This is a genomic window from Arthrobacter sp., from assembly GCF_030540645.1.
Classification (GTDB): Bacteria; Actinomycetota; Actinomycetes; order Actinomycetales; family Micrococcaceae; genus Specibacter.
On record NZ_JAUNVV010000003.1, the window covers coordinates 25,099 to 76,430 of the forward strand.

General features: G+C 61.4%; 46 protein-coding genes. 37 read left to right on the forward strand and 9 right to left on the reverse strand.

What is annotated here, in order from left to right; genetic code table 11:
* On the reverse strand, positions 1 to 601 hold a 601-nt coding region (locus Q4P21_RS01225; RefSeq protein WP_303387047.1), incomplete at its 3' end, for a LysM peptidoglycan-binding domain-containing protein.
* A gap of 174 nt (positions 602 to 775) precedes the next feature.
* Between Q4P21_RS01225 and Q4P21_RS01230 the strand changes: the two genes are divergently transcribed.
* Positions 776 to 1,129 carry an Rv2175c family DNA-binding protein gene (locus Q4P21_RS01230; RefSeq protein ID WP_207344249.1) on the forward strand — a complete coding sequence of 118 codons (354 nt, stop codon included), beginning with the start codon at positions 776 to 778 and terminating at the stop codon, positions 1,127 to 1,129.
* Between the two features lie 95 nt (positions 1,130 to 1,224).
* Here the strand turns inward: Q4P21_RS01230 and Q4P21_RS01235 are convergent, their stop codons facing one another.
* Positions 1,225 to 2,319, reverse strand: a complete 1,095-nt coding sequence (locus Q4P21_RS01235; RefSeq protein WP_303387087.1) for a polyprenyl synthetase family protein — start codon at positions 2,317 to 2,319, stop codon at positions 1,225 to 1,227.
* 97 nt (positions 2,320 to 2,416) lie between these two features.
* Positions 2,417 to 3,001, reverse strand: coding sequence for a hypothetical protein (locus Q4P21_RS01240; RefSeq protein WP_303387048.1), 585 nt, complete (start codon positions 2,999 to 3,001; stop codon positions 2,417 to 2,419).
* Between the two features lie 220 nt (positions 3,002 to 3,221).
* Between Q4P21_RS01240 and dinB the strand changes: the two genes are divergently transcribed.
* The 26 genes from dinB (at position 3,222) to nrdR (ending at position 33,811) form a co-directional block, all read left to right on the forward strand.
* Entirely contained in the window at positions 3,222 to 4,379 is a 1,158-nt protein-coding gene (gene dinB, locus Q4P21_RS01245) for a DNA polymerase IV (RefSeq protein ID WP_303387088.1), read from the forward strand.
* Between the two features lie 243 nt (positions 4,380 to 4,622).
* Complete coding sequence (locus tag Q4P21_RS01250; protein ID WP_303387089.1) at positions 4,623 to 5,000, forward strand: DUF3040 domain-containing protein; 378 nt, start codon at positions 4,623 to 4,625, stop codon at positions 4,998 to 5,000.
* 402 nt (positions 5,001 to 5,402) lie between these two features.
* Positions 5,403 to 5,834, forward strand: a complete 432-nt coding sequence (gene mraZ, locus Q4P21_RS01255; protein WP_303387049.1) for a division/cell wall cluster transcriptional repressor MraZ — start codon at positions 5,403 to 5,405, stop codon at positions 5,832 to 5,834.
* Between the two features lie 380 nt (positions 5,835 to 6,214).
* The gene (rsmH, locus tag Q4P21_RS01260) at positions 6,215 to 7,213 is read left to right on the forward strand and encodes a 16S rRNA (cytosine(1402)-N(4))-methyltransferase RsmH (protein WP_303387050.1); all 999 of its coding nucleotides are present in this window, start codon (positions 6,215 to 6,217) and stop codon (positions 7,211 to 7,213) included.
* Positions 7,210 to 7,941: a hypothetical protein gene (locus Q4P21_RS01265; RefSeq protein WP_303387051.1), complete on the forward strand. Its 732-nt coding sequence runs from the start codon at positions 7,210 to 7,212 to the stop codon at positions 7,939 to 7,941. The genes rsmH and Q4P21_RS01265 overlap by 4 nt, the downstream gene beginning before the upstream one ends.
* Positions 7,942 to 8,002: 61 nt before the next feature.
* The gene (locus Q4P21_RS01270; protein ID WP_369598835.1) at positions 8,003 to 9,823 is read left to right on the forward strand and encodes a peptidoglycan D,D-transpeptidase FtsI family protein; all 1,821 of its coding nucleotides are present in this window, start codon (positions 8,003 to 8,005) and stop codon (positions 9,821 to 9,823) included.
* A gap of 121 nt (positions 9,824 to 9,944) precedes the next feature.
* Positions 9,945 to 11,555: a Mur ligase family protein gene (locus tag Q4P21_RS01275; protein WP_303387091.1), complete on the forward strand. Its 1,611-nt coding sequence runs from the start codon at positions 9,945 to 9,947 to the stop codon at positions 11,553 to 11,555.
* Complete coding sequence (gene murF / locus Q4P21_RS01280) at positions 11,548 to 13,077, forward strand: UDP-N-acetylmuramoyl-tripeptide--D-alanyl-D-alanine ligase (RefSeq protein WP_303387052.1); 1,530 nt, start codon at positions 11,548 to 11,550, stop codon at positions 13,075 to 13,077. Before Q4P21_RS01275 ends, murF begins: the two co-directional genes overlap by 8 nt.
* Positions 13,074 to 14,186, forward strand: a complete 1,113-nt coding sequence (gene mraY, locus Q4P21_RS01285) for a phospho-N-acetylmuramoyl-pentapeptide-transferase (RefSeq protein WP_303387053.1) — start codon at positions 13,074 to 13,076, stop codon at positions 14,184 to 14,186. The genes murF and mraY overlap by 4 nt, the downstream gene beginning before the upstream one ends.
* Complete coding sequence (gene murD, locus Q4P21_RS01290) at positions 14,168 to 15,697, forward strand: UDP-N-acetylmuramoyl-L-alanine--D-glutamate ligase (RefSeq protein WP_303387054.1); 1,530 nt, start codon at positions 14,168 to 14,170, stop codon at positions 15,695 to 15,697. The genes mraY and murD overlap by 19 nt, the downstream gene beginning before the upstream one ends.
* On the forward strand, positions 15,697 to 16,983 hold the full coding sequence (ftsW, locus tag Q4P21_RS01295; protein ID WP_303387055.1) for a putative lipid II flippase FtsW: 1,287 nt from the start codon (positions 15,697 to 15,699) through the stop codon (positions 16,981 to 16,983). Before murD ends, ftsW begins: the two co-directional genes overlap by 1 nt.
* The gene (gene murG, locus Q4P21_RS01300) at positions 16,980 to 18,128 is read left to right on the forward strand and encodes an undecaprenyldiphospho-muramoylpentapeptide beta-N-acetylglucosaminyltransferase (RefSeq protein ID WP_303387056.1); all 1,149 of its coding nucleotides are present in this window, start codon (positions 16,980 to 16,982) and stop codon (positions 18,126 to 18,128) included. Before ftsW ends, murG begins: the two co-directional genes overlap by 4 nt.
* Entirely contained in the window at positions 18,125 to 19,567 is a 1,443-nt protein-coding gene (gene murC, locus Q4P21_RS01305) for a UDP-N-acetylmuramate--L-alanine ligase (RefSeq protein WP_303387057.1), read from the forward strand. The genes murG and murC overlap by 4 nt, the downstream gene beginning before the upstream one ends.
* Before the next feature lie 100 nt (positions 19,568 to 19,667).
* Positions 19,668 to 20,633: a cell division protein FtsQ/DivIB gene (locus Q4P21_RS01310; RefSeq protein WP_303387058.1), complete on the forward strand. Its 966-nt coding sequence runs from the start codon at positions 19,668 to 19,670 to the stop codon at positions 20,631 to 20,633.
* Positions 20,634 to 20,966: 333 nt separating this feature from the next.
* Positions 20,967 to 22,139, forward strand: coding sequence for a cell division protein FtsZ (gene ftsZ, locus Q4P21_RS01315; protein WP_303387059.1), 1,173 nt, complete (start codon positions 20,967 to 20,969; stop codon positions 22,137 to 22,139).
* 73 nt (positions 22,140 to 22,212) lie between these two features.
* Complete coding sequence (locus Q4P21_RS01320) at positions 22,213 to 22,962, forward strand: laccase domain-containing protein (RefSeq protein ID WP_303387060.1); 750 nt, start codon at positions 22,213 to 22,215, stop codon at positions 22,960 to 22,962.
* Between the two features lie 63 nt (positions 22,963 to 23,025).
* Positions 23,026 to 23,808, forward strand: a complete 783-nt coding sequence (locus Q4P21_RS01325; protein ID WP_303387061.1) for a YggS family pyridoxal phosphate enzyme — start codon at positions 23,026 to 23,028, stop codon at positions 23,806 to 23,808.
* A gap of 96 nt (positions 23,809 to 23,904) precedes the next feature.
* On the forward strand, positions 23,905 to 24,426 hold the full coding sequence (locus Q4P21_RS01330; RefSeq protein WP_303387062.1) for a cell division protein SepF: 522 nt from the start codon (positions 23,905 to 23,907) through the stop codon (positions 24,424 to 24,426).
* A 190-nt stretch (positions 24,427 to 24,616) separates the two neighbouring features.
* Positions 24,617 to 24,907 (forward strand): YggT family protein, encoded by a 291-nt coding sequence (locus tag Q4P21_RS01335; protein WP_303387063.1) that lies wholly within the window; start codon positions 24,617 to 24,619, stop codon positions 24,905 to 24,907.
* A gap of 142 nt (positions 24,908 to 25,049) precedes the next feature.
* Entirely contained in the window at positions 25,050 to 25,832 is a 783-nt protein-coding gene (locus Q4P21_RS01340) for a DivIVA domain-containing protein (RefSeq protein WP_303387064.1), read from the forward strand.
* A 166-nt stretch (positions 25,833 to 25,998) separates the two neighbouring features.
* Entirely contained in the window at positions 25,999 to 26,553 is a 555-nt protein-coding gene (lspA, locus tag Q4P21_RS01345) for a signal peptidase II (protein ID WP_303387065.1), read from the forward strand.
* On the forward strand, positions 26,546 to 27,469 hold the full coding sequence (locus Q4P21_RS01350) for an RluA family pseudouridine synthase (RefSeq protein ID WP_303387066.1): 924 nt from the start codon (positions 26,546 to 26,548) through the stop codon (positions 27,467 to 27,469). The genes lspA and Q4P21_RS01350 overlap by 8 nt, the downstream gene beginning before the upstream one ends.
* A 237-nt stretch (positions 27,470 to 27,706) precedes the next feature.
* Positions 27,707 to 31,270, forward strand: a complete 3,564-nt coding sequence (dnaE, locus tag Q4P21_RS01355) for a DNA polymerase III subunit alpha (RefSeq protein WP_303387067.1) — start codon at positions 27,707 to 27,709, stop codon at positions 31,268 to 31,270.
* Positions 31,270 to 31,806 carry a hypothetical protein gene (locus Q4P21_RS01360; RefSeq protein WP_303387068.1) on the forward strand — a complete coding sequence of 179 codons (537 nt, stop codon included), beginning with the start codon at positions 31,270 to 31,272 and terminating at the stop codon, positions 31,804 to 31,806. The genes dnaE and Q4P21_RS01360 overlap by 1 nt, the downstream gene beginning before the upstream one ends.
* A 106-nt stretch (positions 31,807 to 31,912) precedes the next feature.
* Complete coding sequence (gene hisD / locus Q4P21_RS01365) at positions 31,913 to 33,241, forward strand: histidinol dehydrogenase (protein ID WP_303387092.1); 1,329 nt, start codon at positions 31,913 to 31,915, stop codon at positions 33,239 to 33,241.
* A gap of 93 nt (positions 33,242 to 33,334) precedes the next feature.
* On the forward strand, positions 33,335 to 33,811 hold the full coding sequence (nrdR, locus tag Q4P21_RS01370; RefSeq protein ID WP_303387069.1) for a transcriptional regulator NrdR: 477 nt from the start codon (positions 33,335 to 33,337) through the stop codon (positions 33,809 to 33,811).
* Here nrdR and ppgK read toward each other — a convergent pair.
* Positions 33,801 to 34,595, reverse strand: a complete 795-nt coding sequence (gene ppgK / locus Q4P21_RS01375; RefSeq protein ID WP_303387070.1) for a polyphosphate--glucose phosphotransferase — start codon at positions 34,593 to 34,595, stop codon at positions 33,801 to 33,803. The two genes, nrdR and ppgK, sit on opposite strands and share 11 nt — an antisense overlap.
* Before the next feature lie 57 nt (positions 34,596 to 34,652).
* Positions 34,653 to 35,531, reverse strand: coding sequence for a type I methionyl aminopeptidase (gene map, locus Q4P21_RS01380; protein ID WP_303387071.1), 879 nt, complete (start codon positions 35,529 to 35,531; stop codon positions 34,653 to 34,655).
* Between the two features lie 114 nt (positions 35,532 to 35,645).
* On the opposite strand from map, the gene Q4P21_RS01385 reads away from it, so the two are divergent.
* Positions 35,646 to 35,819 carry an SPOR domain-containing protein gene (locus Q4P21_RS01385; protein ID WP_303387072.1) on the forward strand — a complete coding sequence of 58 codons (174 nt, stop codon included), beginning with the start codon at positions 35,646 to 35,648 and terminating at the stop codon, positions 35,817 to 35,819.
* A gap of 27 nt (positions 35,820 to 35,846) precedes the next feature.
* Here the strand turns inward: Q4P21_RS01385 and panB are convergent, their stop codons facing one another.
* Positions 35,847 to 36,779, reverse strand: a complete 933-nt coding sequence (gene panB / locus Q4P21_RS01390; RefSeq protein ID WP_303387073.1) for a 3-methyl-2-oxobutanoate hydroxymethyltransferase — start codon at positions 36,777 to 36,779, stop codon at positions 35,847 to 35,849.
* 164 nt (positions 36,780 to 36,943) lie between these two features.
* Between panB and Q4P21_RS01395 the strand changes: the two genes are divergently transcribed.
* Positions 36,944 to 38,284: a glutamine synthetase family protein gene (locus Q4P21_RS01395; protein ID WP_303387074.1), complete on the forward strand. Its 1,341-nt coding sequence runs from the start codon at positions 36,944 to 36,946 to the stop codon at positions 38,282 to 38,284.
* 8 nt (positions 38,285 to 38,292) lie between these two features.
* Complete coding sequence (locus tag Q4P21_RS01400; RefSeq protein ID WP_303387075.1) at positions 38,293 to 41,406, forward strand: bifunctional [glutamine synthetase] adenylyltransferase/[glutamine synthetase]-adenylyl-L-tyrosine phosphorylase; 3,114 nt, start codon at positions 38,293 to 38,295, stop codon at positions 41,404 to 41,406.
* Here Q4P21_RS01400 and Q4P21_RS01405 read toward each other — a convergent pair.
* Positions 41,403 to 42,899, reverse strand: a complete 1,497-nt coding sequence (locus Q4P21_RS01405; RefSeq protein WP_303387076.1) for an arylsulfatase — start codon at positions 42,897 to 42,899, stop codon at positions 41,403 to 41,405. The genes Q4P21_RS01400 and Q4P21_RS01405 overlap by 4 nt on opposite strands.
* Before the next feature lie 177 nt (positions 42,900 to 43,076).
* Between Q4P21_RS01405 and Q4P21_RS01410 the strand changes: the two genes are divergently transcribed.
* The 5 genes from Q4P21_RS01410 to Q4P21_RS01430 all read left to right on the forward strand — a co-directional run bounded on the left by Q4P21_RS01410 (position 43,077) and on the right by Q4P21_RS01430 (position 48,017).
* Positions 43,077 to 44,330, forward strand: a complete 1,254-nt coding sequence (locus tag Q4P21_RS01410) for a S9 family peptidase (RefSeq protein WP_303387077.1) — start codon at positions 43,077 to 43,079, stop codon at positions 44,328 to 44,330.
* 124 nt (positions 44,331 to 44,454) lie between these two features.
* Positions 44,455 to 45,918, forward strand: coding sequence for an amino acid ABC transporter substrate-binding protein/permease (locus tag Q4P21_RS01415; RefSeq protein ID WP_303387078.1), 1,464 nt, complete (start codon positions 44,455 to 44,457; stop codon positions 45,916 to 45,918).
* Positions 45,915 to 46,655: an amino acid ABC transporter ATP-binding protein gene (locus tag Q4P21_RS01420; RefSeq protein ID WP_303387079.1), complete on the forward strand. Its 741-nt coding sequence runs from the start codon at positions 45,915 to 45,917 to the stop codon at positions 46,653 to 46,655. The genes Q4P21_RS01415 and Q4P21_RS01420 overlap by 4 nt, the downstream gene beginning before the upstream one ends.
* A gap of 106 nt (positions 46,656 to 46,761) precedes the next feature.
* Positions 46,762 to 47,673, forward strand: coding sequence for a glutaminase (locus tag Q4P21_RS01425; RefSeq protein ID WP_303387080.1), 912 nt, complete (start codon positions 46,762 to 46,764; stop codon positions 47,671 to 47,673).
* 140 nt (positions 47,674 to 47,813) lie between these two features.
* Entirely contained in the window at positions 47,814 to 48,017 is a 204-nt protein-coding gene (locus Q4P21_RS01430) for a hypothetical protein (RefSeq protein WP_303387081.1), read from the forward strand.
* A 17-nt stretch (positions 48,018 to 48,034) separates the two neighbouring features.
* Here Q4P21_RS01430 and Q4P21_RS01435 read toward each other — a convergent pair whose 3' ends face one another.
* Positions 48,035 to 49,255 carry a hypothetical protein gene (locus Q4P21_RS01435; protein ID WP_303387082.1) on the reverse strand — a complete coding sequence of 407 codons (1,221 nt, stop codon included), beginning with the start codon at positions 49,253 to 49,255 and terminating at the stop codon, positions 48,035 to 48,037.
* Between the two features lie 16 nt (positions 49,256 to 49,271).
* The gene (locus tag Q4P21_RS01440; protein WP_303387083.1) at positions 49,272 to 50,534 is read right to left on the reverse strand and encodes an amidohydrolase family protein; all 1,263 of its coding nucleotides are present in this window, start codon (positions 50,532 to 50,534) and stop codon (positions 49,272 to 49,274) included.
* 223 nt (positions 50,535 to 50,757) lie between these two features.
* Between Q4P21_RS01440 and Q4P21_RS01445 the strand changes: the two genes are divergently transcribed.
* Positions 50,758 to 50,943: a CsbD family protein gene (locus Q4P21_RS01445; RefSeq protein ID WP_303387084.1), complete on the forward strand. Its 186-nt coding sequence runs from the start codon at positions 50,758 to 50,760 to the stop codon at positions 50,941 to 50,943.
* 121 nt (positions 50,944 to 51,064) lie between these two features.
* Complete coding sequence (locus Q4P21_RS01450; protein WP_303387093.1) at positions 51,065 to 51,223, forward strand: hypothetical protein; 159 nt, start codon at positions 51,065 to 51,067, stop codon at positions 51,221 to 51,223.
* Positions 51,224 to 51,332 lie beyond the last annotated feature (109 nt).

The window sequence follows — 51,332 nt, forward strand, 5'->3', positions numbered from 1 at the left end:
CAACCTTGACGCTCTGGCCGGGGTGGATGACGGAGCTGCCGCTGAGCCCATTCAGCGAAAAGATCGTCGCCAGGGAGATGTTGTGCTGGGCTGCAATACCGCCCAAGGTGTCCCCGGCACGCACGGTGTAGTTGGACTCGGAAGACGGAGCCTCTTGCGCTGCTTCCTGGGCCGTTGCGGAACCTGAAATTTGCAGGACCTTGCCGGGGTGAATGAGGGTGCTGGCCGTCAGGTTATTGGCCGAGAGTACAGACTCCGTAGACACCCCGAAGCGGGCAGCAATGGCTGAAACGGTTTCGCCCGCCACAACTGTGTGCGTGATGGCCCCGGCCGTGGCCAAGACGCTCCGTGGTAAGGAGCTGGCCACCACAGCTGCCGCAATGCTGTTCCTGGCGGTGCGTGCCTGAATGGCAGCGCGTACTGACAGTGAGTCGAGTGCGCCGTGCTTGCTTTGGTACAACTGCCCAGCCTTGGCGGGTGCGGGTGCCGCGGCGGCCGGGTTGGCCAACGCCAGCGAAGAGAGCATGACTAAAGGAATGGCGGCGGTGGCGACAGCCACCAGCTTTTTACTGCCGGAGGTCAAAGGTCGTGAGTGCGTCATGGATGCGTACCTCAAGGTTTCGTTACGGATGGGGCCAATGATGATGGTGTTTCTAAAGCGACTAGAAGTGAATTTACACGAAAATACCAGTAAGTAGGCTTTTGCCGTCTCGCAGCCCATCGCACATATCACCAAATTTGTACAGGAACAGGCAAAATGTGGGAACCTGTCAGGGTGAGTAATGTTGAAACAGTAGTCAGCGAATGGTTGCCCCTGCCCGATGTCGCCGAGATGCTTGATGTCTCGGTCACCAAAGTCCATGCCCTTGTCAAGGACGGTTCCTTGTTAGCAGCGCGCGTGGGTGAGCGTTCCATCAGGGCCGTACCTGCGGAGTTCATTGACGGTGACCACGTCCTCGACAGCCTGAAGGGCACCATTACAGTGCTTCACGATGCAGGCTTTGAGGATGAGGAAGCCATCACCTGGCTCTACACCGCAGATGAGTCACTGCCCGGACGCCCTATTGACGCGCTGCGTGAGGGCCGTAAAACTGAAATTCGCCGTCGGGCTGCAGCCCTCGGCTGGTAGCAGGACTGCAAGAAGCCAGAGCAGGAAAAAGCCTGCCAGCATCCCCGGAACTGAGAACCTCAGGATGGGGAAGCTGGCAGGCTTTTTGATGCCGTTTAGGCCGTTCTGGACACCGCAGCATTGCCCAAGGCGGCCAGGGCGGCAGCTGCATCGGCGCCAATCGGCAGCTGGGCCAATGCGCCAAAGGCTGCTTCGCCGAACTGTGTGATCAGTGCTTCCGTGCTCGCCAGTGCCCCGGAGTCCACCATGATGGCGCACATGCGCGCCACTTCGTCATCGCTGAGATCTTCACGGCCCAAGTTCTGATCCACAAAGTTGCGGTCTTCGGAGTCCGCCGCATCGATGGTCATGCCCACAAGAACTGTGCGCTTACCTTCCCGGAGGTCATCGCCGGCGGGCTTGCCGGTTTTTACCGGATCCCCAAACACTCCCAAAACGTCGTCGCGTAACTGAAACGCCTGTCCAAGTGGCAAGGCAAACTCACTATAACCGGTGAGAAGCTGCTCGTTTGCTCCGGCGAGGGCTCCGCCCAACACCACGGGGTGCTCGGAGGAATACTTGGCACTCTTGTACAAGATGATGGAGGAAGCCCGGACGACGGCGGTCGCATGCGGCTTGGTTGGTCCGGACACCTCCTCCAAGATATCCAGGTATTGCCCGGCCATGACCTCGGTCCGCATGAGGTTGAAGACAGCACGGCCACGGCTGTGCGCCCCGGAGCCAATACGGGCGAACATCTCTTCGCTCAGGGACAGACACAAATCCCCGGTTAAGATGCCGGCGGCCTGGCCAAAGCGTTCGGCATCCAAAGCCCAACCGGAATCGGCATGCAGAGTGCTGAATTGACGGTGCACACTGGGACCGCCACGGCGTGTGTCCGACCTGTCGATGATGTCATCGTGGATGAGGGCTGCGGCTTGAAACAGCTCGAGGGCGGCGCCTGCCTGGATGATGACGGGGTCGTCGGGCGCGCCCCCGGCTCCACGCCAGCCCCAGTAGCAAAGCAAGGCCCGCATCCGCTTTCCACCAGTGACAAGGGTCTTGATGGCATCAGCAAGAACAAGGGTGGCCGGTGAGATCTGCTGCAGCAACTCGCGTTTTTCGGCCAGGAAGACATGTAGTTCCGCCGCAACTGCTGCAACGAAGGCTTCGCTTTCGGCAGCAATTGCTGCGCCGTCGCGGACGGGCATGGCGTTCATGCTTGTGGGATTCCTTGCTGTGGGGGCGGCATGGGGTTTGTGCTGTGGCATTAACTGGTGAGATGTGGTGCCGGTGGCGGGCAGCAGCTTATTTGAACGATGCGGGCAGCAGCGTGGCACCCAGCGTGAAGGTGGACGTAGCTGTTGTCTGGACAACGGAGACCGTCACGATCTCCTGCCCGTCAGCACGGACAAACGTCTTCAAGGGCACCCCATCAACTGCGTCACCGGGCTGTGCCGTGAAGCCCTGCGCGGTCAAGACGGTCGTGTAGTTCTTCAAAACGTCCGCCGGAGTCGCTGTGATGGAGGCTGTCAGGGAGGCCGTGGAAACGGGGCTGGCATGTACCAGGCTGGAAGCCTGGATTTCGGCACCCTTCATCAGCGGCAGCACACCCGATGGGAAACCTGCCACGAGTTCCTTGACGGCGGACTCCGCCGATGGCTTGGCCGTGCCGGTGGCAGGTGCCGTGCTTGCGCGGGTTGTGCCTGTCGGGGTGGAGGTGGCCGTGGCGGACGCCGTTGCTGACGAGTTGCTGGCTGTGGCGGAGGCAACAGGGGTTGCCGGGGCTGAACATGCGCTCATCAGTGCGACGGCGGACACTCCGGCAGCTGCCAAGAGGCTCCTGCGAGTCAATGGCCGGTAGGCTCCGTGGCGCGGGGTGGGGCTGGTCATGGTGGTTTCCTTAGCTGCCGGGGGCGGTGGCTTCGAACCCAGTTTACCCATGCCCGGCCGAAGTCCTCCCGCCCCTGTTGTCCGGCTCACTGGCAGGATGCTCGTATGTCACTGGTCTGGACAGCTGAGTGTGGGTGCGGCTCACTAGACTTGAGGTGTGAGAGATCAACAGCAGTCATCGGTGGCCGGGCACGTCCCTGATCAAACAGGTTGCACCATTATGCACGTTGATATGGATGCGTTCTTTGTGTCCGTGGAGTTGCGCGACCGTCCCGAACTGCTGGGCAGGAAGGTCATTGTGGGCCAGCCTGAAGGGCGGTCAGTGGTGCTCTCGGCCCCTTATGAGGCACGGGCCCTCGGCGTTCGTTCCGCCATGCCCATGGTGACGGCGCTGCGGATGTGCCCGTCCGCCGTCGTGATTGCCCCCCGGCAAAAGCTTTACCACCAGGTTTCGGTTCAGGTCATGGAGGTCTTTCGCTCCATCACCGATACGGTTGAACAGCTCAGCGTGGATGAGGCATTTCTTGACATCAGCGGCTCATTGCGCAGGCTTGGGACGCCCTTGGACATTGGGGCGCTGATCCGTTCGCGCATCGCAGCCGAACTGGGCATCACGGCATCGGTGGGTATTGCCGCCAGTAAATTCGTAGCCAAGGTGGCTTCCACCAGGTGTAAGCCCGACGGCATGCTGCTGATTGAGAAGGGGCAAACAGTGGACTATTTGCACACCCTGCCTGTCGAGGCGCTGTGGGGTGTGGGAGCCAAGACGAGGGAAGTGCTCGCCCGGCTGGGCATCTTCACGGTGGCCGACGTGGCTGCGACACCGAGCGCGTCCTTGCAAAAGGCGCTGGGAAGCACCGGTGTGGCGCTGCATGCACTTTCTTGGGGCATCGATCCGCGGCCGGTGACCACTGTCCACCAGGAAAAGAGCATTGGGGCGGAAGAAACCTTTGCGGTGGATACGTTTGAGAACGCGGTGCTCACCCGTGAACTCCTGCGACTCTCGCACCGGGTGGCTGGGCGGTTGCGAGAAGCCGGGCTGAGTGGGCGAACCTTGTCGATCAAGATCAAGTACAGCGATTTCGCCACCATCACGCGGTCTAAGGCGCTCAGTGCGAACACCGACAGCGCAACGCAACTCTATGCTGGTGCCGTGTCGCTGCTGCAGGCGCTTGGTCAACGGCCGCAAAGTGTGCGGTTAATTGGGCTTCGCATGGAGCGGCTGGAATCAGTGGAGAATGCACCACTCCAGTTCACCCTGGACCCACGCGATGATCACTCACGCAACGCCGAAGTGGTGGGTGATGCCATTGCTGCCCGGTTTGGGAACGCCAAAATCGTGCCGGCACGACTCCTAAAACCGCCGGGAAATCCCTAGTTGCACCCACTGCCATACCTTGTGTCAACAGTATGTCGGTTGTGACTTTCAGTTCAGCTAAATCAAGCCTATTGTTGATAGTAGGAGTTGGCTTATCGACGACTTCAAAGTTTGTTGGCGCCCGACGCCATCAAGGCCGCACGCTGAAACAGCATGTGTGGAACCGGAGGGTTGGGAACCATCGACGCGATAAAGACGTTAATGAGCAAAGACGCCCATGGCCCTGACCTGAAGGAGGTCGTCATGCCCCTCTCTGAGCACGAGCAGAGGTTGCTGGATCAACTGGAGCAGCAACTGCATGCCGAAGATCCCAAATTTGCCAACGCACTGTCAACAGCACCCACACGGTCGTTGTCAACACGCAACATCGTGATTGGTGTAGTGGTGATGATTGCAGGACTGCTGGTCCTGCTTGGTGGCGTGGCAACACAGCTAATCCCGTTAGGTATTCTAGGCTTCCTGATCATGGGTGGCGGCGTGTATATCGCGGTCTCCAAGCCGAAGTTTGGCGACGAAGGACAAAGCGCGGACAAGCAGGGCACGAAGTCAGGACCCAAACAGAAAAGTGGGTTCATGAACGGGCTGGAAGAAAAGTGGGAGGAACGCCGCCGCGACCAGTAGGCGCGCTACCAGAGTCCGCTCCCAAAGGAATTGAATATCTAAAGGCCACGGCGCGTTGCGCCGTGGCCTTCGTTGTTGTACGCCGCTGTCTCCGTCTCTGTGGAAGCTGTGCTCCCGTTCCCTCCACTTTTCACCACCTGAGCACTTGCTGCACGGCAAATCGTGCCTTTTGGGTTCCCGGAACGTGTTGCCAGTGTCCTGCAGCGGCTATCTCTACCAAATTCCCTCCACCTGCCTTCCTTCGGCGAGTCCCTTGCAATGGCGGGCATTTTTCCTCCGACACGCCACGAACACGCCTTGGTATTGTGTTGACGGTGGAGGATTGTGGAGTAATGTGGAGCGCGTAGGAGGGGGTGGGGTCAGCGTGATCCCTAAGACTCGACGAAAGAAGGTGGTGGTGAGTTGTTTCTCGGAACACATTCGCCTCGCCTCGATGAGAAGGGGAGGATCATTCTTCCGGCGAAGTTTCGGGAGGAACTTGCCAGTGGACTTGTCCTGACCAAGGGCCAGGAAAACTGTATCTATGTCTTTAGTGCACGGGAGTTTGAAAAGGTTCTCACCCAGATGCAGGACGCGCCGCTGTCCAACATGGCAGCACGCGACTACATTCGAATCTTTCTGTCAGGAGCCTCCGATGAGGTCCCTGACAAGCAGGGAAGGGTGACCATACCGGCGACCTTGCGCGCCTACGCTGGTCTTGAGAAGGAACTGGTCGTCATTGGCGCCGGCAGCCGGGCCGAGATCTGGGACGCCACGGCTTGGCAGAACTACTTGGCAGCAAAGGAGACGGCTTTCTCTGCAACCGATGAAGTCGCCATCCCTGGCATTAGCTGATAGGGAATTAGCTGACAGGGAACTGCCAGTGAACACCCGCAGTTGCAGTACACGTAGTTGGAAACACCCGGAAAGTGTTGCTTCGCAGGACACTTTCCGTTGGCTCAGCCGGTGATCTTGAATGAGATCTCCAGCCGCCCAGCTCGTCCAATCCTGACTCACCTTCCCCGGAGTCAGGCGTGGAGCGGCTTTGGGGCGGAGGGGGATCTGGTTCAAGAACACACTTGGCAACGATGCGTTGCAGTGGCTCTGGGCCTGCGCCACCTGACACACCGCAGTACAAACGTTATTCGCAGTAAATGAGTTATTTGCCAGATTTGCACGCGCACCGGGGGAACGAATACCCCTTCCGGTTGATAACCAAGAGAAATGGAGTAGTGATGACGTCGGAAGTTCCCACGCCACCCACTTCTGAACGTCACACCCCAGTTCTCAAAGACCGCTGCATCAATCTCCTGGCCCCCGCATTTGAAAATGCCCGCCTGGCAGGGCGCACTCCGATCGTCATTGATGCCACTTTAGGCATGGGCGGCCATTCCGAAGCAATGCTGCAACGCTTTCCCGACCTGCACTTGATCGGCATTGATCGTGATACCGAGGCCCTCGGGCTGGCGGGGGAGCGCCTCACCCCTTTCCAGGACCGTACTGACTTGGTGCACGCCGTCTATGACGAGATCGCCGAGGTCCTCGAAGACTTGGGTATTCCGAGCATTGATGGCATCTTGATGGATTTGGGTGTGTCCTCCCTTCAGCTGGATGAGCGTGCCCGTGGCTTCGCCTACTCCTTCGACGCACCGCTTGACATGCGCATGGACACCAGCCGTGGTCAAACAGCTGCCGATGTGCTCAACAGCTACTCCGAAGAGGACCTGGTGCGGATCATTCGCAAGTGGGGCGAGGAGAAGTTTGCCGGCCGCATTGCGAACCATATTGTTGCCGCCCGCGACAAAGCCCCGTTGACCCGCACTGGGGAACTGGTGGAAATCATCCGCAACGTTGTCCCCTCGGGTGCAGCAAAGACTGGCGGGCACCCGGCCAAACGCACCTTCCAGGCGCTGCGCATTGAGGTCAATGAAGAATTGAGCGTCCTGGAAACAGCCATTCCCGCCGCCGTTGAAGCGCTTGGGCTGCACGGACGCGCAGTCGTCATGTCCTACCACTCGTTGGAGGACAAGATCGTGAAGTCGGTGTTCGCCGCAGGATCAACGTCTTCGGCGCCGGCTGGGTTCCCAGTGGAACTTGAAGAGCACAAGGCCATTTTGAAGCGTCTGACCAAGGGGACGGAAATCCCCACAGATGAAGAAATTGAAGAGAATCCCAGAGCCGCATCCGCGCGGCTGAGGGCAGTGGAAAAAATCAGAATCAGGAGTGCCAAATGAGCCAGCTTGCATCACGCTCCACGCCAGTGAGTGTGGGCAATAATGCCCGTTCACTGAATGTGGAGTCGGCTGACCCAGACCTACCTTTCACAGGTACCGGGGCGAAACCGCGCAAGCCACGCACCCCCCTGTCCCTTGTGGTGTCCACCCCTGCACGCAATCGTTCTTCGCTCGTGGTGATCTTGTTCCTGGTGGTTGTTGCGGCACTGACCGTGGTGCTGGTGATGAGCATCTCCCTCACCAAGGGACAGTACGAGCTGGTTGATTTGAAGAGCCAGCAGGCGGACTTGCATAAGTCGAACCAGGAGCTGGAGCAGAGCATCGCCTCCAAACAGTCGCCACAGGAACTTGTCGCACGCGCCGTCAGCCTGGGCATGGTTCCTGCTGGAACAACTGGACAGATTGATGTTCGTTCCGGCAAGGTCAGCGGATCCCCGCAGCCAGCCTCTGCGGACACCAAGGGTCTGGTGATTATTCCTCCAGCCAGCATCGACAAGCCGGCCGCAGCCCTTACAGTGGCCGGATCGTCAACGGTGCCGCTCAGCCCCGCAGCCAAAGTCCAGAAGGCCGCCGCCGAGCAGGAAGCAAGTCAGCAGGCTGCGGGCAAGAGCAGTGCAGAATCCGGGACGCCTGTGGCCGTGGTTCCACCCGCACCCGTTCCTGCGGAGGCCGCAGCACCAGAACTTCACGGCGGCACCATCCCCGCGCCAGCCCAGAAGGACAGCTAGGGTTTAACTAGGATCAGGCAGCCTCGACTGTCCCAGCAAAGAACGCAAGGAAAAAGCAGCAGTGGCACAAAAATCCACCCAGTCCGCACGTGGTGCAACTGCACAACAATTGAACAAGGTCGGACGCACCCGCATGCGTATCGGCTTTGTCCTGATGCTCGCGTTCCTGCTGGTCATTGCCGGCAGACTCGTCATGGTGCAGGGACTGGACGTGGGCAACTTGGCTCAGGCTGCCGAGAATCAGCGAACTGTGGTGCAGAGCCTTCCCGCAGTCCGCGGAAAAATTGTCGATGTCAATGGCAAGGTCCTCGCTGAGAGCATCATCCGCTACAACATCACCGTCTCGCAGATCAACTTGGCCGACTACACGAAGTACAAGCACCGGAATGTCGATCCGAAAACTGGCGATTCAACCACCGTCGAGTACACCAAGGATGAAGGGCTGCAACAACTGGCCAACGTCTTGAGCATGGACTTCGCGGACGTCAAGAAGAAGTCCACCGGAGAAGCGAACTTCAACTACATCACTCAGGATGTCAGCCCGCAGATTGAGAAGAAGGTTGCCGAACTCGGCATCCCGGGCATTTACTCAGAAGCTGTCACCAAGCGCGTCTATCCCATGGGAGCCGTTGGCGGGCCCATCGTCGGCTTCGTTGACACTTCAGGAAAGCCGTTGGCCGGCATTGAGCAGACCATGAATGACAAGCTCACGGGCACTGATGGCTCACGCACGTTCCAAGCAGGTAAGAATGGAATCATCATCCCCACGGCCCCTGTACGGACAGTGCCTGCCGTCGATGGGGAGACGGTGAAGCTGACCATTGACCAGGACATTCAGTACTACGCCCAGCAGGCTGCCCAGCAGCAGAAGGAACAGTACAGCGCACAGTGGGCGAGCATCACCGTCATTGAGGCCAAGACCGGCAAGGTCGTTGCCATCGCAGACAGTGATTCCTATGACCCCAACAATGTTGCTGCCTCCGATCCGAAGAACATTGGTTCACGCACTGTCAGTTCGGTGGTGGAGCCGGGATCCACCAGCAAGATCATGACTGCTGCAGCCTTGGTCCAAGAAGGCCTGGCCACGCCGATGAGTGAATACCTGGTGCCGCCGACGTTGACCATTGACGGGCAGAACTTCTCCGACTCGTTCGTCCACGGCACGGAAAAGCGCACATTGGCCGGCATTATTGCCGACTCCATGAACACCGGCACCGTCATGGCAGGGTCGAAGCTGAGCCTTCAGCAGCGTTATGACTACATGCGAAAGTTCGGCGTCGGGGAAAAGACCGGCATAGCGCTTCCGGGTGAAAGCCCTGGCATCCTTGCCGACTGGAGCAAGTGGGACGGCCGCCAGCAGTACACGGTGCTGTTTGGCCAGGGCGTGGCACAAACACCGCTGCAGACCACCATGATCTTCCAAACGATCGCCAACGACGGAGTCCGGCTCAAGCCCCAGATCATCGACTCCTTCACTGATGCCAATGGCAAGGTCGACACCGTTCCGCAGGCCGCGGGGGTTGAAGTAGTCAGCCCCAAGACGGCCCAGGAATCCCGCGACATGCTCGAAGGTGTGGTGACCATGACGGACTACAAGGTGGTGGACATTCCCGGCTACCGTACCGGCGGCAAGACCGGCACCTCCGAAGCGCCGGCAGACAACGGAGTCGGCTTTGACGGGTACACCTCGTCCTTCATCGGCATGGCGCCCATGGACGACCCCAAGTATGTGGTTGGCATTACCGTCCAACGCCCGCAGGGCAGCATCTATGGCGTCACCCAGGGGTATACCTTTAACCAGGTGATGGGACAGGTACTGCGCACTTACGATGTTCCGCCGTCGACCACGCCGCCTGTCATGTTGCCGAAGTTTTACAAGTAGCTTGACCTGGATTGTGAAAATTGTGAATGAAAAGGATGTAGTGCCTGTGCCGCAAAACCATGCCCCTGCCCCGCTGCGACCGCTCCACAACGGTGGAGCGGACCTGGGGCAGCTGGCGCAATTGCTGGGTGTGGTTCTGGATGGCAGCGAGGCCAGGCTGCTGGCTGAAACGCCGGTGCACGTGAGCGGTGTCAGTCTTGATTCGCGTTCCATTGTGCCCGGGGACCTGTACACTGCGTTGCCGGGTGCCCACGCCCACGGTGCGAAATTTGCTGCCCAAGCGATAGCGGCAGGTGCCGTGGCAATTTTGACGGACGACGCCGGAGCCCACCTTGTGGGTGCGGCGTCGGCAGTGCCGGTGCTGATCGTGGCAGACGCCCGTGCCGCAGTGGGAACCGCCTCAGCTGCCGTTTACGGAACGGGCGGGAAAACGCACGGGACCGGGCTGGATTTGTTTGCCGTGACCGGGACCAACGGCAAGACCACCACCACCTATTTTCTGAACTCCCTGCTGCGGGCGCTTGGCAACACTACCGGGCTCATTGGCACCATCGAGATCCTGGCCGGCAGCGAGGCCATTCCGAGCAAGCTCACCACACCGGAATCCACGGATGTGCATGCACTGCTGGCTGTCATGGCCGAGAGAGGCCTGGACTGCGCGTCCATGGAAGTTTCCTCCCACGCGCTGGCCTTTGGCCGGGTTGACGCCGTCGTCTTCAACATGGCCGGCTTCACGAACCTGACCCAGGACCACCTGGATCTGCACGGCAGCATGGACGAGTACTTCGCCACGAAGGCGGCGCTCTTCACACCCGCTCACGCGCGGGCCGCCGTCGTCAGCGTTGATGATGACTGGGGCAGGCGCATGGCCGCGTCCAGCACGGTGCCAGTTGTCACGTTGGCCACTTCCGGTCAAGAACAAGGCGAACCAGCCGCCGACTGGCAGGTATGCGATGTGCGCCGCGACGGGGTCGGCTCGCGCTTTAGCGTGCATGGACCACATGGCGCCCTCCTGCGCGTGCACACAGGCTTGCCGGGTGGCTTCAACGTTGCAAACGCCGCTCTGGCGCTGGTCATGGTGCTGAGTGAGTTGCAGTTCGCGCAGCAGTCCAAGCAGCTGTCCACACCGGAGCATCAGGACGTGACGGCCATGCTGCAGGATGTGCTTGACGCCCATGACCCCTTCACGGTGGAAGTGCCCGGACGCATGCAGCTTATTGGCACGGCCCCCGTGGCCGTCGTTGATTTTGCCCACAATCCGGATGCTCTGGCACGGGCCTTGGAAGCCGTCAGGCCGGACACACCCGGTGCCCGCGTGATCGCCGTATTTGGCGCCACGGGTGAACGTGACGCCACCAAGCGGCCCATCATGGGAGCCGTGGTGGCCCGCGGGGCAGACGTGGTCATTATTACCGATGACGACCCCCACGACGAGGACCCGGCAGTCATCCGCGCAGAGGTCCTGGCCGGTGCCCTGGCGGCCAATGCGCAGGAACGGTTGGGTTGCGTGGTGGAAGAAGTCGGCCACCGTGCAGATGCCATTGCCCGGGCTGTGGAGCTTGCATCCGAGCAGGATGTCATCCTGGTCGCCGGACGCGGTCACGAAGTTTTCCAAGAAGTCAAAGGGGTCAACCTTTCCCTCGATGACAGGGTTGAACTGCGGTCGGCACTGGCAGCCCGCGGATTCCCGCTCACCGAGGCAATCACGATAGAGTCCACAACTAATGATTGAATTTACTGCGGCCCAGATCGCCGAACTGACCAGCGGAACCCTCTCACCAGGCACCGATCCCCACGCTCTTGTTGACGTGGCCCTCATTGCCACCGATTCCCGGGACGTGCAGCCTGGCAGCATGTACGTGGCCAAGTCGGGGGAGCACGCCGATGGCCATGATTTTCTGGCGCCCGCCTTCGCTGCCGGTGCCGTGTTGGCGTTGGCGGAGCGGAAGGTGTCCGCGGACGACGCCGGCACCTTCTTCCCGGCTGTCATCGTTGCCAATGCCGTGCTGGCCATGGGGACGCTGGCAGCCGAGGTGGTCCGGCGCATCCGTGCGCACTCACCGTTGAGTGTCATCGGCATTACCGGTTCCGCCGGCAAGACCACCACAAAGGACCTTTTGGCGGGCATTTTGTCCCCTTTGGGCGAAACGGTGGCGCCGGTGGGCTCCTACAACGGTGAAGTCGGCGTGCCGCTGACAGTCTTCCGGGCTGTGGAAAGCACCCGCTACCTCATCATTGAAATGGGTGCCACCAAGATGGGCCAAATCGCCTATCTCGGGAACATGGTCCACCCCGACGTCGGTGTTGTGCTGTGTGTGGGAAGCGCCCACGCAGGCGAATTCGGCTCCATCGACAACATTGCCGTGGCCAAGGGCGAGCTTGTGGAGTCGCTGCCCGCTGAAGGCCGGGCCCTGCTGAACTTCGACGATGCACGCGTTCGTGCCATGGCCAGCCGCTCCGGTGCGCCTGTCACGTTCTTCAGCAGCGCTGATGCCCCCGTCACTGCCGAGGCGCAGACATTGGCAAGTACTCCAGAGCAACTTTTCCTGCAGGCTCGCAATGTGCACACCAATGCCGACGGCCAGCCGGAATTCGACCTGATTTTTCCCGGAACCACCGAAGCCCTGCCAGTGCGCAGCAAGCTCCTGGGCCTGCACCACGTGGCGAACCTGCTTGCCGCAGCGTCGGCCGCGCATGCCGTCGGTGCATCGCCGGAACATATTGTCGCCTCGCTGAACGAACAGCGGGCAGCCAGCCGCTACCGGATGGAACGCACGGACCGCAGCGACGGGGTAAGCATCATCAACGACGCCTATAACGCCAATCCGGAGTCCATGCGGGCAGCCCTGCGCACCTTGGCAGAACTTGGTGGCAGCGGGGCCAGACGGACCTGGGCCGTGTTGGGGGAGATGCTTGAACTAGGTGAGGACTCGGTGCTGGAGCACGACGCCGTGGGTCGGGTGGCCGTGCGTTTGAACATCTCCCGGCTGCTGGTCGTCGGCGCTGGTGCCCGTGCCATGCACGTCGGTGCGGTCATGGAAGGGTCGTGGGGGAACGAATCCATGTTCGTCCCCGATGCTGACGCCGCCTTTGAAGTGCTGGAGGCCGAATTGGCCCCGGGCGACATTGTCCTGCTGAAATCTTCCAATGGCGCTGGCCTGCGGTTTCTGGGCGATCGGATAGCATTACCCACGGGGAACGCCCCAACCAACACCTCAGATGCCTCCTCAAGCGAAAGGACTGCCCAGCCATGATCGCATTGCTCATCGGTGCAGGCTTGGCCTTGGCCTTCGCCATGATCGGCACCCCGTTGTTCATCCGCTTCCTCGTGAAGAAGGGCTACGGGCAGATCATCCGCGAGGACGGTCCCACCACCCACCAGGTCAAGCGCGGTACACCCACCATGGGTGGGACGGTGGTGGTCGGCTCCGTGGTGGGAGCCTATTTCATCACGCACCTGATCGTGTGGCTGCTGAACCACAACTCACCCGGGCCCTCCGCATCCGGACTGCTCATGATCTACCTCATGGTCGGTATGGGCTTGGTGGGCTTCCTTGACGATTTTTTGAAAATCACGAAGCAGCACAACACAGGGCTGAACCCCAAGGGAAAGCTGATCGGGCAGGCCGTGGTGGGCATTTCCTTCGCCATCATGGCGCTGGGCTTTCCCAATGAAAACGGGCGAACCCCTGCCAGCACGTTCATTTCCTTCGCCCGTGATATTCCCAGCCTGAACCTGGCGTTTGCCGGGGCAGCCCTGGGTGTGGTGCTGTTCGTGATCTGGTCCAACCTGATCATCACCGCTGCCACGAACGGCGTGAACCTGACCGACGGCCTTGATGGCCTGGCCACCGGTGCCGCCATTCTCGTGTTTGGCGCCTATACGCTGATGGGCCTGTGGCAGAGCAGCCAGGCGTGCGGATCACGCAAGGTGCCCTCGGAGACCGTCTGCTACGAGGTCCGCGACCCGTTGGACCTGTCGCTGCTGGCAGCGATCATGTTCGCAGCCCTGATCGGCTTCCTGTGGTGGAACACGTCACCGGCGAAGATCTTCATGGGGGACACGGGCTCACTGGCCATTGGCGGAGCCATGGCAGGTTTTGCCATCCTCTCCCGCACCGAGATCCTGCTGGCCATCATCGGTGGACTGTTCGTGCTGATCACCTGCTCGGTGATCATCCAAGTGGGCTTCTTCAAGCTCACCAAGGGCAAGCGTGTCTTCCTCATGGCGCCGTTGCAACACCACTTTGAGCTCAAGGGCTGGCGGGAAGTGACGGTGGTGGTCAGGTTCTGGATCCTGGCCGGCCTGATGGTCGCCGTCGGGCTTGGAGCCTTTTATGCTGAATGGATTGTTCGATTGTGAGTTACGAAGAAAACCGGCTTGACGCACTGCGCAGCTGGGACGCTGACTGGTCGGGGCTGCGCGTGGTGGTCACGGGCATCAGTAAAACCGGCTTTTCCGTGGCGGACACCCTGGCCGAACTGGGCGCACGCGTTGTGGTGGTTGCGGCCTCGGACGACGACGACGCCCGGGCCCACGCCGACACGCTGCGAATAGTGGGCGTCAGTGACGTCATCCTGGGGGAGGCCACTTCCACTGTGCTGCCTCTCGTCGACGGGCAGCAGGCGGAGCTTGTCGTCACCAGCCCCGGTTTCAAGCCCACCCACCCGCTACTGGCCGCCGCCGCGGACGCCGGCATCCCCATTTGGGGCGATGTTGAGCTGGCCTGGCGTGTGCAAACCAAGGCAGGGCGCAAAACGGCCCAGTGGATTACCATCACAGGAACCAACGGCAAGACCACCACCACCACCATGGTGGAATCCATGTTGCAAGGTGCCGGGCTGCGCGCCATTGCGGCAGGGAACATCGGCACCCCCATCCTCGACGCCGTCCGCGATCCCCAAGGCTATGACGTGCTCGCCGTGGAACTTTCCACCTTCCAGCTGCACTGGACCGAATCCTTGGAGCCGGTTTCCAGCGTCTGCCTGAACCTGGCCGAAGACCATGTGGACTGGCACGGCAGTTTCGCCGCCTATGCTGCGGACAAGGCGAAGATTTACGAAAACACGCGGGTTGCCTGCATCTACAACGCCGAGCAGATTGAAACCGAGCGCATGGTTCAAGAAGCTGATGTGTTGGACGGCTGCCGTGCTGTGGGCTTCACCACTGGCTTGCCTTCCATCAGCATGGTGGGGGTGGTGGAGGGCCTGCTCGTTGACCGCGCCTTCATCGCTGAACGCAAGGACTCAGCCGTAGAACTGGCGAACGTCAGCGACATTGGCGATCTTGTTCCACGTCACTTGGTGGCCAATGCCGCCGCCGCTGCTGCCCTGGTCCTCGCGTATGGGCTGAGCCCGGCGGACGTGCGCAAGGGCCTGCAAAAATACCACAACGGCGAACACCGGATCCAGCCGGTAGCCAGCTCCGAAGGGGTCTTGTGGGTCAATGACTCGAAAGCAACGAACCCGCACGCGGCTGCGGCCTCGCTGGCGGCGTTCAACCCCGTCGTCTGGATCGCCGGGGGCCTGTCCAAGGGTGTCGACTATGACGAGCTTGTCCAGGCACAAGCCGCCAGGCTGAAGGCAGTGGTTCTCATTGGCTCCGACAGCAGCGCCCTGGCGGCCTCTTTGGCGCACCACGCGCCCAACGTTCCGGTTATTGCCGTGAGGAAGCCCCTCTTGGACGGCGACGCCGTCATGGCCTTGGCCGTTGCCGAGGCGGCGGCCCTGGCAGCCGACGGTGACACCGTGCTGATGGCACCGGCGTCGGCCTCCATGGATCAATTCACTTCCTATGCCCACCGCGGCCAGGCGTTCATGGACGCGGTCCGGGAACTCATGGAGTCCCGGGCAAGCGCCAAAAAGGAGTCATAGTGGCCAAGACCTCCTCGCAGCAAGGCAAGTCCGTGGCAGGGGCCGACCAAAGCAATGTTCTCGCGGAGGCGGCCGGGAAGACTCCCACCAGCGGCTGGAAGGGTTTGCGTGGCAGGCTGTACGCATTTTCCGGGCATCCCACTGCCTCGTACTACTGGATCATCGCCACGACGGTGACGTTGACGTGCATCGGTTTGATGACGGTGCTCTCCGCGTCGGCGGCAGAGTCGATCTCCGCTGGGATTGACCCGTATTCGCTATTCCTGAAGGCGGCCATGTTTGCCGGTTTGGGCTTTGTCCTGATGATGGTGCTCTCCTTTGCCACACCGTCGTTGCTGAAGAAGCTGGCCTGGCCCGCCCTGGGGCTTTCCTTCGTCCTGCTGGTTGCTGTTTTCACGCCGCTGGGCAAATCCGTCGGTGGAAACCGCAACTGGCTGAACTTGGGCGAGTTCAGCTTTCAACCATCCGAGGCGGCTAAACTGGCGCTGGCATTGTGGATAGGCATGGTCCTGGCCCGCAAGGGCCGGCTGGTGGGGGACTGGCGGCACACCCTGCTGCCGGTGGTGCCTGGGGGCATGATCCTTGTGGGCTTGATTCTGCTGGGGCACGACTTGGGCACCGCTGTCATCGTCATGGGTGTTGTGGGCGCCGGACTGTTCTTTGGTGGTGGCAGCAAGCGGGTGCTGCTGGGTGCCGTGGGCGTCGGCCTTGTTTCGGCCATCGTGATGGCGGCCATCAGTGGAAACAGAACTGCCAGGCTGTCGGGCTGGCTCGGTAATTGCAACGACGGACAAGGATTGTGTGACCAGGCCCAAAACGGCTTGTACGCACTGGCTTCCGGCGGCTGGTTTGGGGTTGGGCTGGGCCAGAGCCGGCAAAAGTGGAGCTGGATTCCAGAAGCCCACAACGACTTCATCTTCGCCATCATCGGGGAGGAGCTGGGCCTGCTGGGCTCCTTGGTCGTCATCGCCCTCTACGCGGTGCTGGCTTTCGCCGTGTTCCGTGTGATCATGACTCGCAATGATACGTTTGCACGCGTGGTGTGTGGCTGCATCCTGATTTGGATTATTGGCCAGGCATTTGTGAATATCGCCATGGTGGCAGGACTTCTTCCGGTTATCGGCGTTCCACTGCCGTTCATCTCCTATGGGGGCAGTTCACTGGTGATGGTGCTTGGTGCCATTGGCATAGTCCTGTCGTTTGCCCGTACCGATCCAGCCCTGGCTGAACCAGCCCGTACCGACCCTGCCCTGGCTGAACCAAAAGGAACTTTGAAGACCACATGACGCAGAACGTAGACCAGCCATTGCCGGAACTGCCCCAACCGGAAGCCCCGCTGTCTGTGGTGCTGGCCGGGGGAGGCTCGGCAGGGCACGTGAGCCCGCTGCTGGCCATTGCGGCTGCCATCCGCCTGCGCGTACCCGATGCAGCCATTAAGGCTGTGGGGACTAGAGACGGTTTGGAGACCACGCTGGTGCCTGCCGCAGGGTATGAGCTTGTTTTCATTGACCGCATCCCCCTGCCGCGTAAGCCCTCCCTGGACCTGGCGAAACTGCCGTGGCGTATGCGTCGGGCCGTCACCACGGCCAAGAAGATTCTCCAGGAGGCCCGGGCTGACGTCTTGGTGGGGGTGGGTGGCTACGTGTGCACCCCGATGTACCTCGCCGCCAAGTCGCTGCGGGTGCCCATCGTGATTCACGAAGCAAATACGAAGGCGGGACTGGCCAACAAGGTCGGGGCCAGGTACACCACGTATGTGGGGACTGCCTTTGCCGCCACTGCGCTCCGCCACGCACATCTTGTGGGCATGCCCATGCGCCGGGCCATCGCAGCACTTGACCGTGTTCAGGCCCGGGCCGGGGCGCGGGAACGTCTTGGACTTGAAGTTGGGCGGCCAACGCTCATCGTGACCGGCGGTTCCCTCGGTGCGCTGCGATTGAACAAAGCGGTGGCCGACTCGGTGGAAGCCCTGGCTGGTGCAGGCATCCAAACCCTTCACATCACCGGCAAGGGAAAAGCTCTCACACGGGCAGACGGCTCGCCATTGACAGCCGAGCTGTACCGCCAAGTGGAATATGTTGACGGAATGGAAGATGTGTACGCTGCAGCCGATCTTCTGCTGTGCCGTTCCGGGGCAGGGACGGTTTCCGAAGTGGCCGCTGTGGGGCTGCCCGCTGTCTTTGTTCCGCTGCCCATTGGCAACGGTGAACAGGCGCGCAATGCTGCTGAACTTGTCCAGTCAGGGGCAGCCCTTCTGCAACCCGATGCAGGCCTTGACGGGCCGTGGATCCAGGAGAACGTGATCCCCTTGTGCCTCGATGAGCCACGGCTGACGCGGATGGCCGGCTCAGCCGCAAAACTTGGTATTAGGGATGCTGCTGAGCGCATGGCCGACATGGTCCTTGCTGCAGCGGAAATGCCCATCAAATGACACAGGAAGAATCGACCGTGGCCTACATTCCCCCAACGCTGGCCGAACTGGGCCGCGTCCACTTCATCGGCATGGGAGGCGCTGGCATGTCTGCCATTGCCCGCATCATGCTGGGTCAAGGCGTGCCCGTCAGCGGTTCGGATGCCAAGGACTCGATGGGGCTGCGTGAACTGGGCGCCTTGGGCGCCACCGTCTATCTTGGCCAGCTGGCAGGCAATGTAGCCACTGCGGACACTGTTGTGGTTTCCACGGCCATCCGTGAAAGCAACCCCGAGCTTACCGCCGCCCGTGCGGGCGGACTGCGCGTACTGCACCGCTCTCAGGCGCTGGCCGCCGCCATGGCAGAGGACGTCGTCGTGGCGGTTGCCGGAACACACGGTAAAACCACCACCACCTCGATGATCACGGTCATGCTCAAGGGTGCAGGGGTGGATGCCTCCTTCGCAGTTGGCGGCACAGTCCAGGGACTCGGTGTGAATGCTGCGCACGGCACTGCTGGCGTGTTTGTGGCCGAGGCGGATGAATCCGATGCATCCTTTTTGAACTATCGCCCGCACATTGCCGTCGTGACGAATCTCGAGGCCGACCATCTTGACCACTACGGCACGGCTGAGGCCGTGTTCGCCGCCTTCGAAAAGTTCATGGACCTGCTGCCAGCTGACGGAACGCTCGTTGCCTGCGCCGATGACCCCGGATCGGCCCACCTGGCCGCACAGGCTGCGGACGCAGGAAAGCGGTGCCTGAGCTACGGTTTTGCCGAGGGGTCGGATATCCGCCTTGTACCGGGGAGCCAGGATGGATTGCACACGACGGCCAGCATCGAACTCCGCGCGGATCTGCTCCCGGTGGGAGCTGTAACCCCGCTGATGCTTGCCTTGCAGGTGCCCGGGAACCACAATCTCAGCAATGCCGCTGCCGCAGTGGCTGTCGCCCTTTCCCTCGGGGTGGACGTGGAGGCAGCTTTGGCAGCGCTTGCCACGTTCAGCGGCGCCGCACGACGCTTTGAAGCCAAGGGCGAAGCCAGGGGAGTCGCGGTCTTTGACGACTATGCCCACCACCCCACGGAAGTGACCGCAGCGCTGCGGGCGGCAAGGACAGTCGCCGGAGAGCACAAGGTCCATGTCCTGTTTCAGCCACACCTGTTCTCCCGGACACAAGAATTTGCGAAGGAATTTGCCCAGGCGCTTGACTTGGCGGACACCGTGGCCGTACTCGATATTTATCCGGCACGTGAAGACCCCATCCCGGGCGTGACCAGCGAACTCATCACCAAAGAATTGCTGAAGCCATTCGGCTACGCCCCCGACAGTGCTGCCGCAGTGCAGCAGCTAACTGATGCTGCCGTGGCCGGAGACATTATCTTGACCATTGGAGCAGGGGACGTAACTGAGTTCGGCCCTGCCCTGGTTGAAGCGTTGAACGGCCCTGTCAATGGTTGAACCACGCAAGCCACGAGTCATCCGAACCCGGCCGGGAACCGTCCCACCGGCGGGAGCCAAGTCAACACCGGCCGTGCAAGGCCCCTCTGTTCCGCCACCCGTGCGCAGCACCAGCACGAAGGTCTCCGTTGAGCCGCTGCCCAGCGAGGCGCAGCCTGCCAAGGAGAAGCCTGCAGCGGCTGCTGCTAGGGAGAGCCCCAAGAAGGTTCCACGGATACCATCCATGAGGCGGCGCCCCGAGAGTGCCAGCCGCAACACAGCTGACTCCGACACTACCGGCCAAGTCAATGCTGGGGACGAGAATGACGGGGTTGAACAAGGCGCCAAGGTGCTGGCCTTCCCGGTCTCCAGTTACAAGCGCCGTCGCCGCAACATCTTGTTGGCTGTAGCCGGTATTGTTGCCACGCTTGCCCTAGTGATGGGGGTGGCCATTTTCTCACCCGTTTTGGCCGTTCAAAAGGTCGTTTTCGAGGGTAATAAGCTGGTCGGGGCGGACGTATTGCAGAAAGCTGTTGCACCGATCCTGTCCAAGCCGCTTCCCCAAGTGACGGAAAGGGAGGTGCAGGACTTGCTGGCCCCGGTCATTCAAGTCAAGAGTGCCCGCATCGAGGCCAGGCCGCCGTCAACCCTGCTCGTGCACATTGTTGAACGGGTGCCCGTTGCCGTGATTCAAGTTGATGACACGTACCTGTTGGTTGATCAGGATGGTGTGGAACTCGGTTCCACACCTGACCTCGAAGCTGCGGCGCTTCCGTTGATCGACGGTGGCAAGGCCGCCATTGGCCAGGACACGTTCCGGGCCATCACGGCCGTGCTGGCGAATCTACCGCAACCCATTGTGGCGCAGCTGGCCAATGCATCAGCTAAGTCCCCGGATGCAGTGGAACTGAAGTTGACGGACGGGCGCACGGTGATCTGGGGTAATGCCAGCGACATGGAACTCAAGGCAGAAGTACTGACGGCTCTGCTGACCGCTCCGCCGCCCACCCCTGAGCCCGGCAAGCCCCTACCCGCGCCTGCGCAGGTCTTTGATGTCAGTGCTCCACGTCACCCGGTGACACGTTAACCCGGCGACTGTAGGACAATGGTCTTTGGACAATGCGAGCCATGTGACCCCAATCGAGGGCAGGCATGGCTGATTAAATGGTTTTTGGGCCTATTCGGGCGACACGCGGCAGCAGAAATTGCATGCGGCGCCGATGCACCGTAGCGTCATTGACACGAGTTAGTTGACATAACTATAACCTTCAACTTGAAGGTTAAGCCTCCAAGGTTTCAAGTACTGCTTCAAGGTTGTTCCTCCGAGCAATGCCGGCACCTTGAAACAGCATCATTCCCTTGGCGGCTAAGTGCAATTTTTTTTGATCTTTCAGCAACATACGAACAAGGGACACGTAACGTGGCAGCACCCCAGAATTACTTGGCAGTCATCAAAGTCGTCGGCATCGGCGGTGGCGGCGTAAATGCAGTGAACCGCATGATTGACGTGGGTCTTCGCGGCGTGGAGTTCATCGCCATTAACACGGACGCCCAGGCGCTGTTGATGAGTGACGCCGACGTCAAGCTCGACGTCGGCCGAGAGCTGACACGCGGACTCGGCGCCGGAGCCAACCCGGATGTCGGCCGTCAGGCAGCCGAAGACCACGCAGAAGAGATCGAAGAGGTCCTGCGTGGGGCTGACATGGTCTTCGTGACGGCAGGCGAAGGCGGCGGCACCGGCACCGGCGGCGCCCCCGTCGTGGCCCGCATCGCCCGCACGCTGGGCGCGCTGACCATTGGTGTTGTCACGCGCCCCTTCACTTTCGAAGGCCGCCGTCGCGCATCAAGCGCCGACAATGGCATCGAAGCGTTGCGCGATGAAGTGGACACGCTCATCGTGATCCCCAATGATCGCCTCTTGTCCATCAGTGACCGCAACGTCTCAGTGCTTGACGCCTTCCGCTCCGCCGACCAGGTGTTGTTGTCAGGTGTCCAGGGCATCACCGACCTCATCACGACCCCGGGCCTGATCAACCTTGACTTTGCGGACGTGAAGTCAGTGATGCAGGGTGCCGGTTCGGCCTTGATGGGCATCGGCTCCGCAAGGGGCGAGGACCGTGCCGTGAAGGCGGCGGAACTCGCGATCGCCTCTCCGCTGCTTGAAGCGTCCATTGATGGCGCACACGGCGTGCTGCTGTCCATTCAGGGTGGCTCAGACCTGGGCTTGTTTGAAATCAATGAGGCAGCCCGCCTGGTGCAGGAAGTTGCACACCCCGAAGCCAACATCATCTTTGGTGCCGTCATTGACGACGCCCTGGGAGACGAGGCCCGCGTGACGGTCATCGCTGCAGGCTTCGACGCCCCTGACGCCGAACCTGAAAAGGCAGAGCCCGCAGCCGCAGTTGCACCACCGGCACCTTCCACGGTGCCCGCAAGCGCCAACAACGTGACGAACCTGAATCAGTGGGGCCAGCAGTCCGGTTCCCAGGTTCCGGCTGACGGCGGCTTCGACGTGGAGCTTCCGGCCATTGTGGAACCCGATCTCACCGGACACCGTGCCGACGACCTGGATGTTCCGGACTTCTTGAAGTAGGAACAGCCTTTAGTTAAATTACATTCCGCCGGCGGCAACATCCGCCGGCACCCTGAAGGGTCAGGTTGTTTGCATGTGGTCTTCGACGCAGGTGCGCCCAGGCGTAGTCATTGGTTTCACCGACACCACAGCAGGCAACCTGGCTTTTCACGTGGGGGATGAGCCCGGCCTGGTTGCAGAGCGTCGGGCAGCCGTGGAGCATGCTTTAGCTCAGGGCGTCGGCACACCCCCTGCCGGCGCCATGACCTTGGCCTACATGGAGCAAGTGCATGGTGCCGACGTGGCCGTACTTGACGCTCGAGTCCGAGCGCCAACACCCACGGCAGATGCCATGGTGCTCACACTCGAGCTTGGGACGGAGTCCGGGCTGGCCGTAATGGTCGCCGACTGTGTCCCGGTTGTTCTGCTCGGAGAAGCGCCCAGCGGCAAGATCGTTCTGGCAGTGGCCCACGCAGGACGGCCCGGCGTTGAAAAAGGTGTCATCACCGCCGTCGCTGATCAAATGCGCCGCAGCGGCGCACAGTCCATCGAAGCTTGGCTTGGACCCAGCGTGTGCGGGCGCTGCTACGAAGTACCGTATGCCATGCGGGAAGCTGTAGCAGCGCAGGTACCGGAATCCTGGTCGACCACCTCTGCCGGAACGCCGGGCCTTGATCTGCCAGCGGCTGTGCTGGCCCTGTTGGCTGCATCCGGTGTGAAAGCGCACCCCTCAGGTATTTGCACGCTGGAAGACGAACGGTATTTCTCGCACCGCCGTTCGCAGCGTGACGGCGTGGACGAAGGTCGCTTCATCGGTTTCATCGTTGCATCCGCGCCCGCCTAGCCCCCTACCTTGGCTCCTTACTCGTGCACCTAGCGGTGCCTTTCTTGAAAGCACCTTCGTACAATGACTTTGCCGGATCCCCGCACCACGGAACTCGCCCAGCACCTGGGTGCTGTCAGGGAACGAATCGAAACTGCCGTGGCATCCCGCCAAGCTTCAACTGTGGCAGCTGCGGCCGCGGCGCCCCCAACCCTCATTGTGGTGACGAAGTTCCACCCCGCCGCTGATGTGCTGCGGCTGCGCAGCCTTGGGGTGGGGGACGTTGGTGAGAACCGCGACCAGGAGGCGGCAGCGAAGGCCGCCGAAGTGGCGGGAACTGACCTGCGCTGGCACTTCATCGGGCAGCTGCAAAGCAACAAGGCCAAGTCGGTCGTTGGCTACGCGCACTCTGTTCACTCAATCGACAGAGCCCCCGTTGCCACTGCGCTGGGCAAGGCCATGGCCCGACAGCAGGAAAAGAATGGCCGCTCGGACCTGGAGTGCTTCATCCAGGTTGAACTCACCGAACCCTACGCATCATTTGCGGCGGAGGGCCACGACTCCCCAGCCGGGCCCAGCGGCAGGGGAGGGGCGGCGCCGTCGTCCGTCCTGCAACTCGCTGAGCACATTGCCGACACACCCGGCCTGGTGCTGGCCGGTGTCATGGGCGTGGCACCACTGGGCGTCAGCCCGGGACCGGCGTTCGAACTGCTGGCGACCGTGTCCGCCCAACTGCGTTCTGCTCACCCAGGTGCAACCGGAATTTCAGCCGGGATGAGCCACGATCTTGAAGCCGCACTGGCTGCAGGGGCGACACACCTGCGTGTCGGTTCCGATATCCTCGGTCCCCGTCCTGCCGTGCTGTAGCGTTTTATCTGACGGCAACTGCACAATCTGCCAAACAACCATCCGGATGAAGAATTTTGTGCTTTGCAGATTTACGTAGACTAATGAGGAGCTACCATGGCTGGCGCTATGCGCAAGACAATGATCTTTCTTGGGCTCGCCGACGGTGACGAGCACTACGACGCCGAGCATGCCCCGCCCTTGACCAAGGACGACGACTATGCCGAGGTGTCTGAGCGCGAGGTAGCGCCTGCACCTGTCGTGGAGCCTGCCGCCCCCAAGGCCGGCGACGAAGAATACAGGGCTCCGGTGACCCCCATCAAGCGTGCCGCATCAAATCGGGAAGAGGCTGAAAGTTTGCGCCAGATCACCACTGTCCACCCCCGTTCCTACAATGACGCAAAAATCATTGGGGAGAGCTTCCGGGACGGAATTCCAGTCATCATGAACGTCACCGACATGGGTGAGGCAGATGCCAAGCGCCTGGTGGACTTTTCCGCCGGTCTGGTGTTCGGACTGCGCGGTTCCATAGAGCGCGTGACCAGCAAGGTGTTCCTGCTCTCACCGTCATACATTGAAGTTCTCGGAGATGACAAGAAGGTTTCCGATACGCAGGCAAGCTTCTTCAACCAGAGCTAACAGTAAAGAGCCACGAGCTCTGCAATGCTGCTTTTTCACTGCCCGGGCACTTTGTGTCCGGGCAGTGCGTTGTACGGAGTATTGAATGGATCTGCCTGCCAACGGAGAATCACTAAAACTGTCTTGGGGTTGGTCTATCCTTGTAGTCAAGGTTTCCATTTCCGCCACCTAACGGATTGAGTGCACGCGCGTGACAATAGTTTTTGCCCTTCTCTACCTGCTGCTGCTGCTGTACTTTCTGACACTGCTGCTACGCATGGTGTTTGACTGGATACAGGTCTTTGCTCGCGATTGGCGCCCCAAAGGTGTTGCCTTGATCGGTGCCTCGGTTGTGTATCGGCTCACAGACCCCCCGCTGCGCAAACTGCGTGCCATGATTCCACCGCTGCGAATCGGCTCCATGGCTTTGGATATTGGCTTCCTTTTATTGCTGGTGGCTGTTGGTATCGGCATGGGTGTGACAAAAAGTTTAGTCAGCTAGCGCCGCGCCGTTCGTTTTCGCCAGAGAAAAGTTATATTGTAAAAAGAGAGACCACGGTGCGTGCTGATAGGCATGCATTCTGTACCGCAGTCGGTAGGGCCTAGGCCAGTTCCAGACTCACTTAGACCAATGAGGTGACTACATGGCGCTTACGCCAGAAGACGTTGTCAACAAGCGGTTCCAGCCGACCAAGTTCCGTGAAGGCTATGACCAGGACGAAGTCGACGATTTTCTTGACGAAATCGTCGTAGAGCTTCGCCGCCTGCATGAGGAAAACGACAGCTTGCGTCAGGAGAGCGACAGCCTGCGCAAGCAGATTGCTGAGAGCGGTACAGAAAAAGCCTCTGTCCAGACTCAGTCAGCTCCCGTGCTTGCCAAGGCTCCCGATGTTGCTGAAGTAACTGCCAAGACCGGGCCTATGGCCTCTGAGCCTTCAGTAAGGGGCAAGGCGAAGGTCAGGGGCAAGGGCAAGCAAGCGCCAGTCGTGGAGACGGTTGCCGCCGAAGCGCCGGCACCCGCCAAGCCCGAACCTGTCGTTGAGACGGTTGTTGTTGCCGCAGTACCTGAGCCTGTGCCTGCAGCTGCTCAAACCCCGGCTGAGACTGCCTCAGGCGTCATTGCACTGGCTGAGCGACTCCACGACGAATACGTCAATGCAGGTGTTGAGCAGCGCGACAAGATCATCGCCGAAGCGCAAATCGAGGCCAGCACGCTGGTCAACGATGCCCAGGAGAAGAGCCGTAAGACGCTCGGTGCCCTGGAGCAGCAGCGCTCGGTACTCGAACGCAAGGTGGAGCAGCTGCGCGGCTTCGAGCGTGACTACCGTTCACGCCTGAAGACGTACATCGAAGGTCAGCTGCGCGACCTGGATGCCCGTGGTTCGGTGGCAGCACCGGACTTCTCCGAGAGCAAATCGGACTCCTAGGCAAAATCAGGAAGCCGGTGGTGCAAGGTAACTTGTCCCACCGGCTTCTTGCTGCTTAAGGCAGCCCCCAAGCTCCAGCCATAAGCCTGCCAGCCTCTGTGGCTGGTGCCACGGCCAGCGAGCTTATGATGGAATCTATCCCTTTGCCGCAACTACTGAAAGCACCATGAGCGAGAACTCTCTGCCGGACACGCAATCTGCCCCCTCCCCCCATCGCCGCACCTACTGGTTCCTGTGGGCAGGCTTTGCCGCGTTCGCCTACATCTGTGACCAACTGACGAAGTGGTGGGTGACCTCGACCATGGTTGAAGGACAGACCACCCCGGTGATCCCCGGTGTCCTGCAGTGGTATTTCATTCGGAATTCCGGTGCAGCGTTCTCCATCGGTGAGAATTTCACCTGGTTCTTTACGTTGATCATGGCGGCAGTGTCCGTTGCCATCATCGTGCTTGCACGGCGCATCCGATCGGCCTGGTGGGCCATCGGCTTGGGCCTTGTCTTGGGTGGCGCCCTGGGCAACCTGACGGACAGACTGTTCCGTCCGCCGTCGTTCGCCATGGGACATGTGGTGGATTTCATTTCCTTCCCCAACTTCGCCATCTTCAACATGGCGGACATGGCCGTGGTGGGCGGCGTGATCACCATTTGTTTGTTGACCTTGTTCGGCGTGCCGCTGACCGGGACCAAAGCCGCTGTGAAGGATGTAACCCTCGATGACTGAAACCTTCAACGTGCCCGAGGACGTGGCCGGACGACGGGCTGACGCTGCACTTGCTGTGCTGCTGGGCATCTCACGCTCTGCAGCTGCACTGCTCTGCGTGGAGGGCAATGTCCTGCAAAACGGTGTGCTGTTGGGCAAGAGTGAAAAACTCACTGCCGGCGCCAGTGTGCAGGTCACCATACCCGAGCGCCGCGATCCGCTTGCCGTCGTTGTGGAACCCGTGGAAGGCCTTGACATCCTCCTCGACGACGATGACTTCGTGGTGGTGGACAAACCAGTCGGCGTGGCTGCACATCCGTCACCGGGATGGGTGGGGCCCACTGTGGTGGGCGGGCTGGCTGCCGCCGGGTACCGCATTTCAACATCCGGCGCCCAGGAGCGGGTCGGTATTGTGCACCGCCTGGACGTGGGCACTTCCGGTGCCATGGTGGTGGCCAAGACTGAGCACGCGTACACCGTCCTGAAGCAGGCTTTCCGCGAACGGACGGTGGAGAAGATCTACCACGCCGTGGTGCAGGGACTCCCGGACCCGTTGAAGGGCACCATCGACGCGCCCATCGGCCGCCACCCCGGCCACGACTGGCGCTTCGCCGTCATCGAGGACGGGCGTCCCTCGGTGACCCATTACGAAGTTCTTGAGGCGTTCGGGAAGGCGTCGCTGGTGGAAGTCCACCTTGAAACCGGGCGCACACACCAGATCCGTGTTCACTTTTCGGCGCTGCGCCATCCTTGCGCCGGTGACTTGACGTACGGGGCAGACCCGAAACTGGCTGCCGAGTTGGGCCTGACCAGGCAGTGGTTGCACGCCCACCAGCTGGGCTTCACACACCCGTCATCGGGGGAATGGGTGTCAGTGACAAGCCCCTACCCGCAGGATCTGGAGTACGCACTGGACCACCTGCGCGGCGAACACTAACCCCTACCGACGCTCCCGCACCTTCCGGGGTCCTTCCTCTGACCCTCCTGCACCTTTTGGGGTGTTTTTCCCGGCGCTCCAGCACCTTCGCGTGGTGAGCTAGATCGTTGCCTCACCACCTGCAGGAGGGTCCGCGTTTTGACCCCAGAAATTGAAAGAGCGTCAGGGTTTGCTGCCCCGAAAGTGCAGGAGCGTTGGTGGGGGGGAGGGCTGGGATTGGGGACGTAGACTAGTCGGGTGGCTAGCTCATCGACTGACAGTTTTGTCCATCTTCACTCACACACCGAATACTCCATGCTGGACGGTGCTGCGCGCCTCACGGAATTGTTCGACGAGGCCAAGCGGCTTGAAATGCCCGCACTGGCCACCACCGACCACGGCTATCTATTTGGGGCCTTCGACTTTTGGCAAAAGGCCACCGACGCCGGCATCAAGCCCATCATCGGCGTTGAAGCCTACGTCACCCCCGGCACCGCCCGCACCGACAAGACCAGGGTCAAGTGGCGTACCGACGAAAGCCAACGCAAGGACGACGTCTCCGGCGGCGGTTCCTACACGCACATGACACTGCTCAGCTACAACAACCAGGGCATGCGGAACTTGTTCAGGGCCTCTTCGCTGGGTTCCCTCGATTCGCCGTTGGGCAAGTACCCGCGCTTGGACCGGGAACTGCTCAACGAATACCACCCGGGGCTCATCGCCACCACCGGCTGCCCCTCGGGTGAAGTCCAGACGCGTCTGCGGCTGGGTCAATACAACGAGGCCAGGGCGGCCGCCGCCGAGTTCCAGGACATCTTCGGGGCGGAAAACTACTTCTGCGAGCTCATGGACCATGGACTGGACATTGAACGCCGGGTCACGAAGGACCTGCTGCGCCTGGCCAAGGATCTCAACATTCCGCTGGTCGCCACCAATGATCTTCACTACACACACGAGCATGACGCAAAGGCCCACGAAGCGCTGCTGGCCCTGCAGTCCGGCTCCACGTTGGCCGAACCCACCTATGACCAGGGTGGAAAGCGTTTTGCGTTCAGCGGCAGCGGCTACTACCTGAAGTCCGCAGCGGAAATGCGCTCCCTCTTCTCCGAACTGCCCGAAGCCTGCGACAACACGCTACTGATCGCCGAGCGCTGCGATGTCTCCTTCAACACCGACGCCAACTACATGCCGCGGTTCCCCTGCCCGGAAGGCGAGGACGAAACGTCCTGGCTGGTCAAGGAAGTGGACACGGGCCTGAAGTACAGGTACCCGGCTGGCATCCCCGACGACGTCCGCAAGCAGGCGGACTACGAACTGGACGTCATCATCAAGATGGGCTTCCCCGGCTACTTCCTCGTGGTGGCCGACTTCATCAACTGGTCCAAGGACCATGGCATCCGGGTTGGCCCCGGGCGTGGTTCCGGCGCCGGGTCCATGGTGGCCTATGCCATGCGTATCACCGACCTTGACCCGCTGCGCCACGGGCTGATCTTTGAGCGCTTCCTGAACCCCGAGCGCGTGTCCATGCCCGACTTCGACGTGGACTTTGATGATCGTCGTCGCCATGAAGTGATCAAGTACGTGACGGAAAAGTATGGTGACGAGCGTGTTGCCATGATCGTGACGTACGGCAGCATCAAGACGAAACAGGCGCTTAAAGACGCCTCCCGCGTCCTGGGACACCCCTTCAGCATGGGTGAAATGCTGACAAAGGCGCTGCCGCCAGCCGTCATGGCCAAGGATATTCTCCTCAATGACATTGAAAACCCGGAGGCCAAGCGTTACAGCGAGGCAGCTGACTTTCGCAACCTGATGAACACCGACCCCGAGGCGGCGAAAGTCTTTGAGCTGTCCAAGGGGCTGGAGGGGCTGAAGCGCCAGTGGGGCGTGCACGCAGCCGGTGTGATCATGAGTTCGGATCCCATCATCGATGTCATCCCGATCATGCGCCGTTTCCAGGACGGCCAGGTCATCACCCAGTTCGACTACCCCACCAGTGAAGGCCTCGGCCTGATCAAAATGGACTTCCTGGGGTTGCGAAACCTCACGATCATCACCGACGCACTGGAAAACATCAAGGCGAACAAGGGCTTTGACCTTGACCTTGAGCGCTTGGAGCTCGACGACGCACCCTCCTACGAGCTCATGGCGCGAGGGGACACGCTGGGTGTCTTCCAGCTCGACGGCGGCCCCATGCGCTCCCTGCTCAAGCTCATGCGCCCCGATAACTTTGAAGACATTTCCGCCGTCTTGGCGCTGTACCGGCCAGGACCGATGGGCGCGGACTCGCACACGAACTATGCGCTGCGCAAGAACGGCCTGCAGCCGATCACGCCCATCCACCCGGAATTGGAAGAGCCCCTCGCGGACATCCTGGGCGGTACCTATGGCCTGATCGTGTATCAGGAGCAGGTGATGTCCATCGCCCAGAAGCTGGCTGGCTACTCGCTGGGCCGGGCAGATATTTTGCGCCGTGCCATGGGCAAGAAGAAGAAGTCGGAGCTGGACAAACAGTATGCCGGCTTCCATCAGGGCATGCTCGACAACGGCTATTCCGATGCTGCCGTGGCCACCTTGTGGGCCATCCTGCTGCCGTTCTCCGATTACGCCTTCAACAAAGCGCACTCAGCGGCGTACGGAGTCATCAGTTACTGGACCGCGTACCTGAAGGCGCACTATCCCGCCGAATACATGGCGGCTCTGCTGACAAGCGTTGGCGACGACAAGGACAAACTGGCCCTGTACCTCAACGAGTGCCGCCACATGGGCATCACGGTGCTGGCCCCCGACGTCAACGAGTCGGCGTTGAATTTCACCCCGATCGGCCATGATATCCGCTTCGGCATGGGGGCCATCCGCAACGTGGGCGCCAACGTGGTCAACGCGTTGGTGGAAGCCAGGACGGGTGCGGGCAACTTTGAGAACTTCCCCGACTTCCTCATGAAGGTCCCGGCCGTGGTGTGCAACAAGCGCACCATCGAATCGTTGATCAAGGCAGGTGCCTTCGACTCCCTGGGCCACCCCAGGCGCGCCTTGGCCATGATCCATGAAGAAGCCGTCGACTCGGTCATCACCATCAAACGCAACGAGGCCGTGGGCCAGTTTGACCTCTTCGCCGGCCTTGGTGACGCAGAGCCTGAATCGGCCCTGGCCACGGAGATCCCGGATCTGCCCGAATGGGAAAAGAAGGACAAGCTGGCGTTCGAGCGCGACATGCTCGGGCTCTACGTCTCGGACCACCCACTCCAAGGCCTTGAAGGCATCCTGAGTCAAAACGCGGACATGTCCATCACCCAGGTGCTGGCCGACGACGGTCCCTCAGACGGGCACATCTTCAGCATCTCCGGCATGATCACCAACCTCCAGCGGCGCATCGCCAAGAGCAGTGGCAACCCCTATGCCCGTTGTGAGGTTGAGGACCTGGGTGGCTCGATCGAAGTCATGTTCTTCGGGCAGGTGTACGGGCCCATTGCCACGGTCCTGGCCGAAGACTTGATCGTGGTGGTCAAGGGAAGGCTGCAAAAGCGCGACGACGGTGCCATCACCCTGAACGCCATGGAACTCTCCGTCCCGGACCTGAGTGAAGGCCTGGCCGGGCCGCTGGTGATATCCATGCCGGAGCACAAGGCCAATGAGCAGGTGCTGGGGGCGTTGAAGGACATCCTTGGCGATCACCGCGGCAACACCGAAGTCAAGATGCATCTTGCCGGCAGCCGTGGCGTCAAGGTCATGAAGCTGCCGCTGCACCACAGGGTCAACCCCACCCCGGCGCTCTTCGGCGACCTGAAGGTCCTGCTGGGCCCCACCTGTCTGGAGGGCTGATGGCGGAGCACAGGACCCCCGAGCCTTCTGCCGGGAAGATCCGGAGCGGTGCCACGTGGCGCCGCGGCCTGGGTGTTTCGGCCATAGCTGGTGCAATAGGCGGGATCGTGTGGTGGCTCGCAGCCCCCACTGGTGCCTTCTACGGTGACGGCAAGGACTATGCCACCTGGTTCCCACGTGACGCCACGCTGGCAGTGATACTGGTACTGGCAGGGGCGGCTACGGCCGTCATAGCGCTTCGTGCCGAGCGGACCCGACGTCGAAAGGGCGACGGCGCGGCGGTGCCAGCGGGTGCGTTTGTCCTGGTCCTGGCGGTGTGCGGCTTGGTGGGTTCTGTCATTGCCTGGCGCATGGGCGTCTTTGCCGGCGACCTCTTTGGAAATCCGCCCTCGCCGCTGCCCAACCCCAGCATGGTGTTCTCGCTGCGGTCCGGCTCGGTCCTGTTGTTGTGGCCGCTGGTGAGCGTGCTGATCGTCTTCCTGCGCACCATGTACGCCTACAGCTTCATCCCGGCACGCGCAGGGGAACGCCCGTAGACGCAGGCTCGGGCAGCAGCAGGTAAACTCAACTGTTGTGAGCAATCTTGAATCCCCCGTATCCAGCCCGGAAAATGATGTAGCTGCGCAGACGGCCGTTGTTGCCCTGCGCCGCACGGATCTGCGCGGGCGCACCCTCAGCCTGGCGGAGTTGAAGCACGCCGTGCCCCGCACCGCGCAGTCCACCGTCACCACGGCCGAAGCAGCCGTCCAAGGCATCATCGCCGACGTGCGCGGGCGCGGCCATGTCGCCTTGGCAGAGCTGGCGTTGAAGTTCGACGGCGTCGCCCAGGACCATCCGCGGGTCCCGGCCGCGGCACTCGCCCAGGCCCTTGACACTCTTGACCCGAAGGTTCGCGCGGCTTTGGAGGAATCCATTGCCCGGGCCAAGGCCTTCGCCCACGCGCAGAAGCCCGCAAATGTGGATTTTCAGGTCGCAGAGGGCGCCGTGGTTTCCTCTCACTGGATCCCCGTGCGCCGCGTGGGCCTGTACGTTCCCGGCGGCTTGGCTGCCTACCCGTCGTCGGTCATCATGAACGTTGTCCCGGCCTTGGCTGCCGGAGTCCAGTCCGTTGCCCTGGCTTCACCACCGCAAAAGGAATTTGGTGGGCTGCCCGACCTCACCGTCCTTGCCGCAGCGGCCCTCTTGGGCGTTGAGGAGGTCTATGCCATGGGCGGAGCCCAAGCGATTGCAGCGTTCGCCTACGGTGTGGCTGCCGGCAGCAGCGCCAGCGGTGCCGGGGAGGCCATTGAGCCCGTTGACGTAGTCACCGGCCCTGGCAATATTTTCGTGGCCACCGCCAAGCGCCTCGTCAAGGGTGTTGTCGGCATCGACTCCGAGGCCGGCGCCACCGAAATTGCCGTGCTGGCCGATGAGAGCGCCAACCCCGTTTATGTTGCTGCCGATTTGATCAGCCAGGCTGAACATGATCCCAATGCGGGCTCCGTCCTGGTGAGCACATCTGTGGAACTGGCTGACGCCGTCGAACGTGAAGTGGTGCGCCAGGCGGCGTTGACCACCCACCGGGAGCGGGTGACAACGGCGTTGAACGGCCCGCAATCCGGCATTGTCCTGGTGGATGACGTGGATCAGGGGGTGGCCGTATGCAACGCCTACGCCGCCGAGCACTTGGAAGTCGTCACCGAAAACGCCGCCGCCGTGGCTGCCCGGATCACCAACGCCGGTGCCATCTTCGTGGGTGACTACAGCCCGGTGAGCCTGGGCGACTACTGCGCCGGGTCAAACCATGTGCTGCCCACCAGTGGAACGGCCGCCTTCTCCTCCGGGCTGAATGTGACGACGTTCCTGCGCGCAGTCCAACTTGTCAACTACAACAAGGCAGCGTTGGAGCAAGTTGCCGGGCACGTGATGACGCTATCCAAGGCCGAGGGGCTGCCAGCCCATGGAGATGCCGTGGCGGTGCGCTTCCCCTGACGGGGACCCGCAGCACAGAGATAATTACACAATTGTTATTTGCTGTTTTCCCAGCCTAGACTGGGAAAACTACGACCCGAAGGGAGCAGCTGAATGTATTGCCCGTTTTGTCGCAATCCCGACTCCCGTGTAGTTGACTCCCGTCTGTCCGACGACGGCTCGTCCATTCGACGGCGCCGGCAGTGCACAGACTGCGGCCGCCGCTTCAGCACCATGGAGACAGCCAGCCTCTCAGTCAGCAAGCGCTCCGGAGTTGCCGAGCCGTTCAGCCGCAGCAAGATCATCAGCGGTGTGCGGAAGGCCTGCCAGGGCCGTCCCGTGACCGACGACGACCTGGCCAAGCTGGCTCAGGAAGTCGAAGAGAGCATTCGGGCCAGCGGCGCGGCTGAAATTGAGGCCAATGAGGTGGGCTTGGCCATCCTCGAGCCACTTCGCCGCCTCGATGTGGTGGCGTACTTGCGTTTTGCCAGTGTGTATCAGGCGTTCGAGTCGTTGGAAGACTTCGAAGCGTCCATCGCCAGGCTGCGCAGCGGGAATGCTGCACAGCCGGCTGTGGATGCTATTTCGTAAGTTTGAAGTGCACCGCTGCTTGAAGCGCTCCGCCCACAATGCCTGCATTGTTCTTTAGCTGGGCCGTGATGATCTTAGTGCGCAGGTTCAGCTTGGGCAGGTAGTCTTCGCTGCGCTTGGAGATACCCCCGCCAATGATGAACAGTTCCGGCGAGAACAGGAACTCCACGTGGGAGAAGTAGCGTTGCAGGCGCTGCGCATACTCATCCCAGTCCAGGCCATCGCGTTCGCGGGCGCTGGCGGAGGCCCTGCTTTCGGCGTCGAAACCGTCGATCTCCAAGTGGCCCAACTCGGCGTTGGGAACGAGCTTACCGTCGTGGATGAAAGCTGAACCGATGCCCGTGCCCAACGTGATGACCAGAACGGTGCCGTTGACACCCTTGCCAGCGCCATAGCGGGCTTCAGCCAATCCTGCGGCGTCGGCGTCATTCATGACCTGCACTTCGCGGCCAAGTTCTTTAGTGATGATGGCGTCCACGTCGGCGTCAATCCACGACTTGTCAATGTTGGCAGCTGAGAGGGCCACGCCGTGGGAGATGATCGCCGGGAACGTAATGCCGATGGGGGAGTCCTTGCTGGGTGCCTCCGGGCGCTTCATCAGCTCGTCCACGATTTCCTTGACCACCTTTGCCACGGCCAGAGGAGATGACGGGCTGGGGGTGTCGATCCGAAAACGACTACCGAGCATCTCACCGCTGCTGATCTCGACTATTCCGCCCTTGATGCCGGTGCCGCCGATGTCGATGCCAATGACGTTTCCGGTGAAAGGGTGCTTCTTTGACATGAGTGCTCCAGTCGTAGAGAGATGGTTGTGGAAGTGCAGGGAAGAACAGGGAAGTGTTTAGGGAAGTGTCAGGACTTCTGCGCCGCTTGCAGTGACCACCATGGTGTGCTCAAACTGGGCGGTGCGCTTGCGATCGCGGGTGACAACAGTCCAGTCATCCGCCCACATGTCCCACTCAATGGAGCCCAGCGTGAGCATCGGTTCGATGGTGAAGACCATGCCCTCTTCCAACACCGTGTTGTAGGCCGGGGCGGCGTCGTAGTGCGGAATGATAAGGCCCGTGTGGAACGCTTCGCCGACGCCGTGGCCGGTGAAGTCCCGCACCACACCGTAGCCGAAGCGTTTGGCGTAGGAGGCAATGGTGCGGCCGATGACGTTGATTTCACGCCCCGGCGCGACGGCGCGGATGGCCCGGTTCAAGGACTCCTGGGTGCGCTCCACCAGCAGCCGCGATTCCTCGTCGACGTCGCCGACGGTGAACGTCCAGTTCGTGTCGCCATGCACGCCGTTCTTAAACGCGGTGATGTCAATGTTGATGATGTCCCCGTCCTGAACGACGGTGGAGTCGGGAATGCCGTGGCAGATCACTTCATTCAGCGACGAGCACAAGGACTTGGGGAAGCCCCGGTAGCCCAGTGTGGACGGGTAGGCCTGGTGGTCCAACAGGAATTCGTGACCAATCCGGTCCAGCGCATCCGTGGTGACACCGGGAACAATGTTCTTTCCCACTTCCACGATGGCCTGGGCCGCAATTTTGGAGGAAATACGGATCTTCTCCAACGTCTCGGCGTCCTTCACCTCGGACCCCTTGAAAGGCGCCGGGCCTGCCTTTCCCACATATTCGGGGCGGGCAATTGAGTGTGGAACGAATAGCTGAGGGCTGATGGTGCCGGGAACAAGCGTGCCGATGGGTGCCGTAAGTGCTGTGGAAGACATGAAACCATCCTATAAGTTTTAGTCGGCTCTTGTGGTGTACCGGGCGCGGACCAGCCGGTCGGCCTAGGATGTCAACAGGCGAACAAGGAACCCCGCGCAGAGATGGAGAGCACCATGGCACAGTATTGGTACAACGTGGAAACGCACGAAGTGGAAAAGAACGCCCAGTCAGGATGGAAGTCCCTCATTGGCCCGTACGACAGCCGCGAAGAGGCCGAAGCGGCCCTGACGAAGGTGCGTGAACGCAATGAAGCCGCTGACGCCTTCGACGAAGAAGACGACGCCTAACCAAGCGCACCTGGCATGCCGGACAGGCTAGAACGTGTGCTCGGGGCCGGGGAACACGCCGCTGCGCACTTCCTGGCCGTACTCCTTCGCGGCGTCAGCAAGAACAGTGCGCAGCTGCGCGTACTGCTTCACGAACTTGGCCATCTTTCCGGTCCGCAGCCCTGCCATGTCCTGCCACACCAACACTTGGCCCGTGGTGGAGTTTCCAGCCCCAATACCCACGGTGGGTACTTCAACAGCGGCATCCACGGCGGCGGCCGTCGTGGCCGGAACCATTTCCATCAACACACAAAATGCACCGGCGTCAGCCAACGCCACGGCGTCGTCAATCATTGCCTGCGCCATGTCGCCGCGGCCCTGCACCCGGTAGCCGCCCAACATGTGCTCACTTTGCGGTGTGAAGCCGATGTGGGCCATGACGGGGATTCCGGCTTGGGTCAGCGCGCGCACGGTGGGGGCGTAGTAGGCGCCGCCCTCCATTTTCACCGCGTGCACCAGGCCTTCCTTCATGAGGCGCACACAGGAAGCCACGGCCTGTTCCGTGGATGCTTCGTAGCTGCCAAAGGGCAGGTCAGCCACCACGAGGGCCCGCTTGGCACCAGCTGTGACGGCGCGGCAAAAGATGATCATTTCATCGAGTGTGATGGGCAGCGAGGTTTCATTGCCAAGGACGTTGTTGGAGGCCGAGTCGCCCACCAACAGCACCTCAATGCCGGCTTCGTCGAAAATCTGTGCGGTGTACTGGTCGTACGCGGTGAGCATGGCAAACTTCTCGCCGGCCTGTTTGGCAGCGTGCAGGTGGTGCGTACGGATCTTGGCCGCCTTGGCTGGAATGCCCGCAGCCGTGGCTGTAGCGGCGCCGGCGCCGTAGGGGGCTGCCAGTTCAGCAGGCTCTGCCGCCGCATCGGGAACTGCCGTTGCTGTGGACAGGGGTGAATCAGGGGTGCTTGTCGGTGACATGCCCTCCAGCCTATTACGAGTCCGGGTGCGAAGCGGGCAATGCACCCGGCACCGGGTTGAGTAGAGTATTCACAGTAGGAAATATTCCTGTTCGCAATCTTGCCCACCGCTTGTCCGGTATGCGGCGGCAGGGGGCCGGGCGGCAAAGAGAAGAGGCAGCGAGAATGAACCGTCAGCAAGAATTTGTGTTGCGCACCATTGAAGAGCGTGACGTGCGGTTTGTGCGGCTCTGGTTCACCGACGTCGTGGGCAGCTTGAAGTCGGTGGCGTTGGCCCCGGCTGAAGTTGAAGGCGCTTTTGAGGAGGGCCTGGGCTTTGATGGTTCCTCCATTGAAGGCCTGGCCAGGGTTTTCGAATCGGACATGCTGGCCATGCCGGACCCTTCAACGTTTCAGATCCTGCCGTGGCGCGGGGCCACGGATCAGACATCGCGCATGTTTTGCGACATTCTCACGCCCGACGGCGAACCCTCCACCGCTGACCCGCGTAACGTTCTCAAGCGCACGCTGGAGAAGGCCGCGGACATGGGGTTCACCTGCTACACCCACCCTGAGATTGAGTTTTACCTGCTGAAGTCGGACAAACCGGGGCCGGACGGCATCCCAGTCCCTGTTGACCAGGCCGGCTACTTTGACCACGTGCCCGGTGGCGTGGCACAGGATTTCCGCCGCACGGCGGTCACGATGCTTGAAAATGTTGGCATCTCAGTGGAGTTCAGCCACCACGAGGCCGGCCCGGGTCAAAACGAGATTGACCTGCGCTACGCCGATGCCCTGCAGACGGCGGATAACATCATGACGTTCCGCACGGTGATCCGTGAGGTGGCCATCCAACAGGGAACGTATGCAACCTTCATGCCCAAGCCGTTTTCCGACCATCCGGGTTCAGGCATGCACACCCACTTCTCCTTGTTTGAAGGTGACAGTAACGCCTTCCACGAGCCGGGGGCCGAATACCAGCTTTCCAAGACGGCCCGGCAGTTCATGGCCGGAATCCTGCGCCATGCACCGGAATTCACGGCTGTCACCAACCAGTTTGTGAACTCCTACAAGCGACTGTGGGGTGGTGGGGAAGCCCCCAGCTATGTGTCGTGGGGACACAACAACCGTTCGGCACTGATGCGTGTGCCGCTATACAAGCCGGGCAAGGGCCAGGCAGCCCGGCTTGAATACCGGGGGATTGACTCGGGCGCCAACCCCTACCTCGCCTACTCCGTGCTGCTGGGTGCCGGTTTGAAGGGGATCGAGGAAGAGTACGAGCTTCCGGAAGCGGCCGTAGAGGACATCAGCGCCCTGACCAGCGCTGAACGCCGCGCACTGGGGCACGACCCGCTGCCGTCCAGCCTGCACGACGCCGTGCGCCAGATGGAGGAATCTGAATTGATGCCGCAAATTCTCGGTGAGCAGGTCTTTGAGAACTTCCTGCGCAACAAGCGTGAGGAATGGCAGGAATACCGCCTCCAAGTCACCCCCTATGAAATCAACCGCTACCTGGGAGTGCTCTAGGACCTGCCATGAGCTCGCTGACCCGCACCCTCATCTCCCGTGGCTTCTCCGACCTGGAAACCTGCGAGAGGTTCCTGGGGTTTTCCGAACTGGCGGAGCTGGACCAGGCCTGGCTGCTTGATGCCCTGTCCGTGGCTGACAACCCCGACCTGGCGCTGCAGTCGCTGGTGAGGCTGCTCAGCGCCGTGCCCACATGCGCTGACCGGTTGAGAGTCCTTGATCCGGACACGGGCAAGCAGGTCCCCAATGAGGCGCTGTTCAGGCTCTTGGGTGCCTCGGAGGCGTTGGCAGATTTTTTGATGCGCCACCCCGAAAATCTTGACGTGTTCGACGCCGTGGCGTCGCCCGAGCCGGTTCCTCTTGACGGCGAGGTGCTGCGGGCGTCGCTGCTGCGCGCGGTGGGTGCGGACCCGGAGTCGGATCAGCCGGTGGCGGCACTCTGCGGAACCGAGGCGCGCATCGCTTTGCGCACCAGGTACCGCCGCCACCTGTGTGAGCTGGCGTTGCGGGACCTCGGCGCAGCTTCACCGCAGGCGGCCATGCCCATGGTGGGGGCCGAATTGGCGGATCTTGCCGCCGCCGCCGTGGAAGCGGCCCTGGCCGTGGCCCGCACCGAGGTGGGTGCTGCAGCAGGTGTGGAGAACGTGGCCGCCGTGCGCCTGGCCGTCATCGGCATGGGCAAGTGCGGGGCACGGGAGCTGAACTATATTTCCGATGTGGACGTCATGTATGTCGTCGCCCTCAGGCACGACGGCGCACCCTCCACTGAGGGTGCCGACGGCCCGGGTGCGGGACCGGGTTCGGGTGCGGGACCAGTGGAAGGCATGGATGAGGGACAGGTGGCCCGTATTGGCAACGCCTTGGCCGGAGCCATCTCGCGCACCATCTATGCGGCCGAACGTGAGCCGGGCCTTTGGGAGGTTGACGCGAACCTGCGCCCGGAAGGCAAGGACGGGCAGATGGTGCGGACGTTGGAGTCCTACCTCGCCTATTACCACCGCTGGGCACAAAGCTGGGAGTTCCAAGCACTCCTCAAGGCACGGGCCATGGCGGGAGACAAGGAACTGGGCGATGAGTTTGAGCGGGCCGTCGCACCTCTAATTTGGTCCTCGTCAGAGCGGGATGGCTTTGTGGCAGCTGTCCAGGCCATGCGGCGGCGGGTCACGGCCCACATTCCCGATGCCGAGTCGGCCCGCCAGATCAAGCTTGGCAGGGGAGGGCTGCGGGATGTGGAATTCACCGTCCAGCTGTTGCAGCTTGTCCATGGCAAGACTGACACGAGTCTGCGTGTCCGCTCCACGACGGCCGCCATTGACGCGCTGGTGAAGGCCGGATACGTGGGCCGCACCGACGCCGCGCTGCTGCGTGAGCACTACACGTACCTGCGAGTGTTGGAGCACAGAATCCAGCTCGTGCAGATGCGCCGCACGCACACCATGCCCACGGCACCTGACCAACTGCGGGCGCTGGCTCGGGCGTTGGCCGGTCCGCTCAGCGTGAAAAGACCCAGTGCGGAGTCGCTCTTGGCGGATTGGGCCAAAGTGAAGCGTTCCGTCAATTCCTTGCACAAACAGATCTTCTACCGCCCCATTCTGGCCAATGTGGCGAACCTCAGCGCGGAGGACGCAGCCTTGACCACCGATGCTGCAAGGGCGCGTTTGGCGGCGCTCGGGTACCGGGACACGGAGGGAGCCGTTCGCCACCTCGAGGCTTTGACGGCAGGGGTCAGCCGTCGCGCAGCACTGCAGCGGCAGTTGCTGCCGGTTTTGCTTGGCTGGCTGGCCGACGGTGTGGACGCCGACGCCGGACTGCTCGCGTTTCGCCGGGTCAGCGACGCCTTGGGCACTTCACACTGGTACCTGGGCATGCTGCGCGATCACCAGGCGGCTGCCGAGCGGCTGTGCCACCTGCTCTCAAGTTCGCGGTTGGTCAGTGACCTGCTGGAGGTGTCCCCGGAGGCCACGGCGTGGCTGGGAAACTCCAAGGAACTGGTGCCACAGAGTTTCGCAAACCAGTGGGCGGAGATCCGTTCGACTTTTGTGCGCCATGGGGAAACCCTCGAATCCATCCGGTTGATCAGGCTCCTGCGGCAGCGTGAAATCCTGCGGGTGGCCATTGCCGACTCGTGCGGCCTGCTGGATCAGGACCAGGTTGCAGAGGCACTCAGCGACACGGACAGGGCCGCTATCCTGGGCAGCCTCATGGTCGCTGAAGCTGAGGTTCAAGCTGGTGGCCCTGCCTTGACGAAGATGCTGGTGGTGGCCATGGGGCGCCAGGGCGGGCGGGAAATCGGCTACGGCTCGGACGCGGATGTCTTGTTCGTGCACCGTCCGGTGGATGGCCTGCCGGAAGAGCTGATGGAGGAGGCGGGGAAACAAGCCAAGGCCATTGCGCAAAAGCTGGTGTCGTTGCTGACGTCCCCGGTTCGCCCGGCCATCCAGGCTGAACGGGTGCTCAGTGTCGACGCTGATCTGCGCCCTGAAGGGCGCCAGGGACCTTTGGTTCGTTCGCTGGAAGCCTACCGGGAATACTACGCCCGCTGGTCGTCGCCCTGGGAAGCACAGGCGCTTTTGCGGGCCAGGCCCCTGGCTGGCTCAGACAGCCTGGCTGAGGGCTTTGTGGAGATGGCCGACCCCATCCGTTATCCGAAGAATATTTCCGAAACGGACCAGCGTGAGATCAAACGCATCAAGGCCCGCATGGAGGGCGAGCGGCTGCCGCGCGGTGCCGATCCATCCCGCCATGTGAAGCTGGGTCGGGGCGGGCTCAGCGATGTTGAATGGCTGGTCCAACTGTGGCAGCTGCAGCACGCCCATGCCCATCCGGAGCTGCGAACCACGCAAACCATTCCCGCCTTGCATGCGGCTGTCTCCATAGGCCTGGTGGAGGCTGCCGACGCGGAAATCCTTGAGTCAGCTTGGCGGTTGGCAGGAAAAATCCGCAACGCCATCGTCATGTGGACGGGGAAAAACTCAGACGTGCTGCCCTCGGCCCGGCATGACCTGGAAGCAGTCGCGCGTTGGTGTGGCTACGAGCCAGGCCAGGCAGCTGCTTTCGAAGAGGACTACCTGAGCCTGACCCGCCGCGCCCGCGGCGTCTTTGAGCACTTGTTTTACGGTTAGCCGGCCATGCGGGCCCGGGCGTGCGCGAGCATGGTGGTCACCGGCACCCCGATGACCAGTTCGCCGTCGTGCACGAATCCTTCCTCGCGGCCGGTGAGATCAGCGATGAGACGGCCTTTCCACAGGGCGAGAAGCCCTGTGTGTTCCGGCAGCGGGGCAAGGTTGTGCATTTCCTCCGGGTCCTCGTCGAGGTTGAACAGTTCCTCGGTGCCCCATTCCGAGGCCCACAGGTACTTTGTGTGGCCGTCTGTCACCCATTGCAGTGACTGGCCGAAGTAGACGTGCTCGCCATGGAGCCACTCCCTCCACTGCTCCTGCTTTTCCTGATGCTCTACGGCGGACGGCCCGTCGCGCAGGAACCTCACCAGGGATTTCCCATCACAGGACTCGGGGACGGGGACGCCTGCCAAGTCCAGTAAAGTCGGCATGATGTCGCGCAGTTCCACCACTTCATCCACGACGGCCCCACGCAGCGCAGCTTCGTCGTTGGGTGCCGGGCATACGATCAAGGGCACACGGGCAGAGCCCTCATAGCCGACGGACTTGCGGTAGAAGTCGTGGTCACCGAGCATCTCGCCATGGTCCGAGGTGAACGCCAACACCGTATCATCCGCAAGCCCAAACTCGTTCAGGGCCTCAACAAGGCGCATGAGTTGGAAGTCGATCTGGGTCATGAGCCCGTAGTATCCGGCGCGGGCCCGGTGTGTGACCGCCTCCGAAAGCTTGCCAAAGGCCAGCTGGTGGTTACCGTCGGTGCGCACGGACTCATAGTGGTGTTCCCAATCGCCCAAGCGACGCTTGAAGGCGGGCAGGTCAAGGTACATGTCCATTGCCCAGGCCGGCGGATCGTACGGCGGATGCGGGCGGTGGAAGGACAAATACAGGAAGAACGGGCGGGTGGGGTCACGGCGGTACAGCCACTCGACGGCCTGACTTCCTGTCCACGAGGTGGGATGCAGCCTTTCTGCCTTGTCCCATGGCCTGGCCACAGTTGAATTGCAGCCTGCACCGTGGTCAAAATACTCCTCGTCGGCGGTGACGCCGGGCTGGCGGCGCAGCCACGGAACATAGTCGTCGAAGAACTTGAAGTCGCGCTTGTGCTCCTTGCGCGCGAAGTGCAGGAAGCCGTCGTGCAGGATGACATCGTCAAAGCCCACCCGGCTGCGTTCAGGATAGACATGCAGCTTGCCGATGGCATGGGTTTGGTAGCCGGCCTTGCGGAACTCGCCCTGCAGTGTGACGGGATGGACGTCGTCGAAGTTCACGCCTTCCTGGTAGCCCACCCGACCATGACGCTCCTGGGATTGTCCGGTAAACAAGGCCACCCGGGCGGGCACACACGTGGGTGTGGCCGAATAGGCGTGGCGGAAGCGGGCGCCCTTGCCCGCCAGCTCGTCCAGATGCGGTGTTTGCACATACGGATGACCCTCCGCACCCAGCGCGTCGCCGCGCCATTCATCGGCACAAATAAGGATCACATTGGGCTTGTCCATTGGCTGCTTTCTTCGGGCCGCCACGCAGCGGACATATTTCCGGAACACCTCCACGTTACTAGAGAAGCAATTTCGAAGTGGAGTACGGAGGGGCAAGTGCCTACCCGGCCTATGGACAGTACTGGGTGGCCTAGGTACCGTCGATAGAAAATGGGAATAAATAAGGAGACGAGTTCCATGACGCAGCCACCAAGCCCATCGGACCGGCCGGATCGGCGCAACAAGTTCTTTGACTCTGAGTTCCATGACGGGTTCGGCCAGTGGCCAGTGGCGTACATTCCGGTGGGCGGGGCGGATATGGGGGACATTGTCGCAGTGGCAGATGAGGTAGCCGGCGGTGACGATTCCGTCTTCCACCAGGCATGGGTCGCAGCCGGAGACCGGAAGAGCGCAGAAGCTGTGTCGGTGCTGGCTGCCGGGCACCGGGCCAGCGCACGGTCGCTGTTCCTGCGGGCCAGCTGCTTGTATTCATCGGCCAATCATCCGCTGTACGGTGGGCCGGTGGACCCTCGGCTGATCGCGGCCTACGACAAGCAGATGAATGCCTTCCAGCGCGCCATGGAACTGTCAGCGGTGCCCGTACAGCCGATCAGCATCCCCTATGAGGGCACGGAGCTTCCGGGGTGGCTCATCCCTGCCCACGGACGCGAAAGTGAGGTTCTGCCCCTCATCATCTTGAACAACGGCTACGACGCAACGATCACCGACCTCTATTTCGCTTCAGGCGTGGCCGCGTTGGAGCGCGGCTATCACGTGCTCATGTTCGACGGTCCCGGCCAGGGTGAGATGTTGTACAAGCGGGGGGTGCCTTTGCGCCCGGATTGGGAGGTGGTGATCTCCGCAATCGTTGACTATGCCATGAGCGTGGAGATCGTCGACCCGAAGAAGATCGTGCTCAGCGGTTGGAGCCTTGGGGGCTATCTGGCACCCCGGGCGGCATCGCGTGAACACCGGCTTGCGGCCTGCATCGCAGACCCGGGGCAATGGGACATTGCCGAAGCATTCCGCAGCTTCGCTGTACAGCTCGGTGCAAGCGCCGATGAGGTGGCGGACCTGAATGCTCTCAGCGAGACGACGATTGAGCGGATGTGGGGCGCGATCCAAAAGAACCGGCAACTGCGCTGGAGCATCGTGCAACGCGGTTTCTGGGCCAACGGCGTGACAGACTTGCGGGCGTTCATTCAGGCGTCAGCCCAGTTCACGCTGAAAGACCAGGTCGGCGACATCCGCTGCCCGACTCTGCTGACATCGGCAGAACTGGACCCGCTTGGGGCAGCGACGAGGGCGTTCCATGAGGCGTTGACTTGCCCGAAGACACTCTTGGAGTTCACGGCAGCCGAGGGTGCTGGAGGGCATTGCGAGATGGCGAACCGGTCATTGCTCAACCAGCGGGTACTTGATTGGCTCGATGACACCCTTGCCACCTCGTAGCGTCGAGATCCGTGGCACCTATCGCATGGTGGAAGCAAAACCTGTAACGTCGAGGAGTACTTAAACCGCCACTAGAGGCGTGAAACTCCATAACAAGGGAAAATATATGCTAAGACGCCCACCCATGTGGCGGCGCAGAGGCGGCACGTTTGCTGCCCTTGCCGCTTTTTTTACGGTCGCCATCATGTTCTTCGGGATCGGCGGAGCATCCGCGCTGGCAGTCCCCACCGCGCCCACAGATGTCAAGGGCAAGACGTTCGCGATTGCCACCGACACCACGTTCGCTCCGTTTGAATTCCGCGACGGCAGCGGCGAACTCGTCGGCATTGACATGGACCTGCTGCGGGCCATCGCCACGGAACAGGGCTTCCAGGTTGACATCAAGTCCCTGGGTTTTGACGCGGCCTTGCAGGCGGTGCAGTCAAACCAGGTGGCCGGCGTGATCGCCGGCATGTCCATCACGGACGAACGCAAGAAGGTCTTTGACTTCTCCGAACCCTACTTTGACTCCGGCGTGCAGATGGCCGTTGCCAAGAACAACGAGGACATCAAAACCTACAAGGACCTCAAAGGCAAAACGGTCGTCGCCAAGCGGGGTAGTGAGGGCGAGACGTTCGCCAACTCCATCAAGGACGAGTATGGCTTCACGGTCAAGGCGCTTGCCGACTCCGCCACGATGTACGACGACGTCAAGGCCGGCAATTCCGTGGCCGTGTTCGACGACTACCCGGTGCTTGCCTACGGTGTCAGCCAAGACAACGGGCTGAAGATCGTCACTGCGAAGGAACAGGGTAGTTCCTACGGTTTCGCCGTCAACAAGGGCCAAAACCAGGATCTGCTGAAGGCTTTTGATGCTGGCCTGGCCAACCTGAAGGCCAATGGTGAATACCAGAAGATCCTCGATAAGTACCTGGCCAAGGCCGAGGTGCAGGAGCAGGGCGGCTTCTTCCAGCTCGTCAAGGACAGCTTCCCGGCCCTCATGAAGGGCCTGTGGCTGACCATGGTCGCCACCGTCCTATCGCTGGCCATTGCGCTGGTGCTCGGCGTTGTCTTTGGCTTCTTCAAGGTGGCTGAAAGCAGGATTCTGCGTGGCATCGCCACCACTTATGTGGCGATCTTCCGAGGCACGCCGCTGCTGGTTCAGGCGTTCTTCTTCTACTTTGGTCTGCCCCAGATGACGGGACAGCCCCTTGATGTGCTCACCGCCGGTGTCATTACGCTGAGCTTGAACGCCGGCGCCTACATGACCGAAATTGTCCGCGGCGGTATCCAGTCCGTTGACGCCGGCCAGTTGGAGGCCAGCCGCAGCCTGGGCCTGGGCTACGTCACTTCCATGCGCAGGGTGGTGGTGCCGCAGGCGATCAAGATCATGACGCCGTCGTTCATCAACCAGTTCGTCATCACGTTGAAGGACACCTCCCTGCTGGCCGTCATCGGCTTCGCGGAACTGACCTATCAGGGCCAGCAGATCTACGCCACGAACTTCCGCACCGGTGAGACCCTGCTAATCGTGGCGGCGCTGTACTTCATTGTCATCACCGCCCTGACCCAGCTTTCCAACCTCGTGGACAGGAAGTTCAACAAATGAGCGCAAGCAACGCAAAAATCAGTGTCAAGGGCCTGAAGAAGTCCTTTGGCGCCAATGAAGTGCTCAAGGGTCTCGATGTTGATATTGCCGAGGGCGAGGTGGTGTGCGTTATTGGTCCGTCAGGTTCGGGCAAGTCAACGTTCCTGCGGTGCCTGAACAAACTGGAGGACATCAGCGGCGGGACGGTGTCGGTCAATGGTTTTGATCTGACGGACCCCAAGGTTGACCTGAACGCCGTGCGCCAGAACATTGGCATGGTGTTCCAGCACTTCAACTTGTTCCCGCACATGACGGTGCTGCAGAACATCATGCTGGCGCCAGTGGAGCTGAAGAAGCTGGACAAGGCCGCCGCCCGGGCCAAGGGCATGGAACTGCTCAAGCGTGTGGATCTGGTTGAGAAGGCCGATGCCCGTCCCGGTTCACTCTCCGGCGGGCAGAAGCAGCGTGTGGCCATTGCCCGAGCGTTAGCGATGAACCCCGGCATCATGCTCTTCGACGAGGCCACCAGCGCCCTTGACCCGGAGATGGTGGGTGAGGTGCTCCAGGTCATCCGCGACCTGGCCGCCGAGGGCATGACCATGGTGGTGGTGACCCATGAGATGGGCTTCGCCCGTGAAGTGGCCGACCGTGTCATCTTCATGGATGCGGGATACATTTGCGAGGAAGGCACCCCGGATGCCATCTTCTCCAATGCCCAGCAGCCGCGGTTGCAGGAGTTCCTGGCCAAGGTTCTGTAGCGTTTTTGGCAGGGGCCGGCACGATGGCTGGCCCCTGCCTTTTTGAACTCAGCTTTTTTGTACAGGTTGAAAGTACGACGACGGCACAACAGTTTTGGAGCGCGCGATGGACATGCAGGGGATCCTGGAGGAGATAGTGGAAGACATTGGCCTGCTGGGCCGGCACGGCGAGGTGGCCTCCTATATTCCCAGCCTGGGTGAAGTTTCCCCGGACAAGTTCGGCATCTGCGTGGCCATGGCCGATGGCTCCGTGTTTGGGGCAGGGGACTGGCTCACACCATTCTCGATTCAAAGTATTTCGAAGATCTTTTCGCTTGCCTTGGTGATGTCATACGACTATGACTCCATCTGGAAGAGAGTCTTTCGTGAACCGTCAGGCACCCCTTTCAACTCGATGATCCAGCTTGAGGCGGACCTGGGCATTCCTCGAAACCCGTTTATCAATGCCGGTGCGCTGGTGGTGACCGACAGGCTGCTGACCTTGACGGGGGACGCGGCAGCGTCGGTGCGCGGACTGTTGCGCAGCGAGTCCGGGAATCCCGAAGTTGATGTGGATGACGTGGTTGCCGCTTCCGAGGCGGACCACGGGCACCGAAACGCCTCCATGGCGCATCTGCTGGCCAGCTATGGCAATCTGGAGAATCCGGTGGAGGATGTGCTGTCGAACTACTTCAAGCAGTGCGCACTGGAGATGACGTGCGAAGACTTGGCCAAGGCGTCGTTGTTCCTGGCCCGGCATGGAGTTTCATCCGGCGGTACCCCGTTCCTGAGCCCCAACCAAAGCAAGCGCGTCAACGCGGTGATGCTGACGTGTGGCACCTACGATGCTGCAGGGGAGTTTGCCTATCGGGTGGGCGTTCCGTGCAAGGGCGGCGTGGGTGGAGGCATTGTGGCGATCGTCCCCGGCCGCTGTTCGGTAACCGTATGGGGGCCGGCGCTGGGGCCGAATGGGAACTCCATGGCTGGCATTGCAGCCCTGGACCAGTTCACTGCCAAGACAGAATGGTCCATCTTTTGAGTACTGTGTTTTCGAACGGCAATGTTCATCTGGTGCCTTTGAAGTTCGTTGACGGGGACGTCCTTCAACGGCTGTTGGTGGCAGTGGCTGGGTTGTAGCTAGCGCCTGGCCAGAACGACTTTGTGGGGGAGCCTGCCGCCATGGGCGTGCTTCAGCTAGGCGCAGCCACGGAGGCTGGCTGGCCGGATGCCGATGGTGCAGTGCTTTTGCGCGGCTTCCTCATTGACAAAGATCTCCAGGAAATCGGGTATGGCTCACAGGCCACCATGGCCGCCGTCGAACTGGCGGAAGAGCTGGTGCGGGTGTCCGGGCCGGACCGCAACGGATCCTCTACCGCGCGTTGACCACGAACTAAATCCCACTACAGTGTCGACACCAGAACTGAGGCGACTAGGATTGAGGCGGTGGTGACCGTGGTGAATCCGGCCACCAGCATGGGGGTGACGAGTTCGTCGAAGATGGCCTTGCGTTCGTGTTCATTCCGGCCGACTGACCGGCTGACTTCCTGACAGAGCATGAAGTCTCCCGGGAAGCCGAAGAGCGCAGTCAGGGCGATGGGCATGCCCTTCAACGGATCCCACCGGAATAGCTTGGAGGCCAGCCAACCGCCGATCATGATGCCGATGGCTCCGACGGCCAGGATGAGGATGGCCGGACCGAGGGTGGCCTTAACAGTCTCGAACGTCACGCTGCTGACAGAGGCCATGATCACGACGATGACGGCGATGAGCCCGAAGCCGAAGGCGTTGGCCTTCTCCATTGCCTTTTCGGGAAAGATCCCCAGGACCCGGCCCAACAGTCCCAGCAGCAGCGCCCAGACCCCGTAGTTGAGCCCGGTCAGCGAGTCCAGCCAGGTCGCGAGACTGGCCGCGACGAACAGCAGAAACAGCAGCGTGGAGGGTTGCTGGTATTTCTCCGGGACGAGTTGGAAGGTGCGCTTCGGCTGTGCCTCGAGCAGTTGTTCCACGGATGCGGGGGCATCAGCGCGGAGTTTGCCCCTTGAGGCGAGAGCCGCAGCATGGGCAACAGGGGCATCGAAAGCGCCGTTGTCGCGGAGCTTGGTCGCGTACTTGCGCAGCAGGATGTTGGCTAGCGGCAGGCCGACAAGGCTTTGCAGCCCCAACACGATTGCAGCGACGGCAACCAGAGACGGGAACCCGGCCTCTGTGAGCTTTTGCGCGGTAATGAGGTACGCGATGAGCCCGCCCGTGACGGGCCCGGTCCCGGCAACGGCGGTTGGGTAGCCCAGCAAGGGCCCGAGCACCACCAGAATCAACACTGCTCCGACGATGATTCCGGACAGCGCGATCAGGATTGCTTTGTACTGCGTCTTGATCTGCCGCAGCGGGATCAATGTGCCCATGTGGGCGATGACGGCACCGACCAGCACCACCCCCACCGAGGTAAACGCCGATTTGGGGATTAGGTCCGGTGGCAGGACCCCGGTCCACAGCAGCACCAGATAACCGGCAATGATGATCAGCAGCGAGGGCACCCATGCCTTGGTGGCCAGGGAAAGAACTTCAGCGATAGCCAGCAAGGCCAAAATGATGGTGACCACATAGACCGGTGATGCGAACATGGTGTTTGTCCTTCGATCAGTGCTGCTGGTGGGTATCTGGGGCAAACTGCTGGACGCCATTCTGGAACACCAGCTCGATCATTGACCGGAGGCGGGGCAGTTGTTCGGCGGATTCCAACTTTTCGTTGAGGAGGACGGCGTCGGCCAGGTAGTTTTTGGCCAGCCGACCCACGGAGTCAGTTGGCGTGATGAGTTCCCCGGCGATCGACGTGGTGGAGGCCAGCACCTGGCGCAGTGTCATGCCCGCGCCGGCCAGCAGGGCAAGTTCCTCAAGGTTCTCGCCATGGACGCCAACGCCCGAGTCGGTGCCCATCCCAATCTTCACTCCTGCCTCGATGGCACGGCTCACCGATGCAAGATGGTCGTCGTACACACGGTATGCCTTGTCGATCACCTGCTGTGGCAGGCCGCTGTTGCCGGCTTCGGCCTTCTTGATGACTGCAGCCGGGGCAGCCAGCGTAGGGACAAGAAAAGCATCGTGGTCCAAGAACATTTGTATGGTGGCGTCGTCCAGGTAGATGCCGTGCTCGATGGTGCGCACTCCGGCGGTGAGCGCGTTGCGGATGCCCGCGGTGCCTTGTGCGTGCGACATGACGTACTTGCCCTGGGTCTCGGCCTCTTCGACAATTACCTTGATTTCTTCGAGACTGAACTGCGAATGACGTGGATCATCGGCGGGAGAGAGGACTCCTCCGGTGGAGCAGATCTTTATTTGGTCGGCACCGGCGCGCAGCAGGGTGCGTACGGACTTGCGGACTTCCTCGACTCCGTCGGCCACGCCGCTGGGCCGTCCGGGGTGCGGTCCCAGCGCGGGGGAGGAGACGCCGGAGGGCATCCAGAAGTCGCCGTGGCCGCCCGTCTGGGACATGATGCTGATGGCAAGGCGCAGCCGCGGCCCCTTGATCAGGCCGGTCTCTTGGGCGACTTTGGCACCCAGATCCGCGCCACCGGCGTCGCGCGCGGAGGTGATGCCTGCCCGAAGCGTGGCCTCGAGGTTGCGTACGGACTCGTAGAATTGCAGTGAGAACGGCTCGACGAAGGCCTTCACGGATCCAGGGTTGGATGAGGTTGCATGGATGTGCAGGTCGATCATGCCTGGCAGCAGCGTTTTGCCGGCGCAGTCGATGACGGTCGCCGTTGCCTGCTGTTCAGCGTTGCCGGCACCAGCGCCCACGGCGGCGATCACTCCATCGACAAAGACGACGTCGGTCGGTTCGGGGAGGAAATCCTCGCCGTCGAACACATGGGCATTCTTGAAAATTGTTGAGGTGGTGCTCATCGTTGCCTCCGGTGACTCGTTGGTGGCATTGCCTCACGGCGAATGTGTCCTATCACCATAGCCCTGGGGCTGTTCGCTGGCACGGGCATTCCTTTGGGCAGCCGCATTTCGGGTTGTCGGTGATGTCTTTCCAGCAGTTTTTCTTCGACGTTCAGGTTATTCTCAGGTTCGGTTATTACATTCGAATGCGTAAACCAGTTGGATTCATATTGAAGGAGGTCCCATGGGACTCGGAGATAAGATCAGCAACAAGGCAGAAGAACTCAAGGGCAAAGCCAAGGAAGCTGCTGGCGACGCAACGGACAACACGAAGCTTCAAGCAGAAGGCGCAGCTGACCAGGCCTCGGCGAAAGCCAAGCAGGCCGGAGAGCACGTCAAGGACGCTGCCAAGGATGTTTTTGGCAAGTAGGCACTAAGAGCTGCTTGGCACCACTCAGGGGCCGGAACAAATTGTTCCGGCCCCTGAGCCGTCTAACACCATCGCTTAACAGTTTTTGGATTTTCCCCCACTGTGCAGGTAGATTTTCGGCATGATGGGATTAATAGTTGCTTTACTTGTTATCTGGGTCGTCTTGGCCGTCTTGGGCTTTGTTGTCAAAGGCCTGCTCTGGCTGGCCGTTCTCGCAATTGTCTTGTTCGTTGCAACAGCTGCGATTGGCTGGGTGCGGCGGAACATCACATCCAAGTAGTTCACAGCGTGGCATGAGGAAGGGCCGGAACGTAAACGTTCCGGCCCTTCCTCATGGTACGCCCAGCATGGGCATTTGCTTGGAGGTGAAAGTCCTCTGAAGGAGAAGG

Excerpts from the sequence above, each read along its gene's own strand:
- Q4P21_RS01360 (WP_303387068.1), top strand. The coding sequence starts at position 31,270 with ATGGCGGAGCACAGGACCCCCGAGCCTTCTGCCGGGAAGATCCGGAGC.
- dinB (WP_303387088.1), top strand. The coding sequence starts at position 3,222 with ATGCACGTTGATATGGATGCGTTCTTTGTGTCCGTGGAGTTGCGCGAC.
- Q4P21_RS01450 (WP_303387093.1), top strand. The coding sequence starts at position 51,065 with ATGATGGGATTAATAGTTGCTTTACTTGTTATCTGGGTCGTCTTGGCC.
- Q4P21_RS01385 (WP_303387072.1), top strand. The coding sequence starts at position 35,646 with ATGGCACAGTATTGGTACAACGTGGAAACGCACGAAGTGGAAAAGAAC.
- murC (WP_303387057.1), top strand. The coding sequence starts at position 18,125 with ATGACACAGGAAGAATCGACCGTGGCCTACATTCCCCCAACGCTGGCC.
- Q4P21_RS01235 (WP_303387087.1), bottom strand. The coding sequence starts at position 2,319 with ATGCCCGTCCGCGACGGCGCAGCAATTGCTGCCGAAAGCGAAGCCTTC.
- murG (WP_303387056.1), top strand. The coding sequence starts at position 16,980 with ATGACGCAGAACGTAGACCAGCCATTGCCGGAACTGCCCCAACCGGAA.
- mraY (WP_303387053.1), top strand. The coding sequence starts at position 13,074 with ATGATCGCATTGCTCATCGGTGCAGGCTTGGCCTTGGCCTTCGCCATG.
- Q4P21_RS01425 (WP_303387080.1), top strand. The coding sequence starts at position 46,762 with ATGGACATGCAGGGGATCCTGGAGGAGATAGTGGAAGACATTGGCCTG.
- Q4P21_RS01340 (WP_303387064.1), top strand. The coding sequence starts at position 25,050 with ATGGCGCTTACGCCAGAAGACGTTGTCAACAAGCGGTTCCAGCCGACC.
- Q4P21_RS01325 (WP_303387061.1), top strand. The coding sequence starts at position 23,026 with ATGACTTTGCCGGATCCCCGCACCACGGAACTCGCCCAGCACCTGGGT.
- Q4P21_RS01265 (WP_303387051.1), top strand. The coding sequence starts at position 7,210 with ATGAGCCAGCTTGCATCACGCTCCACGCCAGTGAGTGTGGGCAATAAT.
- Q4P21_RS01440 (WP_303387083.1), bottom strand. The coding sequence starts at position 50,534 with ATGAGCACCACCTCAACAATTTTCAAGAATGCCCATGTGTTCGACGGC.
- Q4P21_RS01435 (WP_303387082.1), bottom strand. The coding sequence starts at position 49,255 with ATGTTCGCATCACCGGTCTATGTGGTCACCATCATTTTGGCCTTGCTG.
- Q4P21_RS01330 (WP_303387062.1), top strand. The coding sequence starts at position 23,905 with ATGGCTGGCGCTATGCGCAAGACAATGATCTTTCTTGGGCTCGCCGAC.
- Q4P21_RS01395 (WP_303387074.1), top strand. The coding sequence starts at position 36,944 with ATGAACCGTCAGCAAGAATTTGTGTTGCGCACCATTGAAGAGCGTGAC.
- murF (WP_303387052.1), top strand. The coding sequence starts at position 11,548 with ATGATTGAATTTACTGCGGCCCAGATCGCCGAACTGACCAGCGGAACC.
- ppgK (WP_303387070.1), bottom strand. The coding sequence starts at position 34,595 with ATGTCAAAGAAGCACCCTTTCACCGGAAACGTCATTGGCATCGACATC.
- Q4P21_RS01250 (WP_303387089.1), top strand. The coding sequence starts at position 4,623 with ATGCCCCTCTCTGAGCACGAGCAGAGGTTGCTGGATCAACTGGAGCAG.
- nrdR (WP_303387069.1), top strand. The coding sequence starts at position 33,335 with ATGTATTGCCCGTTTTGTCGCAATCCCGACTCCCGTGTAGTTGACTCC.
- murD (WP_303387054.1), top strand. The coding sequence starts at position 14,168 with ATGGATTGTTCGATTGTGAGTTACGAAGAAAACCGGCTTGACGCACTG.
- lspA (WP_303387065.1), top strand. The coding sequence starts at position 25,999 with ATGAGCGAGAACTCTCTGCCGGACACGCAATCTGCCCCCTCCCCCCAT.
- rsmH (WP_303387050.1), top strand. The coding sequence starts at position 6,215 with ATGACGTCGGAAGTTCCCACGCCACCCACTTCTGAACGTCACACCCCA.
- Q4P21_RS01405 (WP_303387076.1), bottom strand. The coding sequence starts at position 42,899 with ATGGACAAGCCCAATGTGATCCTTATTTGTGCCGATGAATGGCGCGGC.
- panB (WP_303387073.1), bottom strand. The coding sequence starts at position 36,779 with ATGTCACCGACAAGCACCCCTGATTCACCCCTGTCCACAGCAACGGCA.
- Q4P21_RS01430 (WP_303387081.1), top strand. The coding sequence starts at position 47,814 with ATGGGCGTGCTTCAGCTAGGCGCAGCCACGGAGGCTGGCTGGCCGGAT.
- Q4P21_RS01320 (WP_303387060.1), top strand. The coding sequence starts at position 22,213 with ATGTGGTCTTCGACGCAGGTGCGCCCAGGCGTAGTCATTGGTTTCACC.
- Q4P21_RS01445 (WP_303387084.1), top strand. The coding sequence starts at position 50,758 with ATGGGACTCGGAGATAAGATCAGCAACAAGGCAGAAGAACTCAAGGGC.
- Q4P21_RS01415 (WP_303387078.1), top strand. The coding sequence starts at position 44,455 with ATGTGGCGGCGCAGAGGCGGCACGTTTGCTGCCCTTGCCGCTTTTTTT.
- Q4P21_RS01350 (WP_303387066.1), top strand. The coding sequence starts at position 26,546 with ATGACTGAAACCTTCAACGTGCCCGAGGACGTGGCCGGACGACGGGCT.
- Q4P21_RS01240 (WP_303387048.1), bottom strand. The coding sequence starts at position 3,001 with ATGACCAGCCCCACCCCGCGCCACGGAGCCTACCGGCCATTGACTCGC.
- map (WP_303387071.1), bottom strand. The coding sequence starts at position 35,531 with ATGTCTTCCACAGCACTTACGGCACCCATCGGCACGCTTGTTCCCGGC.
- Q4P21_RS01400 (WP_303387075.1), top strand. The coding sequence starts at position 38,293 with ATGAGCTCGCTGACCCGCACCCTCATCTCCCGTGGCTTCTCCGACCTG.
- Q4P21_RS01410 (WP_303387077.1), top strand. The coding sequence starts at position 43,077 with ATGACGCAGCCACCAAGCCCATCGGACCGGCCGGATCGGCGCAACAAG.
- Q4P21_RS01420 (WP_303387079.1), top strand. The coding sequence starts at position 45,915 with ATGAGCGCAAGCAACGCAAAAATCAGTGTCAAGGGCCTGAAGAAGTCC.